We start from the raw sequence: 57,671 nt of genomic DNA, 5'->3' as shown, positions 1-57,671 counted from the left end.
ACGTTGTTGGACTGCTCCCCCGCCTGCGTGACCGCGCCTCCGACGATCTGGCCGACCTGATCGGCGGGCAGTCCGGTGCGGTCGAGAACGGCCTTCTGGGCGGCACCGAGCAACACCGCGGGATGCACCCCGGCCAGCTGTCCGCGGCGACGACCGATCGGTGTCCGCGCGGCCTCCACGATGACGACGTTGCTCATGCCCACTCCCAGCTCTTCGAGGATATTGAAATTTATTCTAGTGACGCAGACCGCAGATTTCCGAGCCGTCCCACCGAGCGGGACAGCCCTTGCGGATTCGATTCCCGGGCCTGCCCGTCAGCGCACGCCGGCGGACAGATCCACGAGCAGAAGGTCGCACGCGACACGCAGGTCGGATTCGACCTCGGGGATCGACATCCGGCCGTTGAGCGCCGATCGGACGAGCCCGAACCACAGCGCCACCAGCAATCGCACGACGGTCACGTCACGAACGGTCGGCTCGTCGATACCCGCGGCGGCCAGGAGCCGTCCGTCGAAGTGCCGATCGATCTTCGCCACATCGGGAATGGTGGCGGCGTTCGACGAGGCGGCGGACTGGATCATCGCGTTGGCCAGCAGCGGTGCTCGCACCAGCGCCCGAGTGGCCTGCAGCAACGCGTCGTAGACCGCGTCCGCGGGCGCAGCGGACGGACGCGAACGTCTGGAGAGATGAATACCCATGCGGTCGATCTGGTCCACCATGACCGCGACGAACAGATGCGTCTTGGACGGGAAGTACCGATAGAGGGTGCCGATGGCGACCCCGGCAAGTTCGGCGACCTCCTGCATCCGAACCCGCTCGAGCTCCTTCTCGGCACCCAGTTGCGCTGCGGCATCGATGATCCTGCCGTACCGCGCGTGCTGCTCGGCCGAGTTCGGCTCGGCCGCATCCCGCACTTCCGCAAGTCTCGGCATGCTCGACTCCTCCCCTTCGTGATCGGTCGGCACCCACCCGTCGTCGGCGACGAACGTTCCAGGTGGAACAGGTCGGGGTCCACCCGATCCCATCCAGCGGGACCGTGTCGACAGTCGAATCGCACACACCCGCAAACTAGAATGAATACTAATTCAGCCGCGGAATGATGACGGACCACGGCGACCGAACAGGAGACGAAGCATGGGTGAATCTGTGAGCCTGACCGGGCGTGCCGCGGTCGTGACCGGTGCCGGAGCGGGCCTGGGGCGGGCCGAGGCCCTCGCCCTCGCCGCAGCGGGTGCCGCCGTCGTCGTCAACGACATGGGCGACGCGGCACACGAGGTCGCAGAGGAGATCGTCGCCACCGGCGGCCGGGCCATCGCGGTGACCGGCGATGTGTCCGACTGGTCTCTCGGAAGCCGTCTCGTCGAGGAGTCCGTCAAGACCTTCGGATCCTTCGACATCCTCGTCAACAATGCGGGCATCATCCGCGACAAGATGATCTTCAACCTGACCGAGTCCGACTGGGACGACGTGATCCGGGTCCACCTCAAGGGTCACGCCGCCACATCGCACGCCGCCGCGGTGCACTGGCGCCAGGCGAGCAAGGCAGCCGGCGGACCGGTCTACGGTCGTATCGTCAACACCTCGTCGGAGGCCTTCCTGTTCGGTTCGGCCGGGCAGCCGAACTATTCCGCCGCGAAGGCCGGAATCACGGCGCTCACCCTGTCCACGGCTCAAGGGCTGGCCCGCTACGGAGTCACCGCGAACGCGATCTGCCCCCGCGCACGCACCGCGATGACCGCCGAGGCATTCGGTGAAGCCGACGGCACGACCGGACTCGATCCGCTGGCCCCCGAGCGTGTCGGCACTCTGGTGAGTTATCTCGCCTCCCCGGCCTCCGCGGAGATCACCGGGCAGGTGTTCGTCGTCTACGGCAAGATGGTCGCGCTCATGGCCTCGCCGAAGGTCGAGAACCGTTTCGACGCGGCCGGTTCGGCTTTCACGGTCGAGGAACTCGACGAGCAGCTTTCCTCGTATTTCGCCGGTCGTGGCCCGTACGAGACCTACGCTGCATACAGCATCGCGGAACTCGAGAAGGTCGCACTGGCCGTCGACTGACCACCCGGCACCGCACGACGAAGGGAACACGGCATGAGGCTTGCAGGCAAGGTTGCGATCGTCACCGGCGGCGCCGGAGGAATCGGGCGCGGCATCGTCCGGGCGTTCGCGGAAGAGGGCGCACGGGTCCTGTTCGTCGACATCGACCGGTCCGCGGGCGAGGCACTCGAAGCCGAACTCGGCGGAGCCGGGAAGTTCTCGTACGCGGACATCTCCGAGGAGTCGGCCGCCGAGACGATCGTCGCCACCGCCGTCGAACAGTTCGGCAAGGTCGACGTACTCGTCAACAATGCGCACGTCTCGAGGCAGGCGCCCCTGCTGGAAACCACGCAGGACATGCTCGACCTGTCGTTCGGCACGGGCTTCTACCCGACATTCCGGTTGATGAAAGCAGCACACGCCCAGCTCGCCGCGAACAAGGGCTCGGTGATCAACTTCGCATCAGGAGCCGGCATCGAAGGAAGCGTGACGCAGAGTTCGTACGCGGCCGCCAAGGAAGCGATCCGGGCGATCAGCCGGGTCGCGGCAAACGAGTGGGCCGCGGACGGCATCAACGTCAACGTCGTCTCTCCTCTGGCGTTGACCGAGGGCATCGAGGCGTACATCGCGGCCCACCCCGGCGTCGAGCAGGCACTCCTGGCGAAGACGCCGATGCACCGTTTCGGCGACCCGCAGGCCGACGTCGGCCGGGTCGCAGTCTTCCTGGCCAGCGACGACGCGTCCTACATGACCGGTCAGACGCTCATGGTCGACGGTGGGACCATCAAGCTGCGTTGACCGGACATCCGCCTGAGGACGACAGCACCTCCGACCGCAGCCTGCTCGGTCGGAGGTGCTCGTGGCCGACAGCCGCTACGGCGCCATGTCCGTCCAGCCGACGAAACCGGACGGGTCGTGCCGTCCCATGACCGCGTGCTCGAACATCCCCCAACCGACCTGCCCGTCGATCGTCGCTCGTGCGATGTGATCGATCGTCGAATACGGCAACCGGCCGTGGAACTCCGCAGCGGTGGTATCCACCACCGACGCGGACGACCAGTTCTCTCCGCGCCACTCACCGTGCGTCCATTCGGGGTCGCCGCCGTATCCGGCACCGTGGCTCAGAGAGATGAACCCGAGGTTCTCCACCTCGACGACCAGGGGCTTCCCCTCCGGCGTGGTGAGGTGGATGCGCGCGGATTCGGGGTGCCGCGTGCCGCTGCGGTAGTTCACCTCGAGGCGCGGCCACCCGAGCTGCTCGACGCGACCGTCGGGGAAGACGCGTGTGGCGTGATTGAGCGTGCGATGGCCGTCGGACGATTCCTGGACGATCACCATGAGTGCGAAGTCGTCGAATCGCAGAGGGGCGTACGTCCAGTAGTGCCCACCGCGGTTCTCGTATGTCCAGCGTCCCTGCGGATCCGGCTCCCCCACCGGGCGGATGCCCCACGAGCGATCGCGCGTACCCATCCAGGTGTCCGGGTCGACCGTGAAGTCCTTGCCCTGCACGCAGATGCTGCCCGACCAGCTCCCGACCTGAGCGAATCGGGAGGCGTCCAGGATGGGGCGCGGACCCGACATCAGGATGTGCGCCTCTTCGAGTACCGCGGGGAACGACCCGTCCCAGGTGAGGTCACAGGACAGCTCGTCGTGTTCGCAGACGACGCGAATCCTCTGCAAGGGTTCGATCACCTCGAGCCGGTACCCACCGACCGCGCTCTCCATGGACCGCTCCCCGAGAGCGCCGGAGAACCGGACCGCTACCTGGGAATCCCCGTGCCGAACCGTGACGAAGGCGTCGACCACACCCAGATTCGGGTAGACGCCGAAACCGGTGATGAGGTAGATCGAGCCCGTACGGTCATGGGCGTTGAAATAGTTGCGGTCGTAGAAGTTCCGGTCGGTGGACGCCACCCGTCCCATCGACAGCGGTGACTGGTGCACCGGAAATTCGTCGAGCGGAGCTGGTTTCATCGGGTCACTTCTCCCACTCGTAGGATTCGTCGAGCAAGCGCGCGAGCATGTCGCGGTGGAGGACGTACGCGTCCGGGTCGTCGTGTGGTTCCACCTCACCGAAGTGGATACGCCGGCGCTCGATCTGCGACATCACGATGCCGTGGCGCAGCGCGGCGTACACGAGGTAGAAGTCGAGGTCGCGCACCTCGACTCCGGCGGCCTTCTCGTATTCCGCCACCACGTCGGAACGTCGGAGGAAATTCGGGAGGCCGGGGAACGAGAACTGTTCGGCGATGTCCTGGAAGATGCGGTGGAAACAGATGAACCAGCCGAGGTCCAGCTCCCGGGGCGCGAGCGCAGCCGACTCCCAGTCCAGCACCGCTACGGGAGTCGTGCCGTCGTACATGATGTTCCCGATCCGGGCGTCGCCCCAGCACAGCACGTCGGACGACGGTTCGGCAGGCCAGTGGGCGTCGAGCCAGTCGAATGCCCTCTCCAGCACCGGGATGCGCAGACCGTCTTCGCGACGCGTCCATTCGTAGTAGGCGCGTTCGTTCTCGAAGTGCCGTCGCAGTCCCGACAGTCCGTTCGTCCCGGCGAGCGACGGAATCCGCGAGGCCGGATCGTCGACGGCGTGGATCGCCGCCAGCACTCGCACGCTGGCCTTCTCCAGTGCCGCGCGCTCGTCGTCGTTCGTCTCGTAGAGCCAGCCGCCGAAGACGTACGGCGGATTGTCCACCGGCACATCGCCTTCGGCACGTTCCATGACGAGAAAGGGACGGCCGAGCGGACCCGAGGAGGACTCCACCCACCGCACCGCGGGCACCGGCACCGCGCCGTGATCGCGCACCGCGGCCATGACGTCGAACTGACGCTGCAGGTCGTAGCCGGGAAACACCGGGAACGCCGTCTCCTCGGGCGCGAGCCGGACGACCAGGTGTTCCGTCTGCTGCTGCCCGTTACGGCTCCAGTCGAGATCGAACAGGACGGAGATGCTGGACATGCCGGAGTGGGTCGGGCGGGTCACGTTGTACACCCGCGGGGCTTCCGTCGCCCCGACACGCTCGCCGAGCCAGTCCTGCAACTGCTCGCGCAGCGCATCGAGATCGGTCTCGGTGGTCTTGATCTCCTGTTCCGCGCCTTCCGGTACCACACCGTCCGTAGCCATCCATGCCTCCAGTTCTCTCTACGAAACGAGCCCGATCGTCTCCGGATTTCGGACATCCGTTCCGGTGAGCGATGTCTCGATCATCCCTCCCCCCCCCGGAGAGCTCGAGAAGGATATGGCGACAACGGAACTCAGCGATGCGCGCACGCAGCGGCCGGACGGCGAACTGCTCCGCATCCTGCAGGCCGGTGTGCCCCGCGACGAGGTACGCACCGACCACCCGCCGCAGTTTCTCGCCGCAACGATCGGTGCGATGCACCTCTCGACCGTTCGACGCCGGAGATCCGACCCGAACGACGACGTGACCGAGATGTTCGTCCGCGCAGCGCGTTTCGCCACCGAGTCGATTGGCCCCGACCGTCATCCGGACGAGGGGTGCCGCTAACGGGACGACTCGAGTGTCGTCTTCGCCCAACGGTAGTCGGCCTTGCCGGCAGGAGAACGCACGATGTGATCCACGCCGACGACCACCCGCGGAACCTTGTAACGAGCGATGAGTCCGGCGACGTGCTCGGCCAGCTCGTCGAGCGACGGCACATCGTGCCCTTCGCGCGGCTGGATCACGGCCCCGACCCTCTGGCCGTAACGCTCGTCCTCGACACCGGCGACGAGAACGTCCATCACGGCGGGATGACTCTTCATCGCCATCTCCACCTCCTCGGGGAAGACCTTCTCCCCTCCGGTGTTGATACACATCGACCCCCGACCCAGCAGGACGATCGTGCCGTCCTCCTCGACCCGGGCCATGTCACCGAGAATCGACATGCGCACCCCGTCGACGACCGGGAAGGTGGCCGCAGTCTTCTCCGGATCTCCCCAGTAGCCGAGCGGGACGTGCCCGGCGCGGGCGATGTACCCGATCTCCCCCGAACCCGGCTCGACCGGGCGCATCCGCTCGTCGACGACCCGCACGGTGGGTTTCGCGGCGATGCGCATCGACCCGTCCTCGCCGATCGCGAGGTCACCGTCCACCCCGGACTCCGACGACCCGAAACCGTCACGGACCATCACGTTCGGAAGCAACGACGACAACTGTTCGCGAACGGAGCGCGAGAACAACGCACCGCCGGACCCCACCACGAACAGCGAACTCAGGTCGTACTCGGATCCGTGTTCGGCGACGGCGTCGGCGAGCGGACGGGCCATGGCATCGCCGACGACGGTCATCGTCATGACCCGCTCGCGTTCGATGATCCCCAGCACCTCGAGAGGATCGAATCCGCGCACCAGCACCTGCGCCGTCCCGAGACAGAAGGCGCTGAACATGCTGTACACGGCAGCGCCGTGGATCAGCGGTGCGGTGAGCATCCAGGTCATCTCCGGGATGTGCGGAACGGCGGCCGCCACTGCGGCGGCATCGGCGTGAGGCTCGCCGAACGGATTCCCGCCCGACAGCGCCGCGTGGAAGAAGTCCTCGTGCCGCCACATCACGCCCTTCGGCAGCCCCGTCGTCCCCCCGGTGTAGATGATGAACAGATCGTCGCCGCTACGCGCCGGGAAGTCGCGCTCGGCGGACTCTCCGGCCGTCGCCTTGCCGAAGTCGACGGCGGTGACCTCGCCCCATTCCACGTCGGCGACCGATCCGACGGTGACGACGTGCCGCACCGTGGGTGTTCGCGGCAGCACCGCAGTGGTGGTGCCGGCGAACTCGCCGTCGGCGATCACGGCGACGAGTTCCGCGTTGTCGAACAGATAGGCCAGCTCGGCGTCGACGTACCGGAAGTTGATGTTGATCGGTACGGCGCGGATCTTGAGGCAGGCCAGGAGCGACTCGACGAACTCCGTGCTGTTGCGCATGTACAGGCCGACGTGATCGCCCGTGCCCACCCCTTCACCGGCGAGGTGGTGGGCGAGCCGGTTCGCACCGGCGTCGAGTTCTCGATAGGTGAGCCGTTCCTCCCCGCACACGATCGCCGTGCGATCGGGGACGGCGTCGACGATCGCTTCGAACAGGTCCGCGAGGTTGAGCGACAACGGGATTCCTTCCGACACAGTGACTCGAGGTGCGGTCAAGGTGCCACCTCCCGAGCCGAGTGATGTCCGCCACTCCCGGTCAGTGGGAACAGCGAAGATCACACCTACTGTGTGGGAGAACGACGAACGCCCCGACACTGTCCGTGCCGGGGCGTTCGTGGAATCGTGGGTGTCGCGTGATCAGGCGCTCTTGTCGCGGCGCTCCCGATCGGCCTTGCGCGGAACGATCGTCGGGAGCACGTTGTCGTTCACGGTCTCGGCGGTGACCACGACCTTGGCGACGTCGTCGCGGCTGGGGATGTCGTACATCACGGGCAGGAGCACCTCCTCCATGATGGCGCGGAGACCGCGGGCGCCGGTGCCACGGAGGATCGCCTGGTCAGCGACTGCTTCGAGTCCGTCCTGGGAGAACTCGAGTTCGACGCCGTCCATCTCGAAGAGGCGCACGTACTGCTTGACCAGAGCGTTCTTCGGCTCCGACAGGATCTGGACGAGCGATTCCTTGTCGAGATTGGTCACCGACGCGAGGATCGGCAGGCGGCCGATGAACTCGGGGATCAGACCGAACTTGATGAGGTCCTCGGGCATGACGTCGGCGAAGTGGTCGGTGGTGTCGATCTCTGCCTTCGACCGCACCTCGGCGCCGAAGCCGATGCCGCGCTTGCCGACGCGGTCGGAGACGATCTTCTCGAGACCCGCGAACGCACCCGCCACGATGAACAGCACGTTCGTGGTGTCGATCTGGATGAATTCCTGGTGCGGATGCTTGCGGCCACCCTGCGGCGGGACGGATGCCTGGGTGCCTTCGAGGATCTTCAACAGCGCCTGCTGCACACCCTCGCCCGACACGTCGCGGGTGATCGACGGGTTCTCGCTCTTGCGGGCGATCTTGTCGACCTCGTCGATGTAGATGATGCCGGTCTCGGCGCGCTTGACGTCGTAGTCGGCGGCCTGGATGAGCTTGAGGAGGATGTTCTCGACGTCCTCGCCGACGTAGCCGGCCTCCGTCAGTGCCGTGGCGTCGGCGATGGCGAACGGCACGTTGAGCATCTTCGCGAGCGTCTGCGCGAGATAGGTCTTGCCGCAGCCGGTGGGACCGAGGAGCAGGATGTTGGACTTCGCGAGTTCGACCGTCTCACCGCGGGAGTCGCGGCCCTTGTCGCCGGCCTGGATGCGCTTGTAGTGGTTGTAGACCGCGACGGCCAGCGTGCGCTTGGCGGCATCCTGGCCGATCACGTAATTGTCGAGGAAGTCGCGGATCTCGGCGGGCTTGGGCAGCTCGTCGAGCTTGACCTCGCTGGTCTCGGCCAGCTCCTCCTCGATGATCTCGTTGCAGAGATCGATGCACTCGTCGCAGATGTAGACACCGGGGCCCGCAATGAGCTTCTTGACCTGCTTCTGGCTCTTTCCGCAGAAGGAGCACTTGAGCAGATCTCCGCCGTCACCGATACGTGCCATCAGTCAGGTCCCTACTTCCTCGTGTGCGTGCAACCGGTCCCGCAACCACCACACGGGGCGGTCCCGGGGAGCGGGCCCTTTGATCGACCGTACCCGGATGTCGGCGCGCAGGTCGACCGGTTCTGCGCGTTTCCGGTCATATTTGTACAGCACAACATGTGTCGGCGATCACAGTCCCGGCGTCGGCGGTTCCGGAAGGCACCGTGCCTTCCGGAACCGCCTGCGACGTTCTACTTCTGGGCCGAGAGCTTGCGGTACTCGAGGACCCGGTCGATCAGACCGTATTCGACGGCCTGCTCCGCCGTGAGGATCTTGTCCCGATCGGTGTCCTTGCGGATCTGCTCGGGATCCTTGCCGGTGTGCTTCGAGAGCGTGTTCTCCATGAGGGTACGCATGCGCTCGATCTCGGCGGCCTGGATCTCGAGGTCGGAGACCTGACCCTGGATGCCACCCGTCGCGGGCTGGTGGATGAGCACGCGAGCGTTGGGCAGCGCCAGACGCTTGCCCGGGGTGCCGGCGGCGAGCAGGACGGCCGCGGCGGACGCCGCCTGGCCGAGGCACACCGTGGTGATGTCGGCGCGGACGTACTGCATGGTGTCGTAGATCGCCATGAGCGAGGTGAACGAACCACCCGGCGAGTTGATGTACATGGTGATGTCGCGGTCGGGATCGAGCGACTCGAGCACCAGCAGCTGGGCCATCACGTCGTTGGCGGACGCGTCGTCGACCTGGACGCCGAGGAAGATGATGCGCTCTTCGAACAGCTTGTTGTACGGGTTGGATTCCTTGACGCCGTAGCTCGAGTGCTCGATGAACGACGGGAGGATGTAGCGGCTCGCGGGCGAGGCAGGAGCGGCGCCGCCGAGCTGACGCGGATCGAACATGTTGGTCATCGCTTCTCCAAGAATTCGGTGGTGTGAGGGCAGATCGGGCCGGGACCTAGTTGGCGGTGCCGCCGGCCTGCTGCGCCCGGGAGACGACGTGGTCGACGAAGCCGTATTCGAGCGCCTGCTGCGCCGTGAACCAGCGGTCGCGGTCGGAGTCCTTGGTGATCTGCTCCACCGACTGGCCCGTGTGCTCCGCGATGAGCTCGGCCATCTCGCGCTTGGTGTGTGCGAACTGCTCCGCCATGATCGCGATGTCGCTCGCCGTACCACCGATGCCTGCGGACGGCTGGTGCATCATGATCCGCGCGTGCGGGAGTGCGTAACGCTTGCCCTTGGTGCCGGCGGAGAGCAGGAACTGACCCATCGAGGCGGCAAGGCCCATCGCGAAGGTCGCGACATCGCACTCGACGAACTTCATCGTGTCGTAGATCGCCATACCAGCGGTGACCGAACCGCCCGGCGAGTTGATGTACAGGGAGATGTCGCGGGTGGGGTCCTCGGCCGACAGCAGAAGGATCTGCGCGCACAGCTTGTTCGCGATGTCGTCGTCGACCTGGGTGCCCAGGAAGATGATGCGCTCGCGGAGCAGGCGTTCGTACACCGAGTCGCTGAGGTTCAGCCCAGCGGTGGCCGAGGTCATCGCGGGACCGATGGATGTCGCCGGATTCTGAGGAGTCACGGGTACCTGCCTTCTCGTCGATCGTGGGTTGCTGACACTGACACTAACGAAACGGGGCGGCACCGGATGCCCGGTGCCGCCCCTCTTCGCTGAAAGCGGAAATTCGTGCCCCTGGGGTTTCGAATCTCCGTGGGTCGTCCGACTACTCGGAAGCCGAGTCCTCGGTGGTCTCCGCCTCGGCGTTCTCGCCCTCGGCGTCGTCGTCGTTCTTGGTGCCGAACAGCTCGCTGGTGTCGACGGTCGCACCCGTGGTGTCGGTCACGGTGGCGCGATCGACGACGGTGCCGAGCGCCTTGCCGCGGCGGACGTCGGCGAAGACGGCGCCGAGCTGGTTGGCCTGGCTGATCTGCTGGATGAACTGCTCCGGCGGGATGCCGTAGCGCTGCGCCTGGAAGAAGATGCGCTCGGTCAGCTCCTGCTGCTCGACCGTGGTGTTCTCCGCCTCGGCGATCGCGTCGAGGAGCAGCTGGGTCTTCACCGAACGCTCGGCGGACTCGCGTGCTTCCTTGTCGAACTCCTCGCGGCTCGTACCCTGGGCCTCGAGCAGCTCGTTCAGCTTGGTCTCGTCGTGATCGAGCTCGTGGATCGCGTCGTGCAGCGCGCTGTCGACCTCGGCCTGGACGGCGGCCTCGGGGACCGGGATCTCGACGGTCTCGAGGAGAACTTCGAGGACCTTGTCGCGGATCTGGCCGGCCTGCTCGACCTGCTTGACGCGCTGGACGCGCTCGCGGAGGTCGGCCTCGAGCTCGCCGATGGTGTCGAACTCGCTCGCGAGCTGCGCGAACTCGTCGTCGGCCTCGGGCAGCTCGCGCTGCTTGACGGTGTTGACCTTGACGGTGACGACGGCTTCCTTACCGGCGTACTCACCGGCGACCAGCGTGGAGGTGAACTCCTTCGACTCGCCGGCGGACAGACCGATGATCGCCTCGTCGAGTCCGTCGATGAGCTGGCCGGAGCCGACCTCGTGCGACAGGCCCTCGGTGGCGGCCTCGGGAACCTCGTTGCCGTCGACCGTCGCGGAGAGGTCGATGGAGACGAAGTCGCCGTCCTGCACCGGACGCTCGACGCCCGTGAGGGTGCCGAAGCGCTGACGCAGCGACAGCAGCTGCTCGGCGATGTCCTCGTCGGTGATCTCGACGGGATCGACGGTGACGGCGATCGCGGAGAAATCGGGGAGGGTGATCTCGGGACGGACGTCGACCTCGGCGGTGAACGCCAGCTCGACGTTGTCCTCGAGCTTGGTGACGTCGATCTCGGGCTGGCTGATGACCTTGACGTCGTTCGCGGTCACGGCTTCGCTGTAGCGGCTCTGGATGGCCTCGTTGATGACCTGGTCCAGAACGGCGCCGCGGCCGACGCGGGCCTCGAGGATCTTGCGAGGAGCCTTACCGGGGCGGAAGCCCGGGATGCGGACCTGGCCGGCGAGGGCCTTGAAAGCGCGGTCGAAATCAGGCTGGAGCTCCTCGAAGGGCACCTCAACATTGATACGGACTCGCGTCGGGCTCAGCTGCTCGACGGTGCTCTTCACGGACATGCTCCTTCTGTCGTGCTCTCTTGTCGGTCGTTCGTGTCACTACTGAGCGCGCTGACGCTGTTCGATCTGGTCGGGATGACAGGATTCGAACCTGCGACCCTCCGCTCCCAAAGCGGATGCGCTACCAAGCTGCGCCACATCCCGGTCGTGAAGGCACCGCATCCGACCCGCGGGACCCATCGCAGAATCCTACGGCCCCCCGATTATGAAATCCAAAGCGAGGTCCGGTACAGTCACATCTCGCAAGCCGCAGCACCGGTCGACACCGGCGCCGCAGCCGCAACGGGGATGTAGCTCAATGGTAGAGCCCCAGTCTTCCAAACTGGCTACGCGGGTTCGATTCCCGTCATCCCCTCCACGGAGGAAGCCCGCCGGGTGCACACAGCACCGGCGGGCTTCGTCGTTCCGGACCGTCGCCGACGTCCGGTTTCCGGCAGGTGACATGCACATTCCTGGACACATGGTCCCGAGGGGTGTCATCATGCCGTCGAGGTTGAGAAGCAGCCCCACCACAGGTCGTCCGAATGCGACCTCGGCTGCAGTCCACTTCGGTTCGACTCGCGTCGGCCTCGGTCCTCGCCCTTCTCGTCCGGCCCCGTCTCGTCCGGCCCGCCCATCCGCATTCCGACGACCGCACGAACCACCGCGTCGTGATTCCTCGTCGCGTCCCTCCCGTGGACGCGACCGCGAACGGGTGGGGCGTCGTCGGATGACACCGCAGGGGGGGTGTCGAGGGACCGGCCTCGCCCCACCTCCGGCCGGCCGGAGTCGGGAACGACTCCGGTCGGTCCCTCTCCCCCATCGAATGCCGTTCTCCGGTGTGAAATCCGAGTATCGTCGTCTCACCCCCGTAGGTCAGCGGTCGGTCGAGAAGGCGCCGGCGTCACCGACGGCGCCGGCTGTACCGACGGCGCCTCGCTATGCAGGGAGGCAACGATGCCTCGGCGCCACAGACCGACTCCGGACATGCCCCCGACCTCCGCTCCGACCGTCGGCGTCGAGGAGGAGTTCTTCCTCGTCGACCCGACCTCCGAACGGCTCACCGCGAGCAACGACCTCGTCGTGGCCGCAGCCGCCCGGCTCGGACTCGACATGGACTACGAGCTCAAACGCATCCAGGTCGAGGTGAACACACCGGTCTGCCGCAGCTCGGCCGAGTTGCGTGCGCGTGTCGTCGAGGGCCGGACCATCGCAGCCGCGGCCGCGCGGGAGGCGCACGTGGGTCTGCTCGCGTCGGGTGTGTCGCCCACGCTCCAACAGCTCGCGTCCGTGACGGATGTGCCGCGCTACCGGACGATGGCCGAGCGGTACGGACGTCTCGTCGAGGAGCAGGAGGTCTGCGGCTGCCACGTCCACGTCGGTGTTGCGGACCGCGAAACCGCCGTCCTGGTGTGCAATCACGTCCGGGTGTGGTTGCCCACCCTGCTGGCCGCGACGGCCAACTCGCCCATCCATCGGGGCCGCGACACCGGGTACGCCAGTTGGCGGGCGATCATGGCCTCCCGCTGGCCGTGCGCGGGTCCTCCCCCGCGGTTCACGTCGGCGGAGCACTACGACGCGATCGTCGCCATGATGATCGAGAGCGGCAACATCCTCGATCCGGGCATGGTCTATTGGGACGTGCGTCCCTCGGCGCATCTGCCTACCGTCGAGATCCGGGTGAGCGACGTGCCGGCGACGGTCGACGAGACTGTTCTCCTGGCGATGCTCGTCCGCGCGCTCGTCGCCACCGCCGAACGAGAGGTCCGGGCGGGCATCACTGCTCCTCCGGTCGCCGACGAGGTCGTCCACGCCGCGTACCTGTGCGCTGCTCGCGAGGGGCCGACCGGACGTGCCGTCGACGTGTTCACCGGACGGCCCGCCACCGCGCAACAGTCGTTCCGCGCTTTCCTCCGATACATCCGCCCACAACTCGAGGCGACCGGCGACCACCGGTGCGCGGCGGCGATGTGGGAGACGATCCTCGCCCGCGGCACCGGGGCGATGCTGCAGCGACGCGCGTTCGCCCGCCGTCACGCCGTCGCCGACGTCGTCGACGCACTGCACCGCGCGTTCGTCGACGGACCGCAGACTCCTCCCCTGTCCGGCGGCGCCCACCCCGCCCCGGACGTTCCGGCGCTCTGATCCCGCGACCTGCCGTGTGGAGGTCCTTCCCTCGGGTATTCGCGACCACACGAGCCACGACGAGGGAGCACGTATGCGCGCGATGGTCTATCGCGGCCCGTATCGGGTCCGCGTCGAAGAGAAGGACATTCCCCGGATCGAGCATCCCAACGACGCCATCGTGCGCGTCGAGTTGGCGGCGATCTGCGGTTCCGACCTGCACCTCTACCACGGGATGATGCCCGACACCCGCGTCGGTACGACCTTCGGCCACGAGTTCGTCGGGGTGGTCCACGAGGTCGGTCCGTCGGTGCAGAGCCTGAAACCCGGCGACCGCGTCATGGTCCCGTTCAACGTCTTCTGCGGGTCGTGCTTCTTCTGCGCGCGCGGCCTGTATTCGAACTGCCACAACGTCAACCCCAACGCCACCGCGGTCGGTGGCATCTACGGCTACTCGCACACCTGCGGCGGCTACGACGGTGGCCAGGCCGAGTTCGTGCGGGTGCCGTTCGCCGACGTCGGTCCCACCGTCGTGCCCGACTGGATGGACGGCGAGGACGCTCTGATGCTCACCGACGCCCTGGCGACCGGCTACTTCGGTGCCCAACTGGGCGACATCGTCGAGGGCGACACGGTCGTGGTCTTCGGCGCCGGCCCGGTGGGCCTGTACGCGGCGAAGTCCGCCTGGTTCATGGGGGCCGGCCGGGTCATCGTGATCGACCATCTCGAGTACCGGCTGGAGAAGGCCCGCACCTTCGCACACGCCGAGACCTCCAACTTCGCGGAGTACGACGACATCGTCGTCCATCTGAAGAAGATCACCGGCCATCTCGGGGCGGACGTCGCCATCGACGCCGTCGGCGCGGAGGCCGACGGGAACTTCCTGCAGCACGTCACCGCCGCGAAGCTGAAGATGCAGGGTGGCTCGCCGGTCGCGCTGAACTGGGCCATCGACGGTGTCCGTAAGGGCGGCACCATCTCGGTGATGGGCGCCTACGGCCCGATCTTCAGTGCCGTGAAGTTCGGCGACGCGCTCAACAAGGGCCTGACGCTGCGAATGAACCAGTGCCCCGTCAAGCGCCAGTGGCCGCGGCTGTTCGAGCACGTCCGCAACGGCTACCTGAAACCGAACGACATCGTCACGCACCGCGTTCCGCTCGAACACATTGCGGAGGCCTACCACATGTTCTCGTCGAAGCTCGACGGGTGCATCAAACCGATCATCGTCGCCGACGGGAGCTGAGGAGGACCATCATGGCCTACACCGCAGACAAGCCCGAACCGCCCGAGACCCCCGACCAGCTGCGTGCCCGTATCCCCGGCTGGGGCGTCGACCTGGATCCGCGCGACCGCCCGTCGGTGCCGAAGGAACGCTTCGCGCCCGAGGCGACGGGCGCGCACTGGGACTTCCCCGAACGCCAGCCGGGACACGAGACCCGCGAACGCTCGATCGAGCACGCCTTCGTCACGCCGGTCTTCGGCACCACCGCGCCGTTGAAGGGACTGTCGGGTGTCGTGCGCAGGCACGCCTACCGCCGGTACAGCGAGGCCCGCGCCGCGCACTGGTTACTTCTGATCGGCGCCGACCGCATCGACGTCGCCGAGAGCCGGGTCCGGGCGCTGCTGCAGGGCCGCCCCGACAATCCGGTGACCGAGAGCGGACTCCGGGCGGAGATCACCGCGCACGGTGGGGCATCGCGACGTCGGAGTTCGCGGGCCGACGTCAATCACCAGTGGCTCGATCCGTTCGTCTCGGGAGCACCGTGGATCGCCGCGGCGGGTCTGGGCGCAGTGGCCGTCGGACGTTGGAGAGGACGAGCGCGGCGGTGAGGACCGGCATGTGGGGACATCCCGAATCCAGCAACGACGTGTCACCTTTTCGACTCGATAGTGCAAAGCGAGAGTCAAGCGCGGGTGTGTGTCGTTCACGATATGAGACCGTCCCTGTTGTGAAGGATACCTCCGACGACCTCGCCCGGGACTGCTCCCCCGGCTCCTCGGTCGTCGCCGCCGTCCTTCTCGACGCCACCCCCGACTGGGATCGGGTCGCGGCGGTGCTCGCGCCGGGCAACCACGAGTCGCCGAGCTTCCGGCACCGCGTGGTGGAACTTCCGTTCGGCCTCGACCCGCCGCGCCGTACCGGGCATCCGGACTCGGATCCGCCCTGGCATCTCGAGCGGGTCGAGCTGCCCGCCCCGGCGAGTTTCGAGGAGGTGCTCGCCTACGCCCGCACCGCACCCGAGCCCTCGGGACTCGGGCACCCGCGCTGGGAACTGACCCTGCTCGACGGCCTCGACGGCGGCCAGTCGGCACTGGTGATCCGCCTGCGCCATCTCGGCTCCGTGCCGGCTCCCGGGCAGTCCGACTCCATGTTGTCGTGGGCGAAATCGGTGTCCGAGCAGAGCGCCGAGTCGTTCCGCACCGCCGCGCACGTGTTCACGTCGCTGGGCACCGGATTGATCAATGCCCTGCTCGGACGCACCGGCGACCGCGAGGAGCCCGCACCCCGCGCGCCGCGACTGCACGTGCTCGACGCGGATCTCGCCGCCCTGCGTCACGCCTGCGAACGCGCGGGCTGTCGCGTGTCGAGCGGGTTCTCCGCCGCGATGCTCCTCGCGTGCAGCGAGTACCGCCGTCGACACGGCCGCTCGATCGACGGCCTGCGCGTCGTCGTGCCCGGGCCGGACGGCGGAGCGGTGGCCATGGCACCCGAGGACGAGACGGAGATCCACGCGATGGACGCGGTCGATCTCATGCGACGCATCGACATCTCGTTCCCGTCCTCCGCCGGAGCACAGGCCGACATCGCCGTCGGTCCGCGGGACGTGGTGGTGTCCACGCTCCCGGGTTCCCACGCACCGCTCTACGTCGGTGGCGCGAAGATCGAGCGGTACTACGGCTTCGGCGCGGCCGACGGCGCAATGATGACCGCGTCGGCGATGTCCTACCGCGACACCTGCTGCATGGGCCTGGCGGTGGACCCCACGGTCCTCCCCAACCGCGATTCGTTCGATTCCTGCCTGCAGGAAGGGATGCGCGCGGTCCTCGGGGAGTGACTCCCCGCGTCGGTACGCTGGAGAACAGGACCCTCCCCACCGGAAGGATCGGCCGTGGAACTTCTGCTCATCCTCGCCGCCGTCGGTGCCGTGGTGTACTTCGTCTCCCGCTCCCAGAAGAGCACCACCCGTCACCGCACCGTCACCCTCGACGACGCCAAGGCCGACGCACGGCAGGCGATCGAGCGTCTCGGCGGCCAGATCTACAACCTGACCGGCACCGACGACGCCTCACGCCAAGCGCTGGCGGACGCATCCGAGCGCTTCACCGCCGCCGGCTCCCAGATCGAGCAGGCGAACTCGCCGATGCAGGCGCGTCTCGCGAAACAGACCGCGCTCGAAGGTCTGTACTACATCCGCGCCGCGCGCCTGGCGATGGGCATGGACCCGGGTCCGGAGATCCCGACGCTCGACGGACAGAAGTCCGCCGGCGAGGTCACCGAGAAACGCACCGTCGACTTCGAGGGACGCACCATCGCCGCGTCGCCGTCACCGTCCTCCGCGACACCGAACTACTACCCGGGCGGTCGCGTCGCGGGCCGGCCCGTCCCTGCGGGCTGGTATTCGGAGCCGTGGTGGAAGCCCGCCCTGGTGGCAGGCGCGTGGGGTGTCGGCTCGATGCTGCTCTTCTCGACGATGTTCGCCGGGATGGCCGGTGTCCCCTACGACGCGCAAGCATTCGAATCCGGCGTCGGTGATCCGTCCGCGGAGACAGGCGGGGGCGACGACTTCGGCGGTGGTGACGAATACGGCGGGGGCGACGAGTTCGGAGGCGGTGACGATTTCGGTGGCGGCGACTTCGGTGGCGGGGACGGCGGCGGATTCGATTTCGGCGGCTTCGATTTCTGAGCCGGGTCGACTGAGCCGAATCCCCTGAGTCGGGTCAGCTCGGCTGACAGACCGGGCACCAGAACAGGTTCCGCGCCTGCATGACCGAGTGCAGGACGGGAGTCCCGCAGATCCGGCAGGGTTCGCCGGCACGGCGATAGACGTACGTACGGGGTCTGTTCTTGGCGTAGGCCGGCGCACCGTGGTCGTGTTCGGGTCGCACGACGTGCATGCGCCCGTGCTCGACACCGACGTTCATCAGCTCGACGAGGTCGGCCCAGATCGCGTCGAACTCACTGCGGGACAGCTTGTTTCCCGGACGTTCCGGATGGATGCCGTGGCGGAAGAGCACTTCGGCGCGGTAGACGTTGCCGACCCCGGCGATGACGGCCTGGTTCATGAGCAACGCCCCGATCGCGGTGCGTGATCTGCCGATGCGGCGCCACGCCCGCTCGGGATCGGCGTCGGGACGCAGCGGGTCGGGACCGAGCCGGGCCTCGATCGACTCGACCTCACCGGGGGTGAGCACCTCGCACGCCGCCGGACCACGCAGGTCGCTGCCGTGGCGCGCGCCGATCATCCGCATCCGCACCTGTCCGACCGGTTCGCCGAGCGGCAACTCGCGGTCGGTGAACTCACCGTAGATACCGAGATGCACGTGGACGGCGAGACCACCCTCGTAGTGGTGGAAGAGATGCTTGCCCCACGCGTCCGCGTGGGTCAGGACGCGTCCGTCCACGGCGGCGGCACCGTCGGCGAACCGCCCCTGCGGACTGGACACCCGCACCGGCGCACCCGAATACCACTCGTGGTGCAGCCGGGCGAGCCGGTGCAGGATGTGTCCTTCGGGCACGGATCAGGCAGGCGCGCCGGGAACCGCCGGGGCCTCGCCGGTCTTCTCGTACTCGGCGAGGATGTCGATGCGGCGCTGGTGACGCTTCTCGTTCGACCACTCGGTCGACAGGAAGGCGTCGACGATCGCGAGGGTCTCCTCGAGGCTGTGCATACGGCCACCGATGCCGATGAGCTGCGCGTTGTTGTGCTCGCGCGCAAGCTTGGCGGTGTCGACGCTCCACGCCAGGGCGCAGCGCGCACCCGGCACCTTGTTGGCGGCGATCTGCTCGCCGTTGCCGCTACCCCCGAGCACGATGCCGAGGCTGCCCTTGTCGGCGACGGTGCGCCGCGCGGCCTCGATGCAGAAGGCCGGGTAGTCGTCGAGGGCGTCGTACTCGAACGCACCGCAGTCGATCGGCTCGTGGCCGTTCTTCTTCAGGTGCTCGATGATCTCATTCTTCCGTTCGAAGCCCGCGTGGTCGGCTCCCAGGTAAACGCGCATGGGCCGAGTCTAACGAGGCCGGTCGGTGTGTCAGACGCCGACGGGTTCGCGGGCCTCCTGGGCCTCGAGTTCGCGCACGATCGGCAGCACGTTCCTGCCGAAGTACTCGACCTCCTCCTGGAAGTGCAGGAAACCGGCGAGGATCAGGTCGACGCCGCGACGACGGTATTCGACGATGCGATGTGCGATCTGCTCGGGCGTGCCGATGAGCTGGGTCTTGAAACCGTCGTTGTACTGGACGAGATCCTCGAAAGTCGAGTCCGCCCACATGCCCTTCTTGTCGCCCGTGGACGAACCGGCCTGCCGGACGGCACTGCGGAAGCCCTCGACGGCCGGCTTGTTCGCCTTCTCCACGATCTCCCGGAGGGTGTCGCGGGCCTCCTTCTCGGTGTCGCGGGCAATGATGAACCCGTTGAGCCCGATCTTCACCTCGCGGTCGTGGGCACGGGCGACCTCGCGCAGCTCGTCGATCTGGGCGGTGATGCCGTCGTAGTCCTTGCCGTTGCTGAAGTACCAGTCGGCGTAGCGACCACCGTTGGCGATGGCGGCGGTGGAGTTGCCACCCTGGAACAGCTCCGGATTCGGGCGCTCGGGGGTGTTGGCCGGCTTCGGCTTCAGTGTGAAGTCGTGGATCCGGTAGAAGTCGCCGCGGAAGTCGACCTCGTCCTCGGTCCAGATCTTGCGGAGCACCTGGAGGAACTCGGCGCTGCGCCGGTAGCGCTCGTCGTGCTCGAGCCACGGCTCACCCATGTGGGTGAACTCGTCCTTGAACCATCCGCTGACGACGTTGACCGCGAACCGGCCACCGGACAGCTGGTCGGCGGTCGCGCCGAGCTTGGCCAGCACGGCCGGCTGCCACAGACCGGGGTGGACGGCGGCGATGACCTTGAGCCGCTCGGTGGCGAGCAGCAGGGCGAGGCTGAAACTCGTCGACTCGTGCTGGAACTCCGCGCCGTAGCTGGCCTCGTACCGCACCTGGCTCAGTGCGTATTCGAAGCCGTTGTTCTCGGCCGTACGGGCGAGCTCGACGTTGTACTCGTAGTCCCAGCTCGTGCGCTGTTCGATGTCCGAGGTGACCAGACCACCACTGACGTTGGGCACCCAGTAGGCGAAAGTGGTCTGATCGGCGATGCGTTCGGTCGACATGTGTTCATCCAAGCCCGGGATCGGTCCCGCGCCCACCATAAGAATCAACGAGATCCGAACAGTGGACCGCCGGAGGCGGGTCGGAGCACACCCCGCCGGAGGCAGGTCGGAGCACACCCCGCCGGAGGCAGGTCGGAGCACACCCCGCCGGAGGCAGGTCGGAGCACACCCCGCCGGAGGCGGGTCAGAGCACGCCGTAGCGCGGCGGGTGGGTGCCGCTGAGGGTCCACCGGCCGGTGTGCTGGAGCTTCCACCGGGTCGCGTCGTGCAGGGTGTGCGTGCGGGCGTCGCGCCAGTAGCGCGACAGATTCGCGGCTCCCGATGCGCTGCGGGTGCCGCCGAGTTCGAACAGGATGTTCGCCGTCTCGACGGCGGCGCGGGTCGCGGCGACCTTCGCGGTCGCGACCTCGATGGAGGCCGCGGCGGTGGTCTCTGCGGTCGGGTTCGCGCGTGCGCGGTCGACGGCCCGCCCTGCCTCCGCGAGCAGTGCCTGGGCGGCCCGGACGGTGACGGTGGCCTCTCCGGCGATCTGGACGAGCAGCGGATCGTCCACTGCTCGTTCGACATCCGCCTCGAAGTGCGGCCGTGCGCGACCTGCCTGGACGACGGCCTCGGCGAGTGCGCCGGTCGCGATACCCACGTCGATCGCCGAGTGCAGCAGCTGCGCTTGAGCGCCGTAGGTGGTGGGCGCTTCGAAGATCGGCGTGTACGGCACGACCGCCGCGTCGGGGACCTCGATGTCGTCGAGGGTGACGGTGCCGCTGGCGGTGGTGCGTTGGCCCATGCCGTCCCAGTCGTCGACGACGGTGAGTCCGGCGGTCTCGCGCCGGACGAAGGCGACGGCCTTCGGGGTCGACGCGTCGGTCGCGTCCGGGTTGTCGGCGAGGCTGGCGCGCACCGCGATCCAGTCGGCGAACAGCGCACCGGTGCTGTAGAACTTGCGGCCGGTGAGGACGTAGCCGTCGTCCCGTCGGCGCAGCACGGTGCTGTCGATGTTCACCGCACGCGATCCGCGTTCGCTCTGGGCGTTGGCGAACAGCGCCCCGTCGAGCACCTCGCCGTAGAAGAAACGCTTCTGCTCGTCGCTGCCCTGGGACCGGATCGCCTCGAGGAAGGTGAAGTGCGAGTGCGGGATCTGGGCGATGCTCGGATCCGCCGAGGCCAGGATCCGGAAGATCTCGGCGACCACTTCGTACGGAGCGGCGATGCCGCCGTATTCGGTGGGCACGGTCACCGCGAGCAGTCCGGAGGACGCGAGCGCGCGGATCTCGTCGCGCGGCAGTTCCCGTTCGGCATCACGACGTGACGCGCCGGCTGCGAACTCGTCGGCGAGCGCAGAAGCGACGCGCAGGGCCTCGCCGGTGTCTGCAAGGCGGGTCGCGGTGCGTGAGGTGGTCATCGCGTCACCTCCGGCGCGAGCGACGCGCTGGGTGTGACGAGCAGGGTACGGGGACAGGGAACAGCCATGATGCATCACGGTAGTCCGCGTCCGACCCGAAGCCGAGAATTGAATTCGGGATGAGCACAAGTCTGTACGCGCGGAGCGTTGCGACCTCCGGTCCCGAGTCTCCGTCAGGTCAGCGGCGCATCGCCCAGACCTTCGGGCCGCCGTCCGGCAGCTCCACGACACCGGTGACGACGAATCCGAGACGTTCGTAGAGCGCGACGTTCGTCTCCGAGGAGGTTTCCAGACAGGCCGCGACCCCCTGCCGCTCGGCCGCGCGGAGTCCGGGTTCGAGGACGGCCCGTCCCAGGCCGCGACCCTGCGAGGTGGGATCGACGCCCACCGTGGCCAGGAACCACACGGGCTCGTTCGGCTGCAGTTCCGCGGTGGCCTGCTCGGCCAGTTCGGCGGCGCGGGCACGATCGCCCCGCAGTTCCGTCACCCGATCGGCGACGGACGCGAACGCCTCCCCGAGCCCGATGGAGTCGGGCGTCGTCCACACGGCCACCGCGTCGACGTCGTCGGAGACCCACACCTCGCCGCAGCGCATGCCGATCTCGGCGAGGAAGAGCCCCTGCAGGTCGCGGACCCGGGTCTCGTGGTCCCGGCCGTCGACGGTGTAGCGGGTGAACGGATAGTCGCGGAACGCTCGTCCGAGCGTTGCCGTCGCCTTCTCGACATCGTGCACCGTCGCCGGCCGGACCACATGATCGTTCGACACGCCGTGGCACTCTACCGAGCGCCACGGCGATGCCCGGTCAGGAGAAGTCGGGCTCCTCGTCGCGGCTGCGCTTGAGTTCGAAGAAATGCGGGTAGGACGCGAGAGCGACCACGCCGTCCCACACCTTCCCGGCCTCTTCGCCGCGCGGGATCTTCGACAGGACGGGACCGAAGAAGGCGATGCCGTTGACGTGGATCGTGGGGGTACCGACGTCCTGGCCCACCTTGTCCATGCCGGCGTGGTGGCTCGTGCGCAGAGCCTCGTCGTAGGCATCGCTGTCGGCGGCCTCTGCCAGCGAGGCGTCGAGGTCGAGTTCGGCGAGCGACGCGGCGATCACGTCCGCGAAGTCCTTGTTGCCCTCGTTGTGGATGCGGGTGCCCATCGCCGTGTACAGCGGGGAGAGGATGTCGTCGCCGTACTTCTGCGCCGCGGCAATCGCGACGCGCACCGGGCCCCACGCCTTCGTCATCAGCTCGGCGTACTCCTCCGGCAGGTCGCGCCCCTCGTTCAGCACGGCCAGGCTCATCACGTGGAAACGCGCCTCGATGTCGCGCACCTTCGTGACCTCGAGGATCCAGCGCGAGGTGATCCAGCACCACGGGCACAACGGATCGAACCAGAAGTCGGCGGTGTCCTTGCCGGTCGAGGACGCGGCAGTCAGGTCGCTCAAGAGATCTCCTCACAAGAGTTCGTACGGGCCGGACAACTACAAGCATGTTCAACACGGCCCCGTCGACGATTCTTCCTGAACCGGGCCGTAGTGCGGGCGGTAGCCGTAACGTCGGAGCCGGGAAGCAGGTCCGGCACGCATCACAGTGGAGGCACCACGATGTCGGGTGAGGAAACGTTTCTGATCGTCGGCGCGGGTCTGGCCGGCGCCAAGCTGGCAGAGGAACTGCGCGCCCGCGACTTTCCCGGGCGCATCCTGCTGATCGGCGCGGAGGAGCACCTGCCCTACGAGCGACCGCCGTTGTCGAAGGACTACTTCGCCGGACGCAAGCAACTCGCCGACTTCACGGTGCACGACGGCGACTGGTACCGCGACCACCGCGTCGAACTGCTGCTCGGCACGAAGGTCACCGCGATCGATCCGGCCGCCCACACGGTGACGCTGCCCGACGGGTCGACGCTGCACTACGACAAGCTTGCTCTCGCAACGGGCTCGACGCCCCGCACGGTCCCGATTCCCGGAGCCGACGCCGAACGCGTGTACGTCATGCGCACCGTCGAGGACTCCGATGCGCTGCTCGCCGCGATCCAGGGCGAGACCGACCACGCGGGATGGCTGGCCGTCATCGGCGCGGGATGGATAGGCATGGAGATCGCCGCGAACGCCCGCGGCCGGGGCGCGGGCGTGGTGGTCGCGGAGACCGCGACGCAGCCCCTGCTCGGCGCCCTCGGCGAGGAGATGGGTGCGGTGTTCGCCGACCTGCACCGCGCGAACGGGGTCGATCTGCGGACGAACACCTCGGTGCGCGAGATCGTCGCCTACGACGGTCGCGCGAGCGGCATCCGGTTCGGCGACGACAGTGTGGTGCCCGCCGACGCCGTGCTCGTCGCGGTCGGGGCGCGCCCGAACGTCGAGCTGGCCCGCGACGCCGGGCTCGCGGTCGACGACGGCGTGCTCGTCGACGCATCGCTGCGGACGAGCGATCCGGACATCGTGGCGGTCGGCGACATCGCGTCGGCGGAGCATCCGCTGCTCGGCACCCGGGTGCGCGTCGAACACTGGGCCAACGCTTTGAACCAGCCGGCCGTCGCGGCCGCGACGATGCTCGGCCGCGACGCGACCTACGACCGGCTCCCCTATTTCTTCACCGACCAGTACGACCTCGGCATGGAATACGTCGGGCTCGCTCCCCGCGACGCGCGGGTGGTCACCCGCGGCGACGTGCCGGGACGGCAGTTCCTCGCGTTCTGGCTCGACGACGAGCAGCGGGTCCGGGCGGGGATGAACGTCAACATCTGGGATGCCGGGGACGACATCCGCGCTCTCATCGCCTCGGGGCGGCCCGTCGACGTCGGCCGGTTGACGGACACCACGGTGCCGTTGTCCGACGTCGCTCCGTGAGGGTTCGCCGATCATGATGGGATGGACGCCGACCGACATTCCGTCGTGAGAAGGAGTTCTCCCGTGGCACCACCGAATCTGACCCGCGAGCAGGCCGCCGAACGGGCCGCGATCCTGTCCGTCGACAACTACAGCATCGAACTGGATCTCACCGACGGTGCCGGCGCGCCGGGCACCACGACCTTCCGGTCGGTGACCACTGTCCGATTCGACGCGACCGCGGGCGCCTCGACGTTCATCGACCTCATCGCGAAGACCGTGCACTCGGCGACCCTCAACGGCGAACCCGTCGACGTGTCCGGATACTCCGAGGAGACCGGCATCGCCCTCACCGGGCTCGCCGCCCACAACGAACTCGTCGTCGACGCCGACTGCCTGTACACGAACACCGGCGAGGGCCTGCACCGGTTCGTCGACCCCACCGACGACGCGGTGTACCTGTACTCGCAGTTCGAAACGGCCGACGCCAAGCGGATGTTCGCGTGCTTCGACCAGCCCGATCTCAAGGCCACCTTCGACCTGCAGGTCACCGCGCCGCAGGACTGGGCCGTGATCTCCAACGCCGACACCGTGCAGACGACGGCCGCGCAGCCGGGTCTGCACATCTTCCGCACCACCCCGCGGATGAGCACCTATCTCGTCGCGCTCATCGCCGGTCCGTACGCGGTGTGGTCCGACGAGTACACCGACGAGCACGGCACCATCCCGCTGCGCATCTTCTGCCGCGCATCGCTCGCGGAGTACATGGACGCCGACCGGCTGTTCACCGAGACCAAGCAGGGCTTCGGCTTCTACCACGCCAACTTCGGGATCCCCTACGCCTTCGGCAAGTACGACCAGCTGTTCGTGCCCGAATTCAACGCCGGGGCGATGGAGAACGCCGGCGCGGTGACCTTCCTGGAGGACTACGTCTTCCGCTCCAAGGTCACCCGCTACTCCTACGAGCGCCGCGCCGAGACCGTCCTGCACGAGATGGCGCACATGTGGTTCGGCGACCTCGTCACCATGCGCTGGTGGGACGACCTGTGGCTCAACGAGTCGTTCGCGACGTTCGCGTCGGTTCTGTGCCAGGCCTCGGCCACCGAGTACACCAACGCGTGGACGACCTTCGCGAACGTCGAGAAGTCGTGGGCCTACCGGCAGGACCAGCTGCCGTCGACGCACCCCATCGCCGCCGACATCCCCGACCTCGCCGCGGTCGAGGTCAACTTCGACGGCATCACCTACGCCAAGGGCGCGTCGGTGCTCAAGCAGCTCGTCGCCTATGTCGGGCAGGAGCCCTTCCTCGCCGGTCTGCGCGAGTACTTCCGCGACCACGCCTACGGCAACGCCACCTTCGACGACCTGCTCGCCGCGCTGGAGAAGGCCTCCGGCCGCGACCTGTCGGACTGGGGCGCCCAGTGGCTCAAGACCACCGGCCTGAACATCCTGCGACCGGACTTCGAGGTCGACGACCAGGGACGCTTCACGCGTTTCGCGGTGGTGCAGGAAGGTGCCCAGCCCGGCGCCGGAGAGGTCCGCGTGCACCGCCTCGCGATCGGTGTGTACGACGACGACGGCTCCGGCAAGCTCGTCCGCACGCACCGCGTGGAGATCGACGTCGACGCCGCCGAGCGCACCGAGGTCCCCGATCTGGTGGGTGTGCCGCGCGGCGCGTTCGTCCTCGTCAACGACGACGACCTGACGTACTGCTCGGTGCGGCTCGACGAGGAGTCGCTCGCGACCGTCATCGACCGGGTCGGCGACATCGCCGAGTCGCTGCCGCGCACCCTGGTGTGGTCGGCGGCGTGGGAGATGACCCGTCAGGCCGAGATGAAGGCGCGCGACTTCGTCGCCCTCGTGCAGCGCGGCATCGCCGCCGAGACCGAGGTCGGTGTCGTCCAGCGTCTGCTCATGCAGGCGCACACCGCGCTGGAGAGCTACGCCGACCCGTCCTGGGCCGCGGAGCAGGGCCGGGCGGACTTCGCCAACCGTCTGCTCGAGCTCGCCCGCGAGTCCGAGGCCGGCTCCGACCATCAGCTCGCGTTCGTCAACGCGCTCACCACCGCGTACCTGTCGCCCTGGCACACCGAGGTGCTCGAGGAGTTGCTGGGCGCGGATCCGGCGACGGTCGGCCTGCCCGGGCTGACAGTCGACACCGATCTGCGCTGGCGGATCGTCCAGGCGCTCGCCGCGGCGGGCGAGGTCGATGCCGAGGGTGTCGAGTCGCCGTTCATCGACGCGGAGGCCGAACGCGACCCGACGGCCGCGGGTGCCCGCCAGGCGGCGGCCGCCCGCGCGGCGCGTCCGCAGGAGGCCGTCAAGGAACAGGTGTGGCAGACGGTCGTGCACGACGACAGCGTCCCGAACATCACGGCGCGCGCCGTGATCGGCGGTTTCGCCCCGGCCGGTCAGGGTGAACTGCTCGAGCCGTACGTCGCGCGGTACTTCGCGGAGGTGCCGGGAGTGTGGGAGCGCCGTTCGAGCGAGGTCGCGCAGACCGTCGTGATCGGGCTGTACCCGTCGTGGTCGATCAGTGAGCAGTCGGTGGCTGCGGCAGACGAGTTCCTCGCCGGCGACCATCCGCCGGCCCTGCGCCGGCTCGTCGTCGAGGGTCGTGCCGGGGTCGTGCGCTCGTTGAAGGCACGCGCGTTCGACGCGTCCTGACGCACCGACCTCACCGAACGACTGTGGGCGGTGCCCCCATGAGACGACTGTGGCCCGCTGCCTCTCCTTCACGGAGCGGCAGCGGGCCACAGATGGTCGTGGGCTCCGTATCAGGGAGCGACCATGGCGTTCGCGATGACGCGGACGGCGCTGGTGATGCCGTCGAGCAGATTCCCCTGACCGAAGGACGACACGGCCGCGGTGATGCCGAGCTGCAGCACGCGGTCGGTGGCGCGGTCGGCGGCGGTACGACCCGAGCGGACCTCGATGCTCCGCTGGTTCGGGAAGACGGCGACGAGGACCGAGTTGTCGGCGTCCGGCGTCGTCGGCAGCAGGGCGTCGGTCGCCGCGGCCGGATTCACGTCGTCACCGATGTAGACGGTGAACCGCACATTGGTGATCCGTATCGCGTGCGTGAGCGTGTCGTCGAGGGTGATGAGGTCGCGGTCCTTGAACGGCGCGCCCGTGAAGGCCTGCCCGAGACCGCGCACGGCGGAGATGCGTCCGCTCGCGGTGAGTGCCGCACCGTGCGGCAGGTTCTCCGGCGCGACGGCCGGACGCTGGATCACGTCACCACTTGCCACTTGCGGTACCTCCGATCAGCTCCGCCGAGGTCAGAGCGGCATGACCGTGACCATGATGCGGGTATTTCCAGGGATGGGTCGATTCGTCGGTCGCGGTCCACAGGAGCGGTTCGTACTCCCATTTCCGGTCGAGCGTGTACGGGTCGTCCGACGGCGTGGAGCCCGGGTACTTGCTCATGACGAAGGACAGCCCACCGAAGACCAAGACGATCAGCAGCGGGATGCCGACGAAGATCAGGGTTGTCTCGAGAATGCTCACAGCCAAACGTTAGCCCAGCCGGGCTCGAAAGGCCTCATACGCCCCGGAGAACGACCCGATCAGGCCGCGCCCTCCCCCAGATAGGGCAGCCAGGTGGGGTGCAACTCGGGCAGGGTCGCGAGCAGGCGCCAGTGCCGGCCCTTGGGCGGATTCGGCACCACACGCAGGGTCCATCCGAGTTCGGTGAGCAGCTTGTCGGCCTTGCGATGGTTGCACGGCGCGCAGCATGCGACACAGTTCTCCCAGGTGTGCTCGCCGCCGCGGCTGCGCGGCACGACGTGGTCGATCGTCTCGGCCTTGCCTCCGCAGTAAGCGCACCGGTTCCGGTCGCGGTGCATGAGCGCGGCCCGGGTGAGCGGCACCCGCGCGTGATACGGAACGCGCACGTAGTTGCGCAGACGGATCACGGACGGCAGTTGCACCGACCATTCGGCCGATCGCACGAGCGGGGCGAGCGGATCGTCGTGCACGGTATCGGCCTTGCCCCCGGCCATCAGGACCACGGCCCTGCGGGCGGGCAGGGCGGTGAGCGGCTCGTAGGTGGCGTTGAGCAGCAACACTCGACGTTTCAACCAGTCGGGTACCGTCGCGGTGCTGTCGTGCACCACGCGCAGTGTGGTAGCCCCCGGCACCCCTGCAGGGGCGTCCGCGGGCGGGAGTTGTCGATGCGAGCTGCTGCTGTGCTTCATACGACCTCCGAAAAGACTGGGAACAGTGGACCACGGATGCTTTCGAATCGCACCCGAAATCAGCGGACCGGTCCAGGTCGGGCCGGTGAACATCCGGTGACGGTCCCGCCCCGGCACGGCTCGTCGGGCGGTGTGCGGTCGGGAGCGGGCACAATGGACGGTCGAGAGGGACGGTGAACGAATACAGATGAGTGACGAGCAGACCTTCTACGAGGCGGTCGGTGGCGCCGAGACGTTCCGCCGGCTCACTGCACGGTTCTACGAGGAGATCGCGCGGGACGAGATCGTCCGGCCCCTGTATCCCGAGGAGGATCTCGGTCCGGCCGAACGGCGCATGCGGATGTTCCTGGAGCAGTACTGGGGCGGCCCGCGCACCTACTCCGAGGAGCGGGGCCACCCGCGGCTGCGCATGCGTCATCATCCTTTCCGGATCGGGCCGCTCGAGCGCGACGCCTGGCTGCGGTGCATGCACACCGCGATCGCGTCGATCGACGAGAAGACGCTCGACGACGAGCACCGCCGGCAGCTCGTCGACTACATGAACATGGCGGCCGACTCGATGATGAATTCCCCCATCTAGGGGTCGGCGTGTCCGGGGTCAGCGGCCCAGCATCCGGCGCAGGCGGTCCTCCACCTTCTGGGTGAACCGCGCCATCGGAGACAGATGACGTCGCAGGATGGCGTGCTTGCGCACGTATTCGGGGACCTCCCACAGCGCGGTGGTACCGGCACGGAAGAGCGCCGCGTCCCCGGCTCGCAAGGTGCGTGGTTCGGAGTCGGCGGACGAGACGATGACCGAGCCCTCCACGATGTGGACGATCTCGTCGACGCCGAAATGCCAGTCGAAGCGACCGGCCGTGCAGTCCCACACGTGTGTGGTGGTGGTGCGGTCGACGCTGGTCGCCCACTGACCGCTGCGTGCCACGGGAGCACCCTCGTGAATCCACGCAGGGTTGATCGGGTCGTCGCGCAACTCCACGTCGTCCAGCCGGACCGCGACGATCGATGTCGTATTCATGCCGTTCGTCCTATCATGCGGCCAGGTCCCGACGGAACGGTCGCGGGCACCGTTCGCCCTGCCTTTCGCCCTGTCGTCTGACACGATGACTCCCGTGGCCCACCCCGCAGCACCGACCTCCGGACGAGGCGACCCGACGGCGCCGTGGTGGCGCGACGCGGTCTTCTACCAGGTCTATCCCCGCTCGTTCGTCGACGCGAACGGTGACGGCATCGGCGACCTCGCGGGTGTGCGCAGCCGCCTCGGCTACCTCGAACTGCTCGGTGTCGACGCGATCTGGCTCAACCCGGTGATGCGTTCACCGATGGCCGATCACGGCTACGACGTCTCCGACCCCCGCGACATCGACCCACTGTTCGGCAACATCGCTGATCTCGAAGCGCTGGTCACCGACGCCCACGCGCGCGGCATCCGGGTGGTGATGGACCTCGTGCCGAACCACGTCAGCGTCGAGCACCGCTGGTTCCGGGCCGCGCTCGAAGCCGGGCCGGGCAGCCGTGAACGCCGGCGCTTCCACTTCCGCGACGGGCGCGGACCGGACGGCAGCGCGCCACCGAACAACTGGCCGAGCGTCTTCGGCGGGCCCGCCTGGACCCGCATCACCGAACCCGACGGCACGCCGGGCCAGTGGTATCTGCACGTCTTCGCTCCCGGGCAGCCCGATCTGAACTGGGACGACGAGGTGGTCGTCGAGGATCTCGACAAGACCCTGCGGTTCTGGCTGGACCGGGGTGTGGACGGTTTCCGCATCGACGTGGCGCACGGCATGGCCAAGCCCGCGGACCTTCCCGACCACGACGGATGGGAGACGAACGAACTGCTCGGGCACTCCCCTGCCGACCCGCGGTTCAACAATCCCGAGGTGCACGACATCCACCGTCGCATCCGGCGGGTCTTCGACGAGTACCCCGACTCGGTGGCGATCGGTGAGATCTGGGTCGACGACCACGAGAGGTTCGCCGAGTATCTCCGCCCGGACGAACTCCACCTCGCCTTCGACTTCCACCTGACCCTGTCGGACTGGGACGCCGACGCCGTCCGCGACGCGATCGAGAAGGGCCTGGCCGCGGTGACGTCGGTGCAGGCCTCACCGACGTGGACGCTGTCGAACCACGACGTCGACCGCGAGGTCACGCGATACGGCGGCGGTGAGGTCGGGCTCGCCCGGGCACGCGCGATGATCCTCGTCGCCCTCGCGCTCCCGGGAGCGGTGTTCGTCTACAACGGCGCCGAACTGGGGTTGCCGAACGTCGACCTGCCCGACGAGGTGCTGCAGGACCCTGTCTGGGAGCGGTCCGGCCACACCGAACGCGGACGCGACGGATGCCGCGTGCCGCTGCCGTGGGAGGGCGGGGCGCCACCCTTCGGATTCACTTCCGCCGGGTCGTCGTGGCTGCCCCAGCCCCCGGAGTGGTCGGCCCTGACCGTCGAGAAGCAACTCGAGGATGCGGGCTCGACGCTCTCGCTGTACCGGAGGGCGATCGAGATCCGCACGGAGCGAAGGCGACCGATCAGCACGGAGCGAAGGCCATCCGAGGGCAGCGGCGGGATCGGCTGGTACGGAAGTCCGGCCGGGTGCCTGGCGTTCCGCCGTCCCGACGGCCTGACCTGTGTGCTCAATGCCGGCGACGTCGCTGTCGATCTGCCTCCCGGTGAGGTGCTGCTCGCGAGTGCGCCGCTCACCGGACACGTACTGCCACCGGACACCGCCGCGTGGCTGGCGTGAGACCTCGTCAGAGGACGCTCAGACCGAGCCCACCGCCGCGGCGCAGGTAGACCGAGCCGAAGCGGGCGTCGAGGCGCACCCAGGTGGCGTGCGCCCGGACCCGCACCACCTCTGCGGGATCGATGCCCGTCGAGTCGACGCTGTCGCGACCGGCACCGGGCACGAAGCCCATCGCACCGAGCGCGAACACCATGCGCATCGGCACCCCCACGGTCGTTCCGGCGCCGCTCACCTCGAGAACCTCCTGGGCGAGCAACGACGCCGGTGGCCCCTGCGCACCGTGCTCGCGGGTGAGGGCGACGCCGCGTTGCGCGAGTTCGACGAGGATCCGCGCCGGCACGTCGTCGACGTGGACGTAGCCGTCGTCGGGCGGAAGTGCGCCGCGCCAGGCGGAATCCATCGCCCAGCCCGGGTCGACCTCGGTGCGCGGTTCGGCCCCGGCGAGGAGCACGGCCCGCAGCGATTCGGCGGCCACGCAGGTGTCGGCCGGAGCCACGGTTCCGCGGACGACGCGTCCGGCGAGCACCTCGAAACCGGTGCGCGTCCAGACGCCGAGCAGTCCGTCGCCGCGGCGGCGCAACCGCACCACGGCGGCCTCGTCGAGACGCGCGGCCCGGGCCAGGAATGCGGCGAGGTCGACGCTGTCGTCGGGGCCGGCGAGCGTCAGGAGGCGCTCTGCGTGTCGGATCCGGTCGTCGGTCACGTCGGCCTCGTCAATTGCGCTGCCACTGACGCAGGAACTCGCGTTCGTCGTCGCTGAGCCGGCGCAGGCGCTGGGTCTCGATGTCGAACGCCGCGATCTGGGTGGACGCGACCACTGCCGGCGCCGAGTCGACCGGGGCACCGCCCGGTCGCACCTCGTAGCCGATCGTGAAGTCGACGGCCCGCACCTTCTCGGTCCACATCAGCACGTCGAGCGGGCCGTCGTCGTGACGCAACTGCCCGCGATAGCGGACGTGGAGATCGGCGATGACAGCGCCTTCGCGCAGGTCGCGGGTGGGGCGACCGTCGGCGAACAGCCACGGGATCCGTGCTTCTTCGAGGAGCGTGACCATCCGCGCGTGGTTGATGTGCTGGAAGACGTCCATGTCGGACCACCGCACCATCACCTCGGTGTGGAAACCGAACTGTTCGCCCGCACCGCTCACTCGTTACCTCCGATCGGATGCGCCTGTGCGCACCATGCCCCTGATCTGTCGTGCCGCCACCGACAAGGTGGCGAGGTCCAGACTTCCAGACGCGAAGATCTCGTCGAGCGCCGCCCTCGCACGGACGAGCTTGGATCCGTTGGACGACTCCCAGTCCTCGATCATCTCCTCGGTCGATTCCCCGGGTTCGGCGCCGGCGAGCACGTCGAGGACGAGCGAACGCAACGAGCCGTACAGGTCGTCGCGCAGCGCGAGTCGCGCCAGCGAATGCCAGCGGTCGCCCCGCTCCAGCCCGGAGACCGCCGTGAGCAGGCGGTCGACACCGAGGCGCGCGTCGAGGGCGTAGTAGAGGTCGGCGACCTCCGCTTCGTCGCGTTGTTCGATGTCGGCGATGTCGATGACGTCGAGCAGCGGGAACTGGTCGAGGAGCCGGAAGACGACGCCGGTCAGCTCCTCCGGTGCTCCCCGCTCGAGGAGCGGGCGGGTGCGGCGCACGAAGTCCTCGGCGTGGTGCCCGCGCATCCAGTCCGCGACCCGCGGGGCGAGACGCGCGAAGGCGTCGCGGTAGCGGCTGATCTCGGCGCCGACCGCGAGGGGCTGCGGCCGTGTGGCGAGGAGCCGGCGCGACGCCCGGTCGAGCACGCGGCGGGATTCGAGCAACAGGTCGTCCTCGATGTCGACGGGCAGCCCGGCGGCCCGGATCTCGTCCCACAGGGCCGGCAACCCGAAGATGGTGGTGACGGCGGCGTAGGCGCGGATGGCGTCGGTCGCCGTCGCCCCGGCCTCCTCGGCGAGCCGGTAGACGTAGGTGGGGCCACCGTTGTCGACGGTGGTGTTGGCCAGCATGGTCGCGACGATCTGCCGGCGCAGCGGATGCGCCCGGATCCCGGCCCGGAACCGCTCGCGCAGAGCGGACGGGAAGTAGGCGGGCAGGATCGCCGCGAAGGTCTCGCTGTCGGGCAGGTCCGTGGCGAGCAGGTCGTCGACGAGGGCGAGCTTGACGTGGGCGAGGAGCTGTGACAGTTCGGGCGACGTCAGCCCCTCCCCCGCCGCTTCGCGACGGTCGAACTCGGCCTCGTCGGGCAGGGCCTCGAGGTCGCGGTCGAGTCCGCGATCGAGTTCGAGGGCCGCGAGCAGCCGACGGTGCACCCCCAGCAGGGACGGCGCGACGGCCCGTTCGAGGCCGAGCACCGCGTTCTGCGAGATGTTGTCGGCCAGAACGAGTTCGGCGACGTCGTCGGTCATCGACGCGAGCAGCGGATTGCGGTCCTCCTCCGCGAGCTCACCGGCGGTCACCATGGCATCGAGGAGGATCTTGATGTTGACTTCGTGGTCGGAGCTGTCGACACCGGCCGAGTTGTCGATCGCGTCGGTGTTGATCTTCCCGCCGGCGCGGGCGAACTCGATGCGGCCGCGTTGCGTGACACCGAGATTGCCGCCCTCGCCGACGACCCGGGCGCGCAGTTCCCGCCCGTCGACGCGCACGCCGTCGTTGCTCTTGTCCCCCACGTCCGCATGGGTTTCCGTCGACGCCTTCACGTAGGTGCCGACACCGCCGTTCCACAGCAGGTCGACGGGTGCGCGCAGGATCGCGCGGATCAGTTCGGGCGGTGGGAGTTCCGTGACCTCGTCGGGCAGGTCGAGCACGGCACGCACCTCGGGACCGACGGGCACCGACTTGGCCGTCCGGTCCCACACCCCGCCCCCGGCCGCGATCAGCTCTGCCGAGTAGTCCTTCCACGACGACCGCGGCAGTTCGAACAGCCGGCGCCGCTCCTCGAACGACCGCTCCGGATCGGGATCGGGATCGAGGAAGATGTGCCGATGGTCGAAGGCCGCGACGAGCCTGATGTGCCGGCTCAGTAGCATGCCGTTGCCGAAGACGTCACCGCTCATGTCCCCGATGCCGACCACGGTGAAATCGTCCGTCTGCGGGTCGGATCCGAGTTCGCGGAAGTGCCGCCGGACGCTCTCCCACGCACCGCGCGCGGTGATGCCCATCTCCTTGTGGTCGTAGCCGGCGGAACCACCGGAGGCGAAGGCGTCGCCGAGCCAGTAGCCGTATTCCGCCGCAACGGAATTCGCGAGGTCGGAGAACGAGGCGGTGCCCTTGTCCGCGGCCACCACGAGATACGGGTCGTCGCTGTCGTGACGCACGACCCGCTGCGGCGGGACCGTCTCGTTACGGGCGGCGTCGAGGTTGTCGGTGATATCGAGTAGACCGGCGATGAAGCACCGGTAGCACCGTTCGCCACGCTCGCGGACGGCACGACGATCCGCCTCGGCGTCGCCGGTCGGACGGGGCGAGTGCTTGACGACGAAGCCGCCCTTCGCCCCCACGGGCACGATCACCGCGTTCTTCACTGCCTGCGCCTTGACCAGGCCGAGCACCTCGGTGCGGAAGTCCTCCCGGCGGTCCGACCAGCGCAGGCCGCCGCGGGCGACGGGACCGAACCGCATGTGGACGCCCTCGACGGCCGGGGCGTAGACGAACACCTCGAAAGCCGGTCGCGGTTGGGGTAATTCGGCGATCCGCCGCGGCTCGAACTTGAGCGACAACGCCCGGCCGTCCGGACGTTCGTGCCCGATTCCGCCGGCCACGTGGAAGTTGGTGCGCAGGGTGGCACGGATCAAGGAGAACAGCCCCCGCAGGATGCGGTCGGTGGCCAGTGCGGTCACCTCCGCGATCGTCGTCGTGAGTTCCTCGGCGATCTGCTGTTCGCGTTCGGCCGATGCGTTCTCCGGATCGAACCGGGACTCGAACAGCCCGACGAGCAGGGCCGCGGTGCGCGGGGCACCGAGCAGCACCCCTTCGATGTTGTACTGGCTGTACGGGAATTCGGTCTGGCGCAGGTACTTCGCGTAGGCCCGGAGTAGCACGACCTGATTCCAGGTGAGCCCGGCGCGCAGCACGAGCTGGTTGAACCGGTCGGTCTCGACCGCCCCCCGCCATGCCACGGTGAAGGTGTCGGTGAGTCGACCCGCCAGCGTCGGGTCGGTCTCGACGATGTCGGGCTCGATGTCCTCGGGCAGGCAGAGCCCGAAATCGTAGATCCAGCAGTCTATTCCGTCCGATCGCGGCAGCCGGTAGGGCCGCTCGTCGACGACCTCCACACCGAGGCTCTGCAACACCGGGAGGATCCGGCCGAGGGTGACCGTCTCGTCCGCGACGTACAGGGTGAAGCGCAACGACAACGGGTCGTCGGAGCCCGGGCGGTACAGGTGCGTGTCGAGATCACCGGAGTCGAGGGCTTCCAGACGCCGCAGGTCGTCCAGGGCGCGTTCGGAGCCGAAGTCCTCCTTGTACGCCTCGGGCACGACCTCGGCGTACCGCTGTACCAGCAACGGGTCGAGATCGCCGGTCGCCGCTGCCACCTCCCCGAGCCGATCGGCCCAGTTGCGGGTCACCTCCGCGAGCATCGCCTGGATCCGCAGGCGGTTGTCCTCGGAGGTGTCCACCTCGCGACGGGCGCGCCCGGAGAACCGGATCGTCACGTGCAGCAACGCGAGGTCGCGTTCGGAGACCCGCGCGGTGTAGTCGAGCACGCCGCCTCCGAACTCGCGCAACAGGATGTCCTGGATCGCGACGCGCACCTTCGTCGTGTAGCGGTCGCGTGGCAGGTAGACCAGGCACGAGATGTACCGCCCGTAGGTGTCGACGCGGACGAACAACCGCACCTGCCGGCGGATGTCGACGACCGCCGTGACGGTCTCGTAGAGGGTGTCGGTGTCCATGGAGAACAGTTCCGCGCGGGGAACCGTCTGCATGATCTCGAGCATCGCCTGACCGCTGTAGGACGACAGCTCGACCCGCGCCCGCGCGACGACTTCCCGCACCCGGCGCGACACCACGGGGATGTCGAGGATGTTCTCGTGCAGAGCGGTCACCGTGAGGACACCGAGGAAACGATCCTCCCCGACGACCGCGCCGTCGGCGTCGAGTCGGGCGACGCCGACGAAGTACGGATAGACGGACCGGTGCACGGTGGCGGGAAGCGCGCCCTGAGTGAGCACGAGCAGCGGACGGTGGCCCGTTCCGACCTCACCGGGCAGGTCGAGTGGGTCGGCGACCGAGGCATCCGTGCGCAGCACTCCCCTGCCGGTTCCGGGCACGGGCATCGCGCGCACGTTGCCGTCGCCGCCGTCGGGTACGAAGTCGTAGCGGCGGTAGCCGAGGAGGGTGAAGTTCCCGCCGCTCAACCACCGCAGCAGTTCGGCGGTCTCGGTGAGCTGGTCGGCCGTGTACTGCGCGGGCGGGTGGGCGGCCAGGCCGTCGAGTGCGTCCGCGAGGTCGCGCTGCAGGGCGTGCATCTCGCCGGAGTCCGACGCCACCTGCCGCACATCGGAGAGCACGCGCCGCAGACCGTGATCGATCTCCTCGACCGACTCGTCGTCGACGGGCCCGCGCAACTCGATGTGCATCCACGATTCGGCGGCGCCGCCCGAGGCCCGTCCGCTGTCGTCGGCCAGGCTCCCGAGATCGCCCTCGGCGGTGCGACGCGCCGACAGGACGGGGTGGATGACCGTCCCCACCGAGACGCCCAGCCGCGAGAGCAGTGCCAGCACCGATTCGACGAGCAGCGGCATGTCGTCGGTGACGATCTGCACGGCGACACCCATACCCTCGGTGCGGCGCACACCGACGACAGCGGTGTCCGGTGCGCGGCGGCGACCGAGGCGGACGTGCTCGAGCGCGGCCGCGCCGTGGTCGGTGGTGAATTCTCCGGAGCCTTGATAGATCCGCTCGAGGACTGCCTCGGGGGGAGCATCACTGCCCGTTGAATGTGTCTGCGCCACAGCCGGATCGGCCATCGGCACCCCTCCTGCTCTGTCGGGCGGATACACCGCGCGCCGCGGACGGACTCGTGATCGAGCCTATCCGCGGCGCGCAGTCGGGGGGGTCGGAACCGACGGGTCGGATGGCCGGCTCGGCCGGCCGACACGACGTGCCGGCTCAGCCGGTGGGTGCGACGGCACGGTGCCGGTCGAGCACCGTCCGTACCTCGTCGGTCAGCGGCCGGGACGTGTCGGTCTCGGGATCGAAGCCGACGAGCACGGTGTCGGCGACAGCGCACACCACGCCTTCCCGGTCGAGGATCGTCTGACGCACCGTGAACGAGCTCGTGCCGAGACGCAGCACCGTCGTCTCGACCTCGATCGGCGCCGACGAGTCCTTGAGCGGTCGCAGGAACTCGACGTCCATCTTCCGGACCACGACGGCGTCGCGTGCCGGCAGCTCGCTCCGGAAGAACTTGATGCGCCCTTCCTGCAGGTACTCCACTACCTTGGCGTTGTTGACGTGTCCGAGGCGGTCGGAGTCGCCCCAGCGAACCTCGATCGGGCACCGGTAGGGCCGGTGGCCGTTGCGCTCAGTCACGCGTGAGCTTCCGGTGCGTGACGCGGTGCGGACGTGCCGCATCGGCTCCGAGACGCTCGACCTTGTTCGCCTCGTAGGCCTCGAAGTTGCCCTCGAACCAGAACCACTTGCCCTCTTCGACGTTGCCCTCCCACGCCAGGATGTGGGTACAGGTGCGGTCGAGGAACCAGCGGTCGTGGGAGATCACGACGGCGCAGCCCGGGAACTGCTGCAGGGCGTTCTCGAGCGACGACAGGGTCTCGACGTCGAGGTCGTTGGTCGGCTCGTCGAGGAGGATCAGGTTGCCGCCCTCCTTGAGCGTGAGCGCGAGGTTCAGGCGGTTGCGCTCACCACCGGAGAGCACACCGGCCGGCTTCTGCTGGTCGGGGCCCTTGAACCCGAACGCGCTCACGTACGCACGCGACGGCATCTCGTTCTGTCCGACCTCGATGAAGTCGAGACCGTCGGAGACCACCTCGAAGACCGTCTTCTTCGGATCGATGTTCGCGCGGTTCTGGTCGACGTAGCTCAGCTTGACCGTGTCGCCCACCTTGACGGTGCCGCTGTCCGGCTCCTCGAGACCGACGATGGTCTTGAACAGCGTGGTCTTGCCGACGCCGTTGGGGCCGATGACACCGACGATGCCGTTGCGCGGCAGCGTGAACGACAGGTCCTTGATCAGGACGCGGCCGTCGAATCCCTTGTCGAGGTGCTCGACCTCGACAACGACGTTGCCCAGACGCGGCGGCGTCGGGATCTGGATCTCCTCGAAGTCGAGCTTGCGGTACTTCTCGGCCTCGGCTGCCATCTCCTCGTAGCGGGCCAGACGCGCCTTGTTCTTCGTCTGCCGGGCCTTGGCGCCGGAGCGGACCCATTCGAGCTCCTCACGGAGCCGCTTCTGCAGCTTCTGGTCCTTCTTGCCCTGGACCTCGAGACGCTCGGCCTTCTTCTCCAGGTAGGTGGAGTAGTTGCCCTCGTAGGGGTGCAGCTTGCCGCGGTCGACCTCGCAGATCCACTGCGCGACGTGATCGAGGAAGTACCGGTCGTGGGTGACGGCCAGCACGGCGCCCGGGTAGGACGCGAGGAACTGCTCGAGCCACAGCACCGACTCGGCGTCGAGGTGGTTGGTGGGCTCGTCGAGGAGCAGCAGGTCGGGCTTGCTCAGCAGCAGCTTGCACAGCGCGACACGGCGGCGCTCACCACCGGAGAGATGGGTGACGGGCTCGTCCGGCGGAGGGCAGCGCAGAGCGTCCATGGCCTGCTCGAGCTGCGAGTCGAGATCCCACGCGTTGGCATGGTCGAGCTCCTCCTGGAGCTTGCCCATCTCCTCCATCAGCTCGTCGGAGTAGTCGGTGGCCATGAGCTCGGCGATCTCGTTGAACCGGTCGAGCTTGACCTTGATCTCGCCGAGGCCCTCCTCGACGTTCTCCCGGACCGTCTTCTCCTCGTTGAGGGGCGGCTCCTGCTGGAGGATGCCGACGGTGGCCTCCGGATCGAGGAAGGCCTCGCCGTTGCTGGGCTGATCGAGCCCGGCCATGATCTTGAGAATCGACGACTTGCCCGCGCCGTTGGGTCCGACGACGCCGATCTTCGCGCCGTGGTAGAAGCTCATGGTGACGTCATCGAGGATGACCTTGTCACCGTGCGCCTTGCGCACCTTCTTCATCGTGTAAATGAACTCCGCCATGACCACCAGCGTATCGGTCGACGGTCGATAACCCACATCGTGCGAGCACGACAGGTGGGGCCGGCGCCGGAGTCCGGCAGGTGCCGGAGCAGTTGCCGGGGTCGCAGCAGCTCCGCTGTCGGGGTCGCAACAGCGCAGCTGTCAAGATCGCAACAGCGCAGCTGTCACGGTCGCAGTAGCTCCGCGACGAAGCCTGTGGTGTCGGGCAGCGACGCGAACATCGTCTCCGAATGCCCCGTCGGATACGTCCTGAACTGCGCGTTCGCACCACCGGCCCACAGATCCGCGATCAGCTTGAACGCGAGAGGGGCGGGCACCGTCGTGTCGCGCAGGCCCTGGGCGAGGAACAGCGGCCGGTCGTATCCGGCGGTCGGCACGGCGAGGTAGTCGGTGAACGCCGCACGGAACCGGTCGTCGTTCAGCGGTCGGGCGAGGACCTCACCGATGCCGACCTCGCCGTACCGGTCGATCAGGTCGTCGTAGCAGAGGTGTTCGGCGGCGTCGACGATCTCCCGGCCGAGGGGCGTGAGGTATCCGTCGAGGTCCAGGGCGGGATCGGCGGCGCGCAGGCCCGCGAAGATGTAGGCGGCGAAGGCGGTGAGTCCGTCGAGGCCGAGATCGGGGAAGCCCGGGAATCCGAGCGGGAACAGGTACTCGAGGTTGGACGGGGCGCCGGTCGTGAGCGTCCCGCGGAAGTCCAGTTCGGGTGCGCGGGCGGTCGCGGCCTGCGCGGTGTGCAGACCGGTGTGCCCGCCCTGCGACTGGCCGATCACGACCCAGCGGTCGGACAGCGACGGTTCGACGGCGCGTCCTGCCCGCACGATGTCGATGACGCTGTTCGCGGCGCTCTGCCCGTCCAGATAGCGGTGCAGTCCGTCCGACCCGAGACCCGGATAGTCGGCCGCCACGACGGCGTAGCCCTGCCCGAGCCAGTGGTCGAGATAGGCGGTGTCGCGCGGTGTGCGCGGCAGCCGCGAGGGTGCGCACGAGTCGTCGAGGCCGACGGTGCCGTGCGCCCACGCAACGACGGGCCACCCTCCCTCGGGAGGCGTGCCGTGGGGAAGGAACAATGCCCCGGTCGCGGTGATGGGAGCGCCGCTGCGCCACTGCGTCGTGTAGGCCAGGGTCCGCGCCGAGGACGCGCCGGGCAGCGACAGCCCGGGCTCGAGCGGAGCGACATCGACGACGGTCCCCGGCGCCGGACTTGCATGCACCGCGGGAGGTGCGAGGAGTGGTGTCAGCAGTGCCAGGGCACAGGTGAGCAGCAGGGCCGGGACACGCGCGGTACGGGTCACGTCGTGGACGATACGGGCCGTGCGGCCGCTACGTCCGCATTCGTCCGATTCGCCGGACCGGGATTGAGTGATCCGCAGGACGGGCACCCTCCCGGCATGACATCCCACTCCCACGGATCCGCGCCCGCCACATCTCCCGCGACCCGCACCGGTCGCGACATCGCCCGCGTCGTGGCCGTGGCGGTGAGCGCTCCGCTTGCCGTCGTGGTGTCGTTCTTCGGTTCGGGTGCGGCCGGTGGGACGCCGGTCGCGGAGGCCGCGGGTGGTGCGTTGTCGGCGGATGCCACAGCGGTCGCTCCCGGCGGCCCGGCCTTCTCGATCTGGACCCTCATCTACGCCGGTCTGCTCGCGCTCGCGGTGTGGCAGGCGCTGCCGGCGAACCACACCGATCCGCGGCAGCGTGCGGCGGGCTGGTGGATCGCCGCATCGATGCTGCTCAACGCCGCGTGGATCACGGCGATCCAGTTCGACCAGGTCTGGCTGAGTGTCGTGGTGATCGTCGCGCTGCTCGCGGTGCTCGTCCGGGTGTTCCTGATCTTCACGCGCGTGCTGCCGTCGAGCAGGCTCGAAGCGGTGGTCGTCGACGGCACGATGTTCGTCTACCTGGGCTGGGTGTCGGTGGCGACCGTCGCCAACACCTCCGCGGCCCTGCGTTACGAGGACATCGATCCGTTCGGCTGGGGAGCCGACGTGTGGGCGATCATCGTGCTGGCCGTCGTCGCGGCCGTCTCCGTCCTCCTCGCGACTGCGGGCCGGGGCCGGCTGGCCGTCACCGGCGCGCTCGTGTGGGGTCTGGCATGGATCGCGGTCGCCCGCACGGGTGACGGTGGGCTGGTGTCCACGCCCGCAGCGGTCGCCGCCGTGACGGCCGCGGTCATCGCGGTCGTGGCCACCGTGGTGATCCGTATCGGCGCCGAGCGCTCCCCCACCCGCACGACAGCAACGGCCTGATCTCCTCGGACGTGCACGTCTCGTCGGTCCGTTTCGGCGTGTCGCGACGAGATGTGCACGTCCGGGGCGGGTGCGGTCAGCGACCCTCGCGGTCGCGGCGCGCCAGCTCGGCGAACATCGCGTTGTGTGCCGCGAGGTCGGCGTCGTCGTCGCGCTCGGCGGCCCGGTCGACACGTCGCGCCGTGCGCCGGTCGCTGCGCGACCACTGGACGAGCAGGGCGAGCATCACGAGCACGAGCGGGATCTCACCGGCCGACCACGCGATGCTGCCGCCGACCTTCTGGTCGGAGAACAGGTCGTAGTTCCACGGCAGTGCCAGGCCGCGGTAGTAGCTCTCGGCCATCACCGTGCCCATGCTCATGAGGGTGACACCGAAGAAGGCGTGGAACGGGAGCGAGCCGAAGACCATGGCCAGCTTCGTCACCGGCTGCAGGTCGCGCGGCGACGGGTCGACGCCGATCACCACCCAGTAGAAGAGATAGCCGCTGAGCAGGAAGTGCAGGTTCATCAGGACGTGCGCGGTGTGGCTGTCGATGGTCGCGGAGAAGATCCCGCCGAGATACAGGGCGTAGAAGCCGCCTACGAACATGACCGACGCGACGATCGGATGCGTGAAGAAGCGCGACGGCGGGCTGTGCAGGAACTCGAGGATCCATTCGCGCGGTCCGGGAGGGGCGTTGCGTCCGGCCGGCTTGAACGCACGCAGGGCGAGGGTCATCGCCCCACCGAGCGCGAGGAGCACCGGGGCGAGCATCGACAGGGCCATGTGCGCGCCCATGTGCACGCTGAACATCGCCGGCGAGTACATCCCGACGCCGGAACTGGTGGCGACGAACAGCACGAAGCAACCCGAGAACCAGGCGATCGACCGGCCGACCGGCCACGAGTCGCCGCGCTTGCGCAGCGTCCACAGTCCGACGGCGTAGGCGGCGGCGAACACGAGAGCAGCCGTGCCGAAGATCAGGTCGAAGCGCCACTGGCCGAAGAACAGGCTCACGAACGACGGCGGTACGTCGAGCTGGTAGCCGAGCTCGACCTCCTGGATCGTCGGCACCGAGGCCGGCGGCGGCGGGGGCGTGCGGCCGAGTCCCACGGCCAGACCGATCGTCGCGGCGAGGACGAACGCCTCGACGAGGGTGAACCGCACGAGCGCGGACCGGTTGGTGGGGTCGGCCTCGAGGGCCGGCAGTGCCCGGCGGCGCTGCGCCCAGCCGAAGATGCCGAGCAGGATGAGCGCGACGATCTTCGCGAGCAGCAACCGGCCGTAGGTGGTCGTGGTCAGGTCGTCGAACGACATGCGGACCGCGGCGTTGATGATGCCGCTGACGGCCATGACGACGAAGGCGAGTCCTGCGACGAAGGAGAACCGCCGGGCCGCGATGTCGGTGTGCTCGCCTCCCCGCATCGAATGCGCGAGCAGGGCGAACAGCCCGCCCGCCCAGACGGACGCCGCGACGAGGTGCAGCACGAGGCTGTTGGTCGCCATGTCGTGCGAACCGCCCGACGAGGAGTGCCCGGTCAGGGCGATCGGCATGAGCGCGATGAACGACAGCAGCAGCAGATAGGGCGTCCACGACCAGCGCACCGCGAGCCGGATCAGCAGGGCGGTGATCAGGGCGAGCACCGTCGTCCAGGCCCAGGCCAGCGACACTTCCACCTGGCCGAGCGCCGAGAAGAGGTTCTCCGGACGGATGGCCTCGCTCAGCGGGCTGCCGGACGTGTCGGACAGGGTCAGCGGCACCATCAGCGCCGCGGTGATCGCCCACACCGTCGCCGCGACGCCCGCGGTCCGGACGGCACGGTAGCCGCCGACGTCGAGCACACCCCCTCGTTGCGGGGGCACGAGGAAGGCCGCGAAGAACAGCGATCCGATCGTGATCACGGTCGCGATCTCGGAGATCGCACGGACCGCGGGAAGACCGTAGGTGGTGAGCGGACCGGGATCGGGGATGCCGAGCAACACCAGAGCCTGCGCAGCGGACAGTCCGACCGCGAACGCCGCGACGATGGCGGCGAGGAGGCCGAAGAGGATCAGCAGTGCCGGCGGGTTTCCCCTCGTAGGGGCGGGCGCCGGAGGCTGCGCGGGAGACGCGAGCTCGGATGTTGCCATGCCTACCAGGGTAGGACGTCCACGCCATGACCTACGACACGCCGTCGGAGCCCTCCGGGGCCGGAATCGGCGCATGTGACGACGTCGACGGCGTGCTGCAACGCGAGGAGTGTGTCGGCCGCCACCAACGCGTCGCAGTGCGGGAGCGCCGCGGACATCGCCCCGGTGGAGGGCGTGAAACCGGACTGCCCGGCCCGCGGATTGAGCCACACCACCCGGTGGGCGCGTCGCCGGATCCTGGCCAGGACGTGCGCGAGTGCGGTGGGATCGTCGCTGTCCCAACCGTCCGACGCGACGACGACGATCGCTCCGCGCAACAGGTGGCCGTGGTGGGAGGCGACCACCTCGGCGAGGGACCCGGCGATGCGGGTGCCCCCGAACCGCGTCCGCACCCGGTCGTTGGCGATGTCGATCGCCTGCTCGACCGACCGGTGCCGCAGGACCGGCGTCAGACGCGTCGCTGTGGTGGAGAACACGAAGACCTCGGCCGTTCCGGTGTGCGCAAGAGCACGGACGAGATGCAGATACACCCCGACGTAGGGCCGCATCGACCGGCTGACATCGCAGAAGACGACGATCTGCCGCCGCCGTCGACCGGGACGGGTGCGGATCAACCGGAGCGGTTCGAACCCGGTGCTGTGCGAGGCGGCGATGCTCGCCCGCACGTCGACGCGTCCGGTGTGGCGTTCGACCCGGCGCCGGGTGCGGCGGGTCGCCCATCGGACGCCGGCCTCCTCGATCCACGATTCGAGCAGTGCGAGTCGTGCGGGGTCGAGGTCGTCGAATCGTCGGTCGGCGATCTCCGCCAGCGCACTCGCGACCTCGCGGCCGGGCCGGTCGGCCGCCCGCTCCCCCTCCGCCGATTCGACGACGGTCCTCGTGACCCACGGGACGTCGTGGCCACCGGCCGGAGCATCCCGCCCGAGACGGGACGCGTCCGTCGTGGGCGCCGCGGGCGTGCCGTCGTCCTCGGGTCCGGTGCGGCGGGCGTGCGGGTCGAGTGGGAGCGGAGCGTCGCCGAAGACCCGGTCGAACACCGCGTCGAAGGTGGCGAGGCTCTCGTGCCGGTCGACGAGGGTGAGCCGCGCCGTCCAGTACAACCGGCTCCGGGTGCTCGGAGGGCACACGCGCAGCGCACGCGTGAAGGTCGCCGCGCCGTCCGCCGGCACCACGATCCCGGCGGACCTGAGCCGGTCGACCAGTCCGACCGCGAAGGCCGCGTGATCGACCCCGGGAAGCAACCGGGCGCTCACGACACCTCGGTGGAGACGAACCCGGTCAGCGCTTCCCCCAGCGCATCGACGTCGTCGGGGGTCTTCGCCAGTGCGGCGAGCGACATCGCCGCTTCGGGCCGGACGAGGTCGGCGACGCCGAGCGCCGCGAGCGCCGACACCCAGTCGATGGTCTCCGCGATCCCCGGCGCCTTGTCGAGATCGAGTCCGCGGGCCACCGCGACGAAATCCGTGGCGCGTTCGACGAGCGCGACATTCGCCGATGGCACCGTGCGCCGCAGGATCGCCACCGCACGGGCACGGTCGGGGAAGTCGATCCAGTGGTACAGGCAGCGCCTCCGCAGTGCGTCGTGCAGGTCGCGGCTCCGGTTGGAGGTGAGCACCACGACGGGCGGGCGGGTCGCGGTGAGGGTGCCGAGCTCGGGGACGGTCACGGCGAACTCCCCCAGGAACTCGAGCAACAGCGCCTCGAATTCGTCGTCGGCGCGGTCGATCTCGTCGACGAGCAGGACGGCGGGTCTGTCGCCGCGATGGCGGACGCAGCGCAGGATGGGGCGTTCGAGGAGGTACTCCTCGGAGTACAGATCGGCCTCGGCGGGAACCTCGCCACGCGCTTCGGCGAGCCGGATCGCGAGCAGTTGACGCTGATAGTTCCAGTCGTAGAGAGCTTCGGCGACCGACAGTCCCTCGTAGCACTGCAACCGGATCAGCGGGCTGCCGAGGATCTGCGCGAGCACCTTGGCGGCGGTGGTCTTGCCGACCCCGGGTTCGCCTTCGAGCAACAACGGTCGGCCCAGCGCGACCGCGAGGTGGATCGCGGCGGCGGTGCCCTGATCGAGCAGATGGTCGTGGTCGTCGAACCTGGCGACCACGTCGTCGACGTCGGTGAAGATGCCCGGGGACGACGGATCGGTCACGCCACGTCGTCCTTCTCGTAGCGGCGGCGGCAGCCCGGGCAGCAGAACCACACCGTCCGCCCGGCGACGACGAGGTGCGGAGTCGACTCGGTGACCGTGACGGTCATCCCGCACACCGGGTCGACGGCCGTGCGCGGTTTCGGGCCCGTCTCCCGCGGCACCTCGATGCGTCGACCGGTCTCCTCGGAGGATCGGGCGAGCCCGCCGCTGCGCGCGACACGCACGATATCGGCGACGATCGACAAGCCGATCTCGGCCGGGGTGCGGGCACCGATGTCGAGGCCGGCCGGGGTGTGGATGCGGGCACGCTCGTCGTCGGTCGGTTCCACCTCGTCGAGCACCGCGGCGCCCCGGGTGCGACTCGCGACCAGGCCGACATATCGGCTTCCGGCGTCGAGGGCCGCGCGAATCACGGTCGCCTCGTCGCCCCCGTGGCTCGCGACGATCACCACCGACGCCTCGGCGGGCACGCGCGTCCCGCGGATCGGTTCCACCGAGTAGTCGACGCGCCGCGCGAAGTCGCTTACCGCTTCGGCGACGGGCGAGTCCCCGAAGACGGCCACCACGATCGGGGGCATCCGTGGTTCGAGGAAGATCTCGGTGGCCCCGCCGGACATGCACGGGTTGACCGCGATCGTCGCTCCCGGGGTGTCGGGGAACTCGCCGGCCCCGGCGGGCAGCACCCGCAGGAGCATGCTCTCCCCTCGTTCGAGCACCGTGCGGGACGCCTCACGCACGGAACTCTCGGTGCACTGCCCGCCGACGAACCCCTCGATCGTGCCGTCGGCGAGGACGAGTGCCCGGTCGCCCGAGTGTGCGGACGTCGGTGGCTGTGCCCGCACGACCGTCGCCTCGACGAACGGCCGTCGTTCACTGCGCAACTGCTTCGCCCGCACCGCGAGATCCATGTTCCCGTCCTCCGATCGTTCTACTGGCATCGTCCGGTGGCGTCGCTCAGATCGGTGGGGTCGCGCGACCCTGCATGGCCTCCCACACCCGCGACGGCGTCAGCGGCATGTCGGCGTGCCGGACGCCGAACGGCTTCAACGCATCGACGACCGCGTTGACGATCGCGGGTGGCGAACCGACGGTGGCGGATTCGCCGATGCCCTTCGCGCCGATCGGATGGTGCGGCGACGGGGTGACGGTGAACGCCGTCTCGAGCGTCGGCACCTCGAGGGCCGTGGGGATCAGGTAGTCCATGAACGACCCGCCCAGGCAGGTGCCGTTCTCGTCGAACGCGATCATCTCCATCAGGGCCATACCGATCCCGTCGACGATGCCACCGTGCACCTGGCCCTCGATGATCATCGGGTTGATGCGGGTGCCGCAGTCGTCCACGGCCAGGAACCGGCGGATCTTCACCTGCGCGGTACCAGGATCGACGTCGACGACGCAGAAGTAGGCACCGTACGGATAGGTGAGGTTCTCGGGGTTGTAGCAGATCTGCGCCTCGAGACCGCCTTCGAGACCCTCGGGCAGGTCGCCGGCACCGTGGGCGCGCATCGCGATGTCCTGGATGGTCACCGACGCTCCCGGGTCGCCCTTCACGTGGAAGCGGCCCTTCTCCCATTCGAGGTCGGCGACCGAGACCTCGAGCATGCCGGCGGCGATGATCTTCGCCTTGTCGCGCACCTTCCGCGCGACGAGCGCGGCGGCCGCCCCGGACACCGGTGTCGAGCGACTCCCGTAGGTGCCGAGCCCGAACGGGGTGTTGTCGGTGTCGCCGTGCACGACGTCGATGTCGTCGGGCGGGATGCCGATCTCCTCCGCGACGATCTGCGCGAAGGTCGTCTCGTGCCCCTGTCCCTGCGACTGCACCGACAACCTCACGACGGCCTTGCCGGTGGGATGGACACGCAGTTCGCACCCGTCGGCCATGCCGAGACCGAGGATGTCCGTGTCCTTGCGCGGACCGGCTCCGACGGCCTCGGTGAAGAACGACATGCCGATACCCATCAGCTCACCCCGAGCGCGGCGTTCGGCCTGCTCGCGGCGCAGTTCGTCGTAACCGACGATGTCCATGGCCTTGCGCATGGTGGTCTCGTAGTCGCCCGAGTCGTACTTCCAGCCGGTCTTGCTCGTGTAGGGGAACTGCTCGGGTCGCAGGAGGTTCTTCAGGCGCAGTTCCGCCGGGTCCATGTCGAGGTCGTAGGCGAGGCAGTCGACGAGCCGTTCGACGAAGTACACGGCCTCGGTGATGCGGAACGAGCAGGCGTAGGCGACGCCGCCGGGCGCCTTGTTCGTGTAGACGGCCGTCATGTGGCAGTAGGCGGCCTCGATGTCGTAGCTGCCGGTGAACACACCGAAGAAGCCGGCCGGATATTTCACCGGGGCGGCGGTGGCGTTGAAGGCACCGTGGTCGGCGAGGACCTGCGACCGGATGGCGAGGATGCGGCCTTCCTTCGTCGCCGCGATCTCGCCGACCATGATGTAGTCGCGCGCGAAGCCGGTGCTCATGAGGTTCTCGCTGCGGTCCTCCATCCACTTCACCGGATGCCCGGTGACCAGCGACGCCACGATCGCCCCGACATAGCCGGGGTAGATGGGGACCTTGTTGCCGAATCCCCCGCCGATGTCGGGTGAGATGACGCGGATCTTGTGCTCGGGCAGACCCGCGACCAGCGCGTACAGCGTGCGGTGGGCGTGCGGGGCCTGCGTGGTGGACCAGAGCGTCAGCTTCCCGGAGATCCGGTCGTAGTCGGCGACCGCACCGCAGGTCTCCATCGGGGCGGGATGCACCCGCGGATAGACGATCTCCTGCCGGGTGACGACGTCGGCCTTCGCGAAGACCACGTCGGTCGCCGCCGCGTCGCCGGCTTCCCAGTCGAAGCAGTGGTTGTCGGTCTTGCCGTCCAGATCGGTCCGGATCACCGGCGCCTCGGGCGACAGGGCCGTGCGCACGTCGACGACCGGGTCGAGCATCTCGTAGTCGACGTCGATCAGTTCGAGGGCGTCGCGCGCCGAGTAGTGATCGTCGGCGACGACGAAGGCGACTTCCTGACCGTGGAAGCGCACCTTGTCGGTGGCCAGCACGGCCTGCACGTCGTTCGACAGCGTCGGCATCCAGGCCAGGCCCTTCTCGGCCAGGTCGGCACCCGTGATCACCGCCCGCACCTTCGGGTGCGCGAGGGCGGCGGACGTGTCGATGCCGTTGATGCGGGCATGCGCGACCGGCGAGCGGAGCACCGCGAGATGCAGCATGCCGGGCAGCCGGACGTCGTCGACGTAGTTGCCGCGTCCGCGCACGAATCGCGGGTCCTCCTTGCGCAGCATCCGGCCGTGACCACACGGCTTGCGATCGTTGTCCTGTTCCTCCGGGCGTGTGTCCGGTTCGACGGCGGTCATCACGACACCTCCGTGGGTTGCGCCTTCGAGGAGTGTTCGGCGGCCCACCGGACCGACCGGACGATGGTGGTGTAGCCGGTGCAGCGGCAGATCTGCCCGGAGATCGCCTCGCGGATCGTCGCCTCGTCGGGGTCGGGATCGCGATCGAGCAGGGCCCGGGCGGTGATCATCATTCCCGGGGTGCAGAAGCCGCACTGCAGTCCGTGGCAGCGCACGAAGCCTTCCTGCACGGGGTCGAGGACACCGTCGCGTTCGAGTCCCTCGACGGTGAGCACCTCGTGGCCCGCGGCCATGACCGCCAGCGTCGTGCACGACTTCACCGGTTCGCCGTCCACGGCGACGACACACGTTCCGCAGTTGCTCGTGTCGCATCCCCAGTGCGTTCCGGTCAGACCGAGGTGGTCGCGCAGGAAGTGCACGAGCAGTGTCCGGGGTTCGACGTCGGCGGTGACGCTCTCGCCGTTGACCGTCATCGAGATCTGCATCGGTTCACACCCTTTCGGTGACGCCGAGACGTTCGGCGGATCGGCGCAGGGCCCGCACCGTCAACTCCGATGCGAGGTGACGCTTGTAGGCGGCGGTGCCGCGCTGATCGGTCTCGGGATCGCATGCCGACGCGGCCGCGGCGCCCGCCTCGCGGAAGAGTTCCTCCGAGGGCGGCGAGCCGCGCAACAGCTCGGACACCCTCGACAGTGCCGCCTCGTCGGGGCGCACGGCCGTCAGCCCGACACGCGCGTCGGTGATGCGTCCGTCGTCCGCCATCCACAGCGCGGCGCCCGCCGCGGCCACCGCCCAGTCCCCCGCGCGACGCTCGACCTTCTCGTACGCGCTCGAGGCGGTGCCCTTCCGCGGCAGTCGCACCTCGACGAGCAACTCGTTCGGGGCGACCGCCGTCTCGTAGGCACCGAGGTGGAAGTCGTCGAAGGCGAGTTCACGCACCCCCGCCGGGCCGCGGACGACGCACGTCGCGCCGAGCACGGCGCACACGGTGGACAAATCCTCGGCGGGGTCGGCCTGGCAGATCGACCCTCCGAGGGTCCCGCGGTTGCGGACGATCGGATCGGCGATGACCTTCTCCGCGTCCCGGAAGATCGGAAAGATCTCGGCGAGTTCGTCGGATTCGAGCAGCCGACGGTGGCGCACGAGGGCACCGATGCGAACGACCTCGGGTTCGACCGTGATGTGGTCGAGTTCGTCCCCGAGGTCGTTGATGTCGATCAGGTATTCCGGATTCGCGAGCCGCAGTTTCATCATCGGAAGAAGGCTGTGTCCGCCGGCGACGACGCGGGCACCTTCTCCGTGCCGGTCGAGCAGCTCGACGGCGTGCTCCACTCCGGTTGCGCGCGCGTATTCGAACGGGCCAGGAACCTGCATGAAGAACTCCCACCCTCGGGCGGACGCATCGGTTTTCCCCCGCCGATCCGTCCGCACTTCCCCCTTCGGCGCCCAGGTTAGCCCCGAGCCACGGTCCGCGGGTCGAAACGGACGATCTGGACCGAACCCCCATGTCCGCGCCGGCGGGTCGAGAGCCGAACCGCGCTCGTCAGGAGCTCTCGACGACGCGAGCGGATAGCGTGGAAGGAGCCGACCGGCCGACGCGACGGGAGCACCACGCACATCCATGGACGTGATCAACGAATTCATCATCGGCCAGGCCGCAGCCCTGTGGGTCTACCCGTTGCTCTTCGCCGTGTGCACGCTCGACGGCTTCTTCCCACCGGTGCCCAGCGAGACCGTCCTGGTCACCCTGTCGTCCCTCTCGGGTTCGACGGGACGTCCCTATCTGTGGATCGTCATCGTGCTCGCGGCGCTCGGCGCGATCATCGGCGACAACATCGCCTACGCGATCGGACGGAAGGTCGGCACCGAACGGTTCCGGTGGATGCGCCGCCCGAAGGCGAAGGCCGCCTTCGCGTGGGCGCGGCGCGGACTCGACAAGCGCGGCGCCGCAGTGATCCTCACGGCGCGATACATCCCGATCGGTCGGATCGCCGTGAACATGACGGCCGGAGCGACCCGCTACCCGCGGCAGAAGTTCGTGCCCCTCACGATCCTCGGCGGTACGACCTGGGCGCTGTACTCGGCGTTCGTGGGGCGTCTCGTCGGCGGCTGGTTCGAATCGCAGCCGCTGTTCGGCGCCGCGGTGGCCATCTGCGTCGCGGTGGTCCTGGGTGTCGGAATCGACCATCTCATCCAGCGGTTCAAGGCCGGTCGAGTGGACGTTCCCCGGGGCGAATCGAGCCCCGACGACGAACGCGGCAGCACGCTCGAGCGTTGATCCCGGCGGGCGCGAGGGTGTGTGCGGCGACCACAGGAAGCACCCGCTAAGATTCTGGCCGCGCCTCCGTAGCTCAGATGGATAGAGCAAGAGCCTTCTAATCTCTAGGTCGCAGGTTCGAGTCCTGCCGGGGGCACCTCCGACCGTCGGCGCAGCGCCCGCCGCGGGGTCGCACATCGTACCGATGAGCCGGGCAATCCGCCCGACTGACAGGCCGTTCGGACCGTGTGTTTCTCATCCCACCTTGGAGGCGGGCTAACACATGCTAAGGGCCACGCCCTATAGTTTTCGTCGTAAAACCCTTGTTACAGAATCCTCACAGAGTCAGGTAGGTGGGCGTGTCGACATCGGACCGCATCGAAGAGATCTACGAGCAGGTCAAGGCCCGCAACGCAGGTGAGCCCGAATTCCACCAGGCTGCGGCCGAAGTGTTCGAGTCTCTGCATGTCGTGCTCGAGCGGCACCCCGGATACTTCGAATCCGGCCTGATCGAGCGCCTGTGCGAGCCGGAGCGGCAGATCATCTTCCGCGTGCCGTGGATCGATGATCAGGGCAATGTCCACGTCAACCGTGGCTTCCGCGTGCAGTACAACAGCGTTCTCGGCCCCTACAAGGGTGGCCTGCGCTTCCACCCGAGCGTCAACCTCGGCATCGTCAAGTTCCTCGGCTTCGAGCAGATCTTCAAGAACGCGCTCACCGGCCTGCCCATCGGCGGCGGCAAGGGCGGCTCGGACTTCGACCCCAAGGGTCGCTCCGAGCAGGAGATCATGCGCTTCTGCCAGTCGTTCATGACCGAGCTGCACCGCCACATCGGTGAGTACACCGACGTCCCGGCCGGTGACATCGGCGTCGGCGGCCGCGAGATCGGCTACCTGTTCGGCCAGTACAAGCGCCTCACCAACTCCTACGAGTCCGGCGTCCTCACGGGCAAGGGCCTCACCTGGGGTGGTTCGCAGGTGCGCAAGGAGGCCACCGGTTACGGCGCGGCCTACTTCGTCAACGAGATGGCCAAGACCGCCGGCACCTCGCTCGAGGGCCGCACCGCCGTCGTCTCCGGTTCGGGCAACGTCGCGATCTACGCCATCGAGAAGATCCACCAGCTCGGCGGCACCGCCATCGCGTGCTCCGACTCCTCCGGCTACATCGTCGACCGCAAGGGCCTCGACCTCGAGCTGCTCAAGGAGATCAAGGAGGTCCGTCGCGGACGCATCTCCGAGTACGTCGACGAGCGCGGCGACGCCGAGTTCTACCCCGGCGGCAACATCTGGAACGTTCCCTGCGACATCGCACTGCCGTGCGCCACGCAGAACGAGCTCGACGAGGAGTCGGCCAAGACCCTCGTCAACAACGGTGTGAAGATCGTCGCCGAGGGCGCCAACATGCCCACCACCCCGGGCGGCATCAGCGTCTTCCGCGACGCCGGAGTCGCGTTCGCGCCCGGCAAGGCCGCCAACGCCGGTGGCGTGGCGACCTCCGCACTGGAGATGCAGCAGAACGCCTCGCGCGACTCGTGGCACTTCGACTACACCGACGAGCGTCTCGCCGGCATCATGGCCGACATCCACGGCCGGTGCGTCGAGACCGCTGCCGAGTACGGCAAGCCGGGCGACTACATCCACGGCGCCAACATCGCGGGCTTCGTGAAGGTCGCCGACGCCATGTTCGCACTGGGCGTCATCTGACGCTGCGTTCGCACCGGGCGTCATCCGACGACCGAAGTCTCACACGGAGTGCGGGTACCGACGAGTTCGGTACCCGCACTTCGTGTTTCGGGTGAAGGGTCGTCCCGCCGGGGAGGGCGGGACGGCGGTCTAGCGGACGATCTCGCGCCGGTCGTCGGGGAGCCTGCGGGTGCGACCCGCCTTGTCGAGCCGGTCGAGCAACGGCAGGACCACCCGCCGTGTCGTTCCCAGCCGCTCGCGCGCGGCGCTGGTCGTGAAGGGCTGATCCAACTCCCCCAGCAGCTCCGCAGCCGTATCGGCGGCGTCGGGGAGCAGGACGATGCCCGGGCCCACCCGCCACAACCGTCCGCTCCGTTCGGCCGCGCCGAGGGCACGATCGTCGAGGCCGAGCTCGCGCAGGCGATCGGCGGTCGGGGCCGCGAACGGAGCGGCCGACAGATCGCGGCGCACCTGCTCGACGGCCTTGTCGATCTTCGGCGGCAGACCGTCGGCGCCGGGAGCGATCACCCGTCCCCCGACCACTTCGAGTGGCGGCCGCACCAGCGCCCGGACGAGGTCGGGTGTGGGAAGACGCAGCTGCGACGCCAGCACCGTCAACGGTGCCGCCGGATCCAGTGGATGGGCACGGGCGTGGGCCTGCACGAGTGTGGGCAGCCGGTCGGCGACGGCCTTCGCGAGGCCGGGTGCGACGAGCCACGGCCCGACCGTCAGGTGCTCCCCCTGTTCGAGCGGAATGCCCAACTGCCGCAACCGTTGCCGATGCAGGAGTCCGCGGCGGGCGAGCTCGTCGGCCAGACGCGGCGTCCCGTCGGCCCCCGCCAGTTGCAGCGCACGCCGCGCTGCCGCGCCGCGCCGCCGGAACCGGGGTGGATCGGGGTCGAGAACGTCGGCCCGCCAGATCATCCGGCGCCCCGGGTCGCGCAGCAGGGCGCGGTCGCCGATCCGCAGGGGCAACGGGCGGTCGAGGGTGAGCCGAACGAGATCGTCTCCCAGCGGACGGCACCGGACGCCGACGTCCGCGGCTCCGATGTGCAGCACCGGAGCGACCGGAGGCCGGTCCTCGCCGCTGATCCGCACGTCGACCACGGAGGTGTGGTGCCACGCGCCGGACGTGACGAGCACACTGCCCCGTCCCAGGTCGTCGACCCGACCGGTGAGATTGAGGGCGACCCTGGCCACGCCGCTCACCGCGCTCCGGTCGCGACCGAGTGCCTGCACGCTGCGGACCCGCAGTGGTGTGTCCCCGAGCGCGAGGGTGTCCCCCACGCGCACCGTGCCCGCGGGAAGGGTTCCGGTGACGACGGTTCCGGATCCGCGCACGGTGAACCGGCGGTCCACCCAGAGCCGGACGTCGGCCTGCGGATCGGGATCCGGGAGCGAGGCGACCATCGTCGTCAGTGCGCTGCGGAGATCGTCGAGGCCCATCCCGGTGCGGCCGCTCACGGCGACGACGGGCGCCCCCGCCATGCTCGTGCGGGCGACCTCCGCCGCGGCTCGCGCGGCCGCGGGTCCCGGATCGGCGAGATCGGCCCGGGTGACGGCGACGACCGCGTGGCGCACGCCGAGCGCGTCGAGCGCCGCGAGGTGTTCGGCCGCCTGCGGCATCCACGGATCGTCGGCGGCCACCACGAACAGCGCGGCCGGGACCGATCCCACCCCGGAGAGCATCGTCGTCAGGAATCGCTCGTGCCCGGGGACGTCGACGAAGGCGACCTCCCCCACCTCCGGCCAGGACGTCCAGCAGTAACCGAGCTCGATGGTCAGTCCTCGTCGCCGTTCCTCGGCGAGCCGATCCGGGTTCGCCCCGGTGAGCGCTTCGACCAGCGTCGACTTGCCGTGGTCGACGTGACCGGCGGTTGCGACGACGTGCATCAGGATCCTTCGCGAGCGGCCACGCGCGTCACGGCGTCGATCAGTTCGCCGTCCTCGGCGGGGTCGACCGCGAGCAGGTCGAGCAGCAACCGGCCGCGTTCGACGCGGCCGACGACCGGGTGCTCACCGAGCCGCAACGGAACAGCGAGGTGTTCGGGCAGGGCGATCGCGACGCTCGGCAGGACGACGTCCGGGGCGCCGCCGCCACCGACGACACCGTCGGAGTCGACCACCTCGGGTTCGCACTCCGGTGGCAGTGCCCCGCAGATCGCCTGCGCGCGAGCGCAGAGATCCTCCGGGCGGGAGGCCAGCGCCGCCGCCACGGGGGGCATCGGTCCCGTCAGTGTCGCTTCGAGAGCGGCGAGGGTGAGTTTGTCGACGCGCAGCGCCCGCGCGAACGGGTCGCGGCGCAGGCGCTCCACGAGTTCGGCCCGTCCGAGCAGCAGGCCGGCCTGCGGGCCACCGAGGAGCTTGTCGCCCGAGGCGGTCACCAGGTCGGCGCCGGCGCGCAGGGCGGTGGTGGCGTCGGGCTCGTTCGGCAGCCGCGGATGCGGGGCGAGCAGACCCGATCCGATGTCGACGACGACGGGTGGTCCGAGCCCGGTGAGTTCACGGACCGACACCGACGACGTGAAGCCGCTGACGGTGAAGTTCGAGGGGTGCACCTTGAGGACGAAGGCGGTGTCGTCGTCGACGGCCGCGGCGTAGTCGCTCAGGCGCACGCGGTTGGTGGTGCCGACCTCCCGCAGCGTCGCCCCCACGGATTCCAGCAGTTCCGGGATCCGGAAGCCGTCGCCGATCTCGACCAGTTCGCCCCGCGCGATCACGATCGAGCGACCACCGCGCGCGAGCACCCGCGTGACCAGGGCGAGAGCCGCGGCACCGTTGTTGACGACGTGGACGCCACCGGCGTCGGGTACGTGCTCGGCGAGCGCCTCGAGGGCACCGCGTCCTCGCCGTCCGCGCCGGCCGGTGGTCAGGTCGAGTTCGACGTCGGTGGCGCCGGCCGCGGTGGACACGGCCTCGACCGCCGCTCGCGACAGCGGGGCGCGACCGAGATTGGTGTGCACGACCACGCCGGTGGCGTTGACGACGCGGCGCAGCGTGGTCGCCTGCTGCGGTAACGACGCGACCGCGATGTCGGCGACGGCGTCGGGCCCGATCTCGCCGTCGCGGCACCGTTGCTGGGCCGCGACGACGGTCTGCTTGACCAGTCGGGCGCCGAGCCGGTCGACGGCCTCGCGCAGGCGCGGATCGGCCAGGACCTGGTCGGTGCGGGGAACGTCCCGTCTCGGATCCGGCACGCGCTCCTCATCCCACGGTCGACGAAAACATTTGGCGGAGGCGGACGGGAATCGAACCCGCCCAGCCCAGATACTGGGCCACAACGGTTTTGAAGACCGCGACCGTCACCAGACGAGAACCACCTCCGCGCTCACCCTAACCGAAGCCGGACTCTCGGTGACGACTCGCCCGTATGTTTGGGTCCATGACCGCACACGTCGACCTTCCCGAGGGCGCCATCCGACTCACCCAGTACGCCGCCGGCGGCGGTTGCGCATGCAAGGTTCCGCCGGGTGAACTCGAACGGGTACTCGGCGGTCTGCAGGGCGGACGGGCCGCCGGCGAACTGTTGGTGGGTGTGGAGAACGGCGACGACGGAGCCGCGGTCCGGATCGACCCGGCACCCGACGGCAGCGGCCGGGCCGTCATCGTGACGGCCGACTTCTTCACCCCCGTCGTCGACGACCCCTACGACTGGGGACGGATCGCCGCCACCAACGCCATGTCCGACGTCTACGCGATGGGTGGCACGCCGATCATCGCGGTCAACCTCCTGGGCTGGCCGCGCGAACTCATCCCGTTCGAACTCGCCGCCGAGGTGATGCGCGGCGGCGCCGACGCGTGCGCCGAGGCGGGTGCCCATCTCGCCGGCGGGCACAGCATCGACGACCGTGAGCCGAAGTACGGGCTGGCCGTGACCGGTCTCGGCGATCCGGATCGCCTGCTGCGCAACGACGCTGCCACGCCCGGCCTGCCGCTCACCCTCACCAAGCCGCTCGGTCTCGGCATCCTGAACAACCGTCACAAGGCCACCGGCGAGCGGTTCGAGGAAGCGGTCGCGGTGATGACGACACTCAACCGCGAGGCGGCGCAGCTCGCACACGATGCCGGTGTCCGCGCCGCCACCGACGTCACCGGTTTCGGTCTGCTCGGGCACCTGATGAAGATGATGCGGGCCAGCGGCACGACCGCTGTGATCGACTCCGCGGCAGTGCCGTACGTCGCCGGAGCACGGGAGTCGCTCGCGGAGGGATTCGTCCCCGGCGGGAGCCGGCGCAATCTCGACTGGGTGCGCGAGCAGGTCGACTCGGAGGTGGACGAGGACGAGCTGCTGCTGCTCGCCGACGCCCAGACGTCCGGCGGTCTGCTGGTCGTCGGAGAGCTGCCCGGCCATCCCGTCATCGGTGAGGTCGT

General features: G+C 68.9%; 50 protein-coding genes and 4 tRNA genes (2 of these 54 only partly in view). 18 read left to right on the top strand and 36 right to left on the bottom strand.

What is annotated here, in order from left to right; translation table 11 throughout:
- Together LPH33_RS09310 and LPH33_RS09305 are read right to left on the bottom strand one after the other, a co-directional pair.
- Nucleotides 1-197 carry the beginning of a steroid 3-ketoacyl-CoA thiolase gene (locus LPH33_RS09310; protein WP_064063327.1) on the bottom strand. It extends 967 nt beyond the left edge of the window, so 197 of the gene's 1,164 nt are visible here — the first part of the coding sequence; its start codon is at nt 195-197; its stop codon lies beyond the left edge, outside the window.
- Between the two features lie 117 nt (nt 198-314).
- The gene (locus LPH33_RS09305) at nt 315-932 is read right to left on the bottom strand and encodes a TetR family transcriptional regulator (protein ID WP_026003400.1); all 618 of its coding nucleotides are present in this window, start codon (nt 930-932) and stop codon (nt 315-317) included.
- Nucleotides 933-1,134: 202 nt separating this feature from the next.
- Here LPH33_RS09305 and LPH33_RS09300 point away from each other — a divergent pair, with 202 nt between their 5' ends.
- Both LPH33_RS09300 and LPH33_RS09295 read left to right on the top strand, forming a co-directional pair.
- Complete coding sequence (locus tag LPH33_RS09300; RefSeq protein ID WP_229567893.1) at nt 1,135-2,055, top strand: 3-oxoacyl-ACP reductase; 921 nt, start codon at nt 1,135-1,137, stop codon at nt 2,053-2,055.
- Nucleotides 2,056-2,088: 33 nt separating this feature from the next.
- Nucleotides 2,089-2,832: an SDR family NAD(P)-dependent oxidoreductase gene (locus LPH33_RS09295; RefSeq protein ID WP_106200081.1), complete on the top strand. Its 744-nt coding sequence runs from the start codon at nt 2,089-2,091 to the stop codon at nt 2,830-2,832.
- A 75-nt stretch (nt 2,833-2,907) separates the two neighbouring features.
- On the opposite strand, the gene LPH33_RS09290 is transcribed toward LPH33_RS09295, so the two are convergent.
- Entirely contained in the window at nt 2,908-4,008 is a 1,101-nt protein-coding gene (locus LPH33_RS09290) for a DUF7064 domain-containing protein (protein WP_229567891.1), read from the bottom strand.
- Nucleotides 4,009-4,012: 4 nt separating this feature from the next.
- The gene (locus LPH33_RS09285; RefSeq protein WP_106200085.1) at nt 4,013-5,158 is read right to left on the bottom strand and encodes a phosphotransferase family protein; all 1,146 of its coding nucleotides are present in this window, start codon (nt 5,156-5,158) and stop codon (nt 4,013-4,015) included.
- Nucleotides 5,159-5,273: 115 nt separating this feature from the next.
- On the opposite strand from LPH33_RS09285, the gene LPH33_RS09280 reads away from it, so the two are divergent.
- Complete coding sequence (locus tag LPH33_RS09280) at nt 5,274-5,543, top strand: hypothetical protein (protein ID WP_064063323.1); 270 nt, start codon at nt 5,274-5,276, stop codon at nt 5,541-5,543.
- Here LPH33_RS09280 and LPH33_RS09275 read toward each other — a convergent pair.
- The 6 genes from LPH33_RS09275 to LPH33_RS09250 all read right to left on the bottom strand — a co-directional run bounded on the left by LPH33_RS09275 (nt 5,540) and on the right by LPH33_RS09250 (nt 11,834).
- Nucleotides 5,540-7,132 carry an acyl-CoA synthetase gene (locus LPH33_RS09275; protein ID WP_229568309.1) on the bottom strand — a complete coding sequence of 531 codons (1,593 nt, stop codon included), beginning with the start codon at nt 7,130-7,132 and terminating at the stop codon, nt 5,540-5,542. The genes LPH33_RS09280 and LPH33_RS09275 overlap by 4 nt on opposite strands.
- 180 nt (nt 7,133-7,312) lie before the next feature.
- Nucleotides 7,313-8,590, bottom strand: a complete 1,278-nt coding sequence (gene clpX, locus LPH33_RS09270; protein WP_016691868.1) for an ATP-dependent Clp protease ATP-binding subunit ClpX — start codon at nt 8,588-8,590, stop codon at nt 7,313-7,315.
- 230 nt (nt 8,591-8,820) lie between these two features.
- Entirely contained in the window at nt 8,821-9,483 is a 663-nt protein-coding gene (locus tag LPH33_RS09265; RefSeq protein WP_016691867.1) for an ATP-dependent Clp protease proteolytic subunit, read from the bottom strand.
- A 46-nt stretch (nt 9,484-9,529) separates the two neighbouring features.
- Nucleotides 9,530-10,156, bottom strand: coding sequence for an ATP-dependent Clp protease proteolytic subunit (locus LPH33_RS09260; protein ID WP_016691866.1), 627 nt, complete (start codon nt 10,154-10,156; stop codon nt 9,530-9,532).
- A gap of 142 nt (nt 10,157-10,298) precedes the next feature.
- Complete coding sequence (gene tig, locus LPH33_RS09255) at nt 10,299-11,684, bottom strand: trigger factor (RefSeq protein WP_420714484.1); 1,386 nt, start codon at nt 11,682-11,684, stop codon at nt 10,299-10,301.
- A gap of 73 nt (nt 11,685-11,757) precedes the next feature.
- A tRNA-Pro gene (locus LPH33_RS09250) sits at nt 11,758-11,834 on the bottom strand.
- A gap of 140 nt (nt 11,835-11,974) precedes the next feature.
- On the opposite strand from LPH33_RS09250, the gene LPH33_RS09245 reads away from it, so the two are divergent.
- The 6 genes from LPH33_RS09245 (at nt 11,975) to LPH33_RS09220 (ending at nt 17,698) form a co-directional block, all read left to right on the top strand.
- A tRNA-Gly gene (locus LPH33_RS09245) sits at nt 11,975-12,048 on the top strand.
- Between the two features lie 608 nt (nt 12,049-12,656).
- Complete coding sequence (locus tag LPH33_RS09240) at nt 12,657-13,814, top strand: carboxylate-amine ligase (protein WP_088897372.1); 1,158 nt, start codon at nt 12,657-12,659, stop codon at nt 13,812-13,814.
- 73 nt (nt 13,815-13,887) lie between these two features.
- The gene (locus LPH33_RS09235; RefSeq protein ID WP_229567887.1) at nt 13,888-15,036 is read left to right on the top strand and encodes a zinc-dependent alcohol dehydrogenase; all 1,149 of its coding nucleotides are present in this window, start codon (nt 13,888-13,890) and stop codon (nt 15,034-15,036) included.
- A gap of 11 nt (nt 15,037-15,047) precedes the next feature.
- Nucleotides 15,048-15,623, top strand: a complete 576-nt coding sequence (locus LPH33_RS09230) for a hypothetical protein (protein WP_160876444.1) — start codon at nt 15,048-15,050, stop codon at nt 15,621-15,623.
- Between the two features lie 119 nt (nt 15,624-15,742).
- Nucleotides 15,743-16,849, top strand: a complete 1,107-nt coding sequence (locus tag LPH33_RS09225; protein ID WP_088897375.1) for a wax ester/triacylglycerol synthase domain-containing protein — start codon at nt 15,743-15,745, stop codon at nt 16,847-16,849.
- Nucleotides 16,850-16,903: 54 nt separating this feature from the next.
- On the top strand, nt 16,904-17,698 hold the full coding sequence (locus LPH33_RS09220) for a hypothetical protein (protein WP_088897376.1): 795 nt from the start codon (nt 16,904-16,906) through the stop codon (nt 17,696-17,698).
- Between the two features lie 34 nt (nt 17,699-17,732).
- Here the strand turns inward: LPH33_RS09220 and LPH33_RS09215 are convergent, their stop codons facing one another.
- From LPH33_RS09215 to LPH33_RS09190, 6 genes are all read right to left on the bottom strand, one after another.
- The gene (locus tag LPH33_RS09215) at nt 17,733-18,530 is read right to left on the bottom strand and encodes an Fpg/Nei family DNA glycosylase (protein WP_016691859.1); all 798 of its coding nucleotides are present in this window, start codon (nt 18,528-18,530) and stop codon (nt 17,733-17,735) included.
- 3 nt (nt 18,531-18,533) lie between these two features.
- Entirely contained in the window at nt 18,534-19,013 is a 480-nt protein-coding gene (locus LPH33_RS09210) for a ribose-5-phosphate isomerase (protein ID WP_229567885.1), read from the bottom strand.
- Between the two features lie 30 nt (nt 19,014-19,043).
- Complete coding sequence (sfnG, locus tag LPH33_RS09205) at nt 19,044-20,159, bottom strand: dimethylsulfone monooxygenase SfnG (RefSeq protein WP_026061069.1); 1,116 nt, start codon at nt 20,157-20,159, stop codon at nt 19,044-19,046.
- Nucleotides 20,160-20,343: 184 nt separating this feature from the next.
- Nucleotides 20,344-21,558, bottom strand: a complete 1,215-nt coding sequence (locus tag LPH33_RS09200) for an SfnB family sulfur acquisition oxidoreductase (RefSeq protein ID WP_229567883.1) — start codon at nt 21,556-21,558, stop codon at nt 20,344-20,346.
- A gap of 178 nt (nt 21,559-21,736) precedes the next feature.
- On the bottom strand, nt 21,737-22,324 hold the full coding sequence (locus tag LPH33_RS09195; protein ID WP_145691840.1) for a GNAT family N-acetyltransferase: 588 nt from the start codon (nt 22,322-22,324) through the stop codon (nt 21,737-21,739).
- A gap of 37 nt (nt 22,325-22,361) precedes the next feature.
- Nucleotides 22,362-22,994 carry a DsbA family protein gene (locus LPH33_RS09190; RefSeq protein ID WP_420714483.1) on the bottom strand — a complete coding sequence of 211 codons (633 nt, stop codon included), beginning with the start codon at nt 22,992-22,994 and terminating at the stop codon, nt 22,362-22,364.
- Between the two features lie 159 nt (nt 22,995-23,153).
- Here LPH33_RS09190 and LPH33_RS09185 point away from each other — a divergent pair, with 159 nt between their 5' ends.
- Entirely contained in the window at nt 23,154-24,395 is a 1,242-nt protein-coding gene (locus tag LPH33_RS09185) for an NAD(P)/FAD-dependent oxidoreductase (RefSeq protein ID WP_229567881.1), read from the top strand.
- A 63-nt stretch (nt 24,396-24,458) separates the two neighbouring features.
- Complete coding sequence (gene pepN, locus LPH33_RS09180) at nt 24,459-27,041, top strand: aminopeptidase N (protein ID WP_229567879.1); 2,583 nt, start codon at nt 24,459-24,461, stop codon at nt 27,039-27,041.
- Nucleotides 27,042-27,151: 110 nt separating this feature from the next.
- Here pepN and LPH33_RS09175 read toward each other — a convergent pair whose 3' ends face one another.
- From LPH33_RS09175 to LPH33_RS09165, 3 genes are read right to left on the bottom strand one after another with little or no spacing between them, the layout of a single operon-like run.
- Complete coding sequence (locus LPH33_RS09175) at nt 27,152-27,625, bottom strand: DUF5130 domain-containing protein (RefSeq protein WP_160876428.1); 474 nt, start codon at nt 27,623-27,625, stop codon at nt 27,152-27,154.
- A complete protein-coding gene (locus LPH33_RS09170) occupies nt 27,612-27,884 on the bottom strand; it encodes a hypothetical protein (RefSeq protein WP_085467950.1) in 273 nt (90 codons plus the stop codon). Before LPH33_RS09170 ends, LPH33_RS09175 begins: the two co-directional genes overlap by 14 nt.
- A gap of 59 nt (nt 27,885-27,943) precedes the next feature.
- On the bottom strand, nt 27,944-28,573 hold the full coding sequence (locus tag LPH33_RS09165; RefSeq protein WP_080597645.1) for an HNH endonuclease: 630 nt from the start codon (nt 28,571-28,573) through the stop codon (nt 27,944-27,946).
- Nucleotides 28,574-28,760: 187 nt separating this feature from the next.
- On the opposite strand from LPH33_RS09165, the gene LPH33_RS09160 reads away from it, so the two are divergent.
- Nucleotides 28,761-29,153 carry a globin gene (locus tag LPH33_RS09160; RefSeq protein WP_006551125.1) on the top strand — a complete coding sequence of 131 codons (393 nt, stop codon included), beginning with the start codon at nt 28,761-28,763 and terminating at the stop codon, nt 29,151-29,153.
- 18 nt (nt 29,154-29,171) lie between these two features.
- Here the strand turns inward: LPH33_RS09160 and LPH33_RS09155 are convergent, their stop codons facing one another.
- Nucleotides 29,172-29,591: a cupin domain-containing protein gene (locus LPH33_RS09155; RefSeq protein ID WP_145691844.1), complete on the bottom strand. Its 420-nt coding sequence runs from the start codon at nt 29,589-29,591 to the stop codon at nt 29,172-29,174.
- Nucleotides 29,592-29,676: 85 nt separating this feature from the next.
- Here LPH33_RS09155 and LPH33_RS09150 point away from each other — a divergent pair, with 85 nt between their 5' ends.
- A complete protein-coding gene (locus LPH33_RS09150) occupies nt 29,677-31,317 on the top strand; it encodes a glycoside hydrolase family 13 protein (protein ID WP_145691845.1) in 1,641 nt (546 codons plus the stop codon).
- Between the two features lie 7 nt (nt 31,318-31,324).
- Here LPH33_RS09150 and LPH33_RS09145 read toward each other — a convergent pair whose 3' ends face one another.
- The 6 genes from LPH33_RS09145 to LPH33_RS09120 all read right to left on the bottom strand — a co-directional run bounded on the left by LPH33_RS09145 (nt 31,325) and on the right by LPH33_RS09120 (nt 40,776).
- A complete protein-coding gene (locus LPH33_RS09145; RefSeq protein ID WP_088897383.1) occupies nt 31,325-32,020 on the bottom strand; it encodes a hypothetical protein in 696 nt (231 codons plus the stop codon).
- A gap of 10 nt (nt 32,021-32,030) precedes the next feature.
- Nucleotides 32,031-32,465 (bottom strand): acyl-CoA thioesterase, encoded by a 435-nt coding sequence (locus LPH33_RS09140; RefSeq protein ID WP_016691845.1) that lies wholly within the window; start codon nt 32,463-32,465, stop codon nt 32,031-32,033.
- 3 nt (nt 32,466-32,468) lie between these two features.
- Entirely contained in the window at nt 32,469-37,277 is a 4,809-nt protein-coding gene (locus LPH33_RS09135; RefSeq protein ID WP_229567875.1) for an NAD-glutamate dehydrogenase, read from the bottom strand.
- 142 nt (nt 37,278-37,419) lie between these two features.
- Complete coding sequence (locus LPH33_RS09130; protein ID WP_229567873.1) at nt 37,420-37,842, bottom strand: acyl-CoA thioesterase; 423 nt, start codon at nt 37,840-37,842, stop codon at nt 37,420-37,422.
- A complete protein-coding gene (gene ettA, locus LPH33_RS09125) occupies nt 37,835-39,508 on the bottom strand; it encodes an energy-dependent translational throttle protein EttA (protein ID WP_026061184.1) in 1,674 nt (557 codons plus the stop codon). The genes LPH33_RS09130 and ettA overlap by 8 nt, the downstream gene beginning before the upstream one ends.
- Nucleotides 39,509-39,672: 164 nt before the next feature.
- Nucleotides 39,673-40,776 carry a lipase family protein gene (locus LPH33_RS09120; protein ID WP_420714496.1) on the bottom strand — a complete coding sequence of 368 codons (1,104 nt, stop codon included), beginning with the start codon at nt 40,774-40,776 and terminating at the stop codon, nt 39,673-39,675.
- 123 nt (nt 40,777-40,899) lie between these two features.
- Between LPH33_RS09120 and LPH33_RS09115 the strand changes: the two genes are divergently transcribed.
- Nucleotides 40,900-41,754: a tryptophan-rich sensory protein gene (locus tag LPH33_RS09115; protein WP_145691848.1), complete on the top strand. Its 855-nt coding sequence runs from the start codon at nt 40,900-40,902 to the stop codon at nt 41,752-41,754.
- A gap of 76 nt (nt 41,755-41,830) precedes the next feature.
- On the opposite strand, the gene LPH33_RS09110 is transcribed toward LPH33_RS09115, so the two are convergent.
- From LPH33_RS09110 to LPH33_RS09080, 7 genes are read right to left on the bottom strand one after another with little or no spacing between them, the layout of a single operon-like run.
- Entirely contained in the window at nt 41,831-43,864 is a 2,034-nt protein-coding gene (locus LPH33_RS09110) for a cytochrome c oxidase assembly protein (RefSeq protein ID WP_145691849.1), read from the bottom strand.
- Between the two features lie 2 nt (nt 43,865-43,866).
- Complete coding sequence (locus LPH33_RS09105) at nt 43,867-45,117, bottom strand: vWA domain-containing protein (RefSeq protein ID WP_088897389.1); 1,251 nt, start codon at nt 45,115-45,117, stop codon at nt 43,867-43,869.
- A complete protein-coding gene (locus tag LPH33_RS09100) occupies nt 45,114-46,013 on the bottom strand; it encodes an AAA family ATPase (protein ID WP_016692461.1) in 900 nt (299 codons plus the stop codon). Before LPH33_RS09100 ends, LPH33_RS09105 begins: the two co-directional genes overlap by 4 nt.
- Complete coding sequence (locus LPH33_RS09095; protein WP_145691851.1) at nt 46,010-46,921, bottom strand: XdhC family protein; 912 nt, start codon at nt 46,919-46,921, stop codon at nt 46,010-46,012. The genes LPH33_RS09100 and LPH33_RS09095 overlap by 4 nt, the downstream gene beginning before the upstream one ends.
- A gap of 46 nt (nt 46,922-46,967) precedes the next feature.
- Nucleotides 46,968-49,361 carry an aerobic carbon-monoxide dehydrogenase large subunit gene (locus tag LPH33_RS09090; protein WP_229567870.1) on the bottom strand — a complete coding sequence of 798 codons (2,394 nt, stop codon included), beginning with the start codon at nt 49,359-49,361 and terminating at the stop codon, nt 46,968-46,970.
- A complete protein-coding gene (locus LPH33_RS09085) occupies nt 49,361-49,846 on the bottom strand; it encodes a (2Fe-2S)-binding protein (RefSeq protein ID WP_088897393.1) in 486 nt (161 codons plus the stop codon). The genes LPH33_RS09090 and LPH33_RS09085 overlap by 1 nt, the downstream gene beginning before the upstream one ends.
- A gap of 4 nt (nt 49,847-49,850) precedes the next feature.
- Nucleotides 49,851-50,735 (bottom strand): FAD binding domain-containing protein, encoded by an 885-nt coding sequence (locus LPH33_RS09080; protein ID WP_026061182.1) that lies wholly within the window; start codon nt 50,733-50,735, stop codon nt 49,851-49,853.
- Nucleotides 50,736-50,982: 247 nt separating this feature from the next.
- On the opposite strand from LPH33_RS09080, the gene LPH33_RS09075 reads away from it, so the two are divergent.
- From LPH33_RS09075 to gdhA, 3 genes are all read left to right on the top strand, one after another.
- Nucleotides 50,983-51,639 carry a DedA family protein gene (locus LPH33_RS09075; protein WP_160876408.1) on the top strand — a complete coding sequence of 219 codons (657 nt, stop codon included), beginning with the start codon at nt 50,983-50,985 and terminating at the stop codon, nt 51,637-51,639.
- A gap of 62 nt (nt 51,640-51,701) precedes the next feature.
- Nucleotides 51,702-51,775, top strand: a tRNA-Arg gene (locus LPH33_RS09070).
- A 202-nt stretch (nt 51,776-51,977) separates the two neighbouring features.
- On the top strand, nt 51,978-53,321 hold the full coding sequence (gdhA, locus tag LPH33_RS09065) for an NADP-specific glutamate dehydrogenase (RefSeq protein WP_026061181.1): 1,344 nt from the start codon (nt 51,978-51,980) through the stop codon (nt 53,319-53,321).
- Nucleotides 53,322-53,450: 129 nt separating this feature from the next.
- Here gdhA and selB read toward each other — a convergent pair whose 3' ends face one another.
- The 3 genes from selB to LPH33_RS09050 all read right to left on the bottom strand — a co-directional run bounded on the left by selB (nt 53,451) and on the right by LPH33_RS09050 (nt 56,624).
- Nucleotides 53,451-55,193, bottom strand: a complete 1,743-nt coding sequence (gene selB, locus LPH33_RS09060; protein ID WP_229567869.1) for a selenocysteine-specific translation elongation factor — start codon at nt 55,191-55,193, stop codon at nt 53,451-53,453.
- Nucleotides 55,193-56,497: an L-seryl-tRNA(Sec) selenium transferase gene (gene selA, locus LPH33_RS09055; RefSeq protein WP_229567868.1), complete on the bottom strand. Its 1,305-nt coding sequence runs from the start codon at nt 56,495-56,497 to the stop codon at nt 55,193-55,195. Before selA ends, selB begins: the two co-directional genes overlap by 1 nt.
- 32 nt (nt 56,498-56,529) lie before the next feature.
- Nucleotides 56,530-56,624 (bottom strand) — tRNA-Sec (locus LPH33_RS09050).
- Nucleotides 56,625-56,682: 58 nt separating this feature from the next.
- On the opposite strand from LPH33_RS09050, the gene selD reads away from it, so the two are divergent.
- A protein-coding gene (selD, locus tag LPH33_RS09045) for a selenide, water dikinase SelD (RefSeq protein ID WP_088897395.1) crosses the window boundary here: on the top strand, nt 56,683-57,671 show its 5' portion. 34 nt of this gene lie beyond the right edge of the window; only the first 989 of its 1,023 coding nucleotides appear in the window; it begins with the start codon at nt 56,683-56,685; its stop codon lies off the right edge, out of view.

It is taken from the genome of Rhodococcus sp. RDE2 (assembly GCF_020885655.1).
GTDB lineage: Bacteria > Actinomycetota > Actinomycetes > Mycobacteriales > Mycobacteriaceae > Rhodococcus > Rhodococcus pyridinivorans.
Note: the sequence above shows the minus strand (reverse complement) of the source record. Positions and strands in the feature narration are given on the sequence as shown.

Bases quoted from the DNA above. Each gene is read 5' to 3' on its own strand.
- LPH33_RS09305 (WP_026003400.1), bottom strand. From the start codon at position 932: ATGCCGAGACTTGCGGAAGTGCGGGATGCGGCCGAGCCGAACTCGGCC.
- LPH33_RS09300 (WP_229567893.1), top strand. From the start codon at position 1,135: ATGGGTGAATCTGTGAGCCTGACCGGGCGTGCCGCGGTCGTGACCGGT.
- LPH33_RS09295 (WP_106200081.1), top strand. From the start codon at position 2,089: ATGAGGCTTGCAGGCAAGGTTGCGATCGTCACCGGCGGCGCCGGAGGA.
- LPH33_RS09290 (WP_229567891.1), bottom strand. From the start codon at position 4,008: ATGAAACCAGCTCCGCTCGACGAATTTCCGGTGCACCAGTCACCGCTG.
- LPH33_RS09285 (WP_106200085.1), bottom strand. From the start codon at position 5,158: ATGGCTACGGACGGTGTGGTACCGGAAGGCGCGGAACAGGAGATCAAG.
- LPH33_RS09280 (WP_064063323.1), top strand. From the start codon at position 5,274: ATGGCGACAACGGAACTCAGCGATGCGCGCACGCAGCGGCCGGACGGC.
- clpX (WP_016691868.1), bottom strand. From the start codon at position 8,590: ATGGCACGTATCGGTGACGGCGGAGATCTGCTCAAGTGCTCCTTCTGC.
- LPH33_RS09265 (WP_016691867.1), bottom strand. From the start codon at position 9,483: ATGACCAACATGTTCGATCCGCGTCAGCTCGGCGGCGCCGCTCCTGCC.
- LPH33_RS09240 (WP_088897372.1), top strand. From the start codon at position 12,657: ATGCCCCCGACCTCCGCTCCGACCGTCGGCGTCGAGGAGGAGTTCTTC.
- LPH33_RS09235 (WP_229567887.1), top strand. From the start codon at position 13,888: ATGCGCGCGATGGTCTATCGCGGCCCGTATCGGGTCCGCGTCGAAGAG.
- LPH33_RS09230 (WP_160876444.1), top strand. From the start codon at position 15,048: ATGGCCTACACCGCAGACAAGCCCGAACCGCCCGAGACCCCCGACCAG.
- LPH33_RS09210 (WP_229567885.1), bottom strand. From the start codon at position 19,013: ATGCGCGTTTACCTGGGAGCCGACCACGCGGGCTTCGAACGGAAGAAT.
- sfnG (WP_026061069.1), bottom strand. From the start codon at position 20,159: ATGTCGACCGAACGCATCGCCGATCAGACCACTTTCGCCTACTGGGTG.
- LPH33_RS09200 (WP_229567883.1), bottom strand. From the start codon at position 21,558: ATGACCACCTCACGCACCGCGACCCGCCTTGCAGACACCGGCGAGGCC.
- LPH33_RS09185 (WP_229567881.1), top strand. From the start codon at position 23,154: ATGTCGGGTGAGGAAACGTTTCTGATCGTCGGCGCGGGTCTGGCCGGC.
- LPH33_RS09165 (WP_080597645.1), bottom strand. From the start codon at position 28,573: ATGAAGCACAGCAGCAGCTCGCATCGACAACTCCCGCCCGCGGACGCC.
- LPH33_RS09160 (WP_006551125.1), top strand. From the start codon at position 28,761: ATGAGTGACGAGCAGACCTTCTACGAGGCGGTCGGTGGCGCCGAGACG.
- LPH33_RS09155 (WP_145691844.1), bottom strand. From the start codon at position 29,591: ATGAATACGACATCGATCGTCGCGGTCCGGCTGGACGACGTGGAGTTG.
- LPH33_RS09150 (WP_145691845.1), top strand. From the start codon at position 29,677: ATGACTCCCGTGGCCCACCCCGCAGCACCGACCTCCGGACGAGGCGAC.
- LPH33_RS09135 (WP_229567875.1), bottom strand. From the start codon at position 37,277: ATGGCCGATCCGGCTGTGGCGCAGACACATTCAACGGGCAGTGATGCT.
- ettA (WP_026061184.1), bottom strand. From the start codon at position 39,508: ATGGCGGAGTTCATTTACACGATGAAGAAGGTGCGCAAGGCGCACGGT.
- LPH33_RS09115 (WP_145691848.1), top strand. From the start codon at position 40,900: ATGACATCCCACTCCCACGGATCCGCGCCCGCCACATCTCCCGCGACC.
- LPH33_RS09110 (WP_145691849.1), bottom strand. From the start codon at position 43,864: ATGGCAACATCCGAGCTCGCGTCTCCCGCGCAGCCTCCGGCGCCCGCC.
- LPH33_RS09095 (WP_145691851.1), bottom strand. From the start codon at position 46,921: ATGGATCTCGCGGTGCGGGCGAAGCAGTTGCGCAGTGAACGACGGCCG.
- LPH33_RS09090 (WP_229567870.1), bottom strand. From the start codon at position 49,361: ATGACCGCCGTCGAACCGGACACACGCCCGGAGGAACAGGACAACGAT.
- LPH33_RS09085 (WP_088897393.1), bottom strand. From the start codon at position 49,846: ATGCAGATCTCGATGACGGTCAACGGCGAGAGCGTCACCGCCGACGTC.
- LPH33_RS09080 (WP_026061182.1), bottom strand. From the start codon at position 50,735: ATGCAGGTTCCTGGCCCGTTCGAATACGCGCGCGCAACCGGAGTGGAG.
- LPH33_RS09075 (WP_160876408.1), top strand. From the start codon at position 50,983: ATGGACGTGATCAACGAATTCATCATCGGCCAGGCCGCAGCCCTGTGG.
- selB (WP_229567869.1), bottom strand. From the start codon at position 55,193: ATGCACGTCGTCGCAACCGCCGGTCACGTCGACCACGGCAAGTCGACG.